Genomic DNA, 57094 nt, shown 5'->3' on the forward strand with positions numbered 1-57094 from the left:
TCTGGAACCTGGTGTTCATGCAGTTCAACCGCGACGAAGCCGGCAACATGACGAAGCTGCCGAAGCCGTGCGTCGATACCGGCATGGGCATGGAGCGCCTGGCCGCGGTGCTGCAGCATGTGCACAGCAACTACGAGATCGACCTGTTCCAGGCCCTGATCAAGGCCGCCGCCCGCGAAACCCACACGGAAGACCTGGAAAGCAAGTCGCTGCGCGTGATCGCCGACCATATCCGCGCCGCCTCCTTCCTGATCGTCGACGGCATCATCCCGAGCTCGGAAGGCCACGGCTACGTACTGCGCCGCATCATCCGCCGCGCGCTGCGCCACGGCCACAAGCTGGGCCAGACCAAGCCGTTCTTCTACAAGCTGGCCGCGGACCTGGACAAGGAAATGGGCACGGCCTATCCGGAACTGACGGACAAGCTGGCCTACGTGCAGCAAGTCCTGAAGACGGAAGAAGAGCGCTTCGGCGAAACGCTGGAAAACGGCATGAAGATCCTCGAAGCGCAGCTGGTCAAGGATCCGCACAAGCTCGATGGCGGCACCGCCTTCACGCTGTACGACACCTACGGCTTCCCGCTCGACCTGACGGCCGACATCTGCCGCGAGCGCGGCGTGACGCTGGACGAGGAAGGCTTCACCGCGGCGATGGAAAACCAGCGGCGCACCGCGAAAGCCGCCGGCAAGTTCAAGATGGCCGCCAACGTGGCGTACACGGGCGCGAAGACGAGCTTCGTCGGCTACGAGCAGCTGGTATTCGATTCGTCCGTGATCGCGCTGTACGCGAACGGTGCGCCGGTGCAGGAACTGAAGGCCGGTGAAGCGGGCATCGTGGTGCTGGACACCACGCCGTTCTACGCCGAATCCGGCGGCCAGGTGGGCGACCAGGGCATCATCCAGAGCGCCGGCGCGAAGTTCACCGTGGATGACACGCTGAAGATCCAGGCGGACGTGTTCGGCCAGCATGGCGTGCTGGAAAACGGCAGCCTGAAGGTGGGCGACAAGGTCTCCGCGCAAGTCGATACCGTGAAGCGCGCGCGCACCATCCGCAACCACTCCGCCACGCACCTGATGCACAAGGCGCTGCGCGAAGTGCTGGGCGGCCACGTGCAGCAAAAGGGTTCGCTGGTCGACCCGGACAAGACCCGCTTCGACTTCAGCCACAATGCGCCGCTGACGGCCGAGCAGATCGCGCAGGTGGAGGCGATCGTCAATGCCGAGATCCTGGAAAACCATCCGGTCAAGGCCCAGCACATGTCGTTCGACGACGCCGTCAAGCATGGCGCGATGGCGCTGTTCGGCGAGAAGTACGGCGACGAAGTGCGCGTGCTGGACATCGGTTCGTCGAAAGAGCTGTGCGGCGGCGTACACGTCACGCGCACCGGCGACATCGGCCTGTTCAAGATCGTCTCCGAAGGCGGCGTGGCGGCCGGTATCCGCCGCGTGGAAGCGGTGACGGGCGAGGGCGCGCTGGCGCTGGTGCAGGCAATGAACCGCCGCCTGAACGAAGCCGCCGCGGCACTGAAATCGACGCCGGAAGAGATCACTTCGCGCATCGGCCAGGTGCAGGACCAGGTCAAGGCGCTGGAAAAGGAATTGAACGCGCTGAAGTCGAAGCTGGCTTCCGGCCAGGGCGACGAGCTGGCCACCAAGGCCATCGACATCAAGGGCCTGAAGGTGCTGGCCGCCACGCTGGAAGGTGCCGACGTGAACGCGCTGCGCGAAACGATGGACAAGCTGAAGGACAAGCTGAAGACGGCCGCGATCGTGCTGGCGTCCGTCAACGGCGACAAGGTCAGCCTGATCGCCGGCGTCACCGCCGATTCGATCGGCAAGGTCAAGGCCGGCGAACTGGTCAACTTCGTGGCCCAGCAGGTGGGCGGCAAGGGCGGTGGCCGGCCGGACATGGCGCAGGCCGGCGGCACCAATCCGGCCGCGTTGCCGGAAGCCCTGGCCGGCGTGCAGGGCTGGGTGGAACAGCGCATCTGATGCTGTCGACCTGACGCATCCGGTCCGGCGCAAGCCGGCCAGGAAAGGCGGCCGCGGCCGCCTTTTTTTCGGCCGCGTCAATTGATTAAAGTGCAAGTTATGCTATACACTGCTCCCTTTGTGCCGGTTGCCGTGCGCCATGCCGCCGGCAGCGAACGCCGCGCATGGTGGCGCCGGGCCAGGCGCACCAGTCCTCGTCCTGGCACCGGTGGCATGTCCGGCGGCCCGGGGCAAGCGATGCGGCAGCGGCATAGCAAGGAGAATGAATGCGGATTGCATACCTGATACTGGCCCACGACCAGCCGGAACTGTTCGGCCGCCTGGCCCGTGCCGTCCACGCGGAAAACGTGGCGATCTACGCGCATATCGACGCCAAGTTCGACCCGGCGGTATTTGCCTCGGCTTGCGGCGACGTGCCCGTCGATTTCGTTCCCGACCCCGTGAAAGTGAACTGGGGCGGTTTTTCCCAGGTTGCCGCCATGCTCAAGCTGCTCGAACACGCGCTGCGGGCAGGCACGCACGACTACTACATCTTCCTCAGCGGCCGCGACTTCCCGCTGCATTCCCACGGCCACCTGCTGGAAGTGCTGCGCCGCCACCCGGGCCGCAGCTACATGAATTTCTATGCGCTGGCGGACGGGACGGACCAGGTCACCAAGATCCGCAACTACTGCTACCACGACCTGTATGCCAGGCTGCCGACGCGCTTCCTGCGCCGTGTCGCGGCCAAGGTCGTCAAGGTGGTCAGCGCCCGCCTGCCGGACCGCCGTTTCGTCGACGGCATGCAAGCCTACCGCGGCTCCACGTCCTGGTGCATCAGCCAGGACATCGCGCGCCATATCGTCGATTTCACGCACGATCCGCGCAACGGCCGGTTCCTGGAATTCTTCCAGAGCGTGTCCTGCAGCGACGAGATCTATTTCCAGACTATCGTGCTGAACTCGCCCCATGCCGCCACGCTGAACCTGTATGACGTGGATGGCCGGCGCCGGCCCGGCGAGATGAAGAACGAGAACAAGGCGTCGCTGCACTACATCGACTGGAATCCCCAGCGCGAAGACCCCGCCATCCTGGTCGACCGCGACTTCGAGCCGCTGTACTCATCCGGCAAGCTGTTTGCCCGCAAGTTCGACGCGCAGCGTTCCGCCAGCCTGCTGGACAAGATCGAGGCGGTGCGGGCCGGGCAGGTGCGTGCGGCGCACGGCATGCCAGTGTCCTGAGCGCGCGTCCGCGCCGATCCGACGTACACTCTGCTGCGCTGCGGTGGCATCGCATGACGCGCTGCGGCAAAGCCCGGTTTTCGCCTATACTGCGGTTTTCGGTCGCAGGCTTCCGCTTGTCTTTACTTTTGGGTATTATCTGTTGCAATTTTGCATCGAGCCGCGAAGTCTTTTGGTGCACCGCGTCACGACGCATTTTTTGGAGTAGACTGTCATGACTCAGCACAATCATTTGCGGGAATCTTGATGAGCGATACTTTACTCGACACCGAAACCATGGAATTTCACAAGGAAATCGATGCACGGGGCTTGAACTGCCCGCTGCCGATCCTGAAGGCGAAGAAGGCGCTGGCCGAACTGGAGAGCGGCCAGGTGTTGCGCATCGTGGCGACCGATCCCGGTTCCGTGCGCGACTTCCAGGCGTTCGCCAAGCAGACCGGCAATCCATTGTTGTCGCATGTCCAGCAGGGCGCTGAGTTCACTTTCCTGATGCAGCGCAAGTGACCCGGGGGCAGTGACGGCGCCGCCGCCGCAGGGCGATGGCATCAACAAGGGGACAGTTCCTGGCAGCAGGACTGTCCCCTTGTTGTTTCCATGGCTGAATCAGGCTCACTCATGGCCGACCCATGGCTGGCATTGGCGCCGGAAACGGAATTTTCAGTACCTGTCGAGCGACCCCGTCGAACAAGATTCGTTTTAGAGGACTGCTACTAACATGAAATCGTACGGTCGTGCTTTAATTCCGCCGTGGCCTGGAAAAACTTCTATAATCTAGCCCATTTCACTTATCACTTTTCCCAAAGGCATCCCATGAAAGTCCTGGTACCTGTCAAGCGCGTGGTCGACTACAACGTCAAGGTACGCGTGAAGTCCGACGGCACTGGCGTCGATATCGCCAACGTCAAAATGTCGATGAATCCGTTCGACGAGATCGCCCTGGAAGAAGCCACGCGCCTGAAGGAAGCGGGCAAGGTGACCGAGATCGTGGCGGTATCGGCCGGCGTGGCGCAGTGCCAGGAAACGCTGCGCACGGGCATGGCGATCGGCGCCGACCGCGGCGTGCTGATCGAAACGGCCGCCGACCTGGAGCCGCTGGCCGTGGCCAAGCTGCTGAAGGCGCTGGCCGACAAGGAACAGCCGCAGCTGATCATCCTGGGCAAGCAGGCCATCGACGACGATTCGAACCAGACCGGCCAGATGCTGGGCGCGCTGCTGGGCTGGCCGCAAGCCACGTTCGCCTCGAAAGTGGTGCTGGAAGACGGCAAGGTCACCGTGACCCGTGAAGTGGACGGCGGCCTGGAAACGCTGTCGCTGTCGCTGCCGGCCATCGTCACCACCGACCTGCGCCTGAACGAGCCGCGCTACGTGACGCTGCCGAACATCATGAAGGCCAAGAAAAAGCCGCTGGAAACGATCAAGCCGGAAGACCTGGGCGTGGACGTGACGCCGCGCCTGAAGACGCTGAAAGTGGCCGAGCCGGCCAAGCGCTCCGCCGGTGTCATGGTGCCGGACGTTGCCACGCTGGTGTCGAAGCTGCGCACCGAAGCCAAAGTCATCTAACAGTCGGCGAGCCCGAAACGCATATTTTCACCCCAGGTGCAAAACCTGGGGTCTGACCCGGCGGGTCAGACCCCTGCCTCTGCCTCTGGGGTAACAGACAAGGAAAAATCATGGTCGCACTCGTCATCGCAGAACACGACAACGCCAGCCTGAAAGGCAGCACCCACCACACCGTTACCGCGGCCGCGCAGGCCGGCGGTGAAGTCCATGTCCTGGTCGCCGGCGCCAACGCCTCGGCCGCCGCGCAGCAGGCCGCGCAGATCGCCGGCGTCAGCAAGGTGCTGCTGGCCGACGCGCCGCACTTCGCCGATGGCCTGGCCGAGAACGTGGCCGAGCAGATCCTGGCCGTGGCCGGCGCTTACTCGCACATCCTGGCCCCGGCCACCGCCTACGGCAAGAACATCCTGCCGCGCGTGGCCGCCAAGCTGGACGTGGCACAGATTTCCGAGATCACCAAGGTCGATTCGCCCGACACGTTCGAGCGCCCGATCTACGCCGGCAACGCGATCGCCACCGTTCAATCGTCCGACAAGGTGAAGGTCATCACGGTGCGCACCACCGGCTTCGATTCCGCTGCGTCCACCGGTGGCTCGGCCGCCGTTGAAAACATCGCGGCGGTCGCCGATTCCGGCAAGTCGAGCTTCGTGGGCCGTGAAGTGGCCAAGTCGGACCGCCCGGAACTGACGGCCGCCAAGGTCATCGTTTCCGGCGGCCGCGGCATCGGTTCGGCCGACAACTTCAAGGTCCTGGAACCGCTGGCCGACAAGCTGAACGCGGCCATGGGTGCCTCGCGCGCCGCCGTCGACGCCGGCTTCGTGCCGAACGACTGGCAGGTCGGCCAGACCGGCAAGATCGTCGCGCCGTCGCTGTACATCGCCGTCGGCATTTCCGGCGCGATCCAGCATCTGGCCGGCATGAAGGATTCGAAGACGATCGTGGCGATCAACAAGGATCCGGAAGCACCGATCTTCTCGGTGGCCGACTACGGCATCGTCGGCGACCTGTTCGAGATCGTTCCGGCACTGGTAAAAGAACTGGGCTGATTCCGCACGAGGGAACAAGCTGACATCGAGCCACGCTGGCCAGGCACCACCGCCCGGCCACCGTGGCTTTTTTTTTGGAGACGACAATGAGCTATACCGCCCCGATCAAAGACATGCTGTTCGTGATGAGCGAACTGGCCAACCTGGATGCCATCAGCGCGCTGCCCGGCTGCGAGGACGCCACGCGCGACACGGCCGAAGCCGTGCTGGAAGAAAACGCCAAGTTCGTCAGCGGCGTGATCGACCCGCTGAACCACGCCGGCGACAAGGAGCCCAGCTACTGGCACGACGGCCAGGTCACCACCACCAAGGGTTTCAAGGAAGCCTTCCGCCAGTTCGCCGACGCCGGCTGGCAAGGCTTGCAGCACCCGCAGGACTTCGGCGGCCAGGGCTTGCCGAAGCTGGTCGGCACGCCGTGCGTGGAAATGCTGCACGGGGCGAACCTGTCGTTCGCCCTGGTGGCGCTGCTGTCCGACGGCGCCATCGAAGCGCTGATGACGGCGGGCAGCGACGAGCAGAAGGCCACGTACCTGGAGCCGCTCGTGACCGGTAAATGGACCGGCACGATGAACCTGACGGAACCGCAGGCCGGTTCGGACCTGGCCGCCGTGCGCACCCGCGCCGAGCCGCAGGGCGACGGTACCTACAAGATCTTCGGCACCAAGATCTTCATCACCTACGGCGAGCACGACATGACGGAAAACATCGTGCACCTGGTGCTGGCGCGCACGCCGGATGCGCCGCCGGGCGTGAAGGGCATCTCGCTGTTCATCGTGCCGAAGTTCCTCGTCAACGCGGACGGTTCGCTGGGCGCGCGCAACGACGCGCACTGCGTCTCCATCGAGCACAAGCTGGGCATCAAGGCCAGCCCCACGGCGGTGCTGCAGTTCGGCGACAACGGCGGCGCGATCGGCACGCTGGTGGGCGAGGAAAACCGCGGCCTCGAATACATGTTCATCATGATGAACGCGGCCCGTTTCGGCGTGGGCATGCAGGGTATCGGCCTGGCCGAGAACGCGTACCAGAAGGCCGTGGCGTTCGCCCGCGACCGCGTGCAGTCGCGCGACCTGGCCGGCTCCAGCGGCCCGGTGCCGATCATCCACCACCCGGATGTGCGGCGCATGCTGATGTCGATGCGGGCGCAGACCGAGGCGGCGCGCGCGCTGGCCTACGTGGGCGCCGGCTTCCACGATATCGCCCACCACCACGAGGACGAGGAAACGCGCGCGGCGCACCAGGCCATCTACGAATACCTGGTCCCAGTGATCAAGGGCTGGTCGACGGAAATGAGCGAGAACGTGGCGCGCGACGGCGTGCAGGTGCATGGCGGCATGGGCTTCATCGAGGAGACCGGCGCCGCGCAGCACTACCGCGACGCGAAGATCCTGACGATCTACGAAGGCACCACGGCGATCCAGGCCAACGACCTGGTGGGCCGCAAGACCCTGCGCGACGGCGGCAAGGTGGCCAGGCACCTGCTGGCGCAGGCGCGCGCAACGGCCACCCAGCTGGGCGAACTGGAAAGCGGCGACCTGGCCGTCATCCGTGCGCGGCTGGAGCAGGGCGCGACCGACCTCGAAGCGGTGGTCGATTTCGTGCTGGCCAACGCGAAGAGCGACGTGAAGGCGGTGTTCGCCGGCAGCGTGCCCTACCTGAAGCTGGCCGGCATCGTGCTGGGCGGCTGGCAGATGGCGCGCGCCGCCCTGATCGCGCAGCAGAAGCTGTCGTCCGGCGCTGGCGATGCGTCGTTCTACCGCGCCAAGATCACCACCGCGCGCTTCTTTGCCGACCACTTCGTGGCGCAATCGACCGCGATGCGTGCCGCCATCGTCGAGGGCCACGCCGGCGTGCTGGCGCTGCCGGAAGAGATGTTCTAAGCCCGGGCAGGCCACCGCGCTGCAGTGACGGCAATCTCGCCGGACTGCAGCGCAGCCCCCCGGCACGGCGGCAACTCGGCGCCGAAGCAACGAAAGTTTCACCAAACTGTAGCGCTTGTTATGCAGTTTTGTAATGCCGGTTTAACACCGTAAAACCTTCCTGTACGCTTTCATGCGTTGCCTCTGGGAAATGAGGCGTCCCGCTCAGGCGGCCCGGTGCGGCCGCCGTTCCGAGATCAGTCATGAACCTGTCCGCCAGGAAGACCCTGCTGCTGGCCGTGCTTGCCGCCGGCTTCGCCAGTTCAGTCCACGCCGCCACCAATGCCACGCCGGTCCCCGTGCCGCGCTGGGAACAATTCCCCGGTGAACCCATCATCGTGTTCGGCGGTGGCGATTCCGTCGACCGCGATGGCCACGTGGCGTCGTGGAGCTGGAAGTTCGGCGACGGCACCACGGGCGCCGGCCCGGATGCTTCTCACATGTACGCCAGGGCCGGCACCTACCAGGCCACGCTCACCGTGAAGGACGACCGCGGCGCGAGCGCCAGCAAGGGCTTCGCCGTGACCGTGCAGCCGAAGCCGAACATGCCGCCGGAAGCGGCGGGCAGCGCAACGGCCACTCCCGGCACGCTGGCAGCCACGTTCGACGGCGGCGCTTCGCGCGACCACGATGGCCGCGTCGTCGCCTACGCCTGGACCTTCGGCGACGGTACCGCGGCCAAGGGCGCCAGGGTCAGCCACACGTACAAGGCACCCGGCACCTATCCGGCGCGGCTGACCGTCCTGGACGACCGTGGCGGCACCGCGTCCGCCGAGGTACCGGTCACCGTGGCTGGCAACCGTACGCCGGTGCCGATGGCCGTCGCGGTGCCCGTGTCGGGCAAGCTAGCCGTGGACTTCGACGCGGCCGGATCGTCCGACAGCGATGGCACCATCGCCAGCCATGCGTGGACGTTCGGCGACGGCGCGTCCGGCACCGGGACACGCGTTGCGCACACCTATGCCAGGCCGGGCACCTATGCCGCCACGCTGACCGTCAGGGATAACCGCGGCGCGACGGCGACGCTGGCACTGGCGGTGGACGTGACGGGCGCGGTGGCCGCCACCACGCCATGGGTCACCGGCTACTACGCCGGCTGGTTCTGGCACGATTACCAGCCGCAGAACATCGACATGAGCGCGATGACGCACGTGGTGTTCGGCCGCGTGGCGCCGGGCGGCGGCACGCTGGGCGGCAAGCCGGGCGAGATCGTGCCGGGCGCCGGTACGGCGCACGAAGCGGGGCAGCTCCCCGCCGGCGTGACCACGAAGAGCGTCGAGGATTACGTGGTGCAGCGCGCCCACGCGTCCGGCATCAAGGCCTTGCTGATGCTGGGCGGGAACGACGACGGACCCGGCTTCGCCGCGTCGAGCGCGCCGGCACTGCGGCAGACATTCATCGCCAACCTGCTGGCGTACCTGTCGGCGCACGATTACGACGGCGTCGACATCGACTGGGAAGACCGGCTCGAGACAGCCGCCGACCAGCAGCAGCTGATCGCCCTGGTCACGGAGCTGAAGGCGGCTGCCGCGTTCCACCCGCGCTACCGCGACCGGCCGCTGCTGGTGGCCTGGCCGACCAGCATCCTGAACATGAACTACGACGTGGTGCCGCCCTGGAAGGTGGAGATGGCGCAGCTGGTCGACCAGTTCAACATCATGACCTACCAGATGGCATTCGGCCATGGCGGCTGGACCACCTGGCACTTCGCGCCGATCGGCGGGCAGTCCGGCACCCATCCGAGCGACATCTCCAGCACGGTGCAGGCCTACATCGATGCCGGCATCGCGCCGGCGAAGATCGGCATCGGCATCGGCTTCTATGGCTCGAACTACACGGCACCGGCCACCGGCCCCGATCAGCCGGTGACCATGCAGGAATCGAACGACGCCACGTGGAGCTACGCGAACCTGGTCAACGGCGGCTTCCTGGCGGCCGGCACGTATGTGTGGGACGACGTGGCGCAGATGGGCTACCGCTACTACCCGGGCGGTTTCACGGGGCACGCGCAATACAACTGGGGTACCGCAGGATTCCTCAGCTACGAAGATCCGGCCAGCATCGCCGCCAAGGGCAGGTGGGTGCGCGCGAAAGGGCTGGGCGGCACGATCCTCTGGACCATCAACTACGGCAGCCCGGACGGCCTGAACAATCCGCTGCTGAATGCCGTGAAGCAGGCGTTCCTGCTGGGCGCCGACAGCGTGCAGCCGTTCGCCCGCATGACATCGGCGATGCCGTCCGCCACCGCGCTGCGCATCGATTTCGACGGTGGCGCGTCGCGCGACGTGCAGGACCGGCCGGTGGTGCGCTGGGACTGGAATTTTGGCGACGGCGCCACCGCCAGCGGGGCCACCGCCAGCCATACCTACGCAAAGGCGGGCGACTACCTGGTGACGCTGGCCGTGACCGATGCCGCCGGCGTGAGCGCGTCGACCATCGTCTCGGTGCGCGCCGATTTCCCGCCGCCGCCCGACACGCTGCCGCCGCTCGAACCGGTGCCCGCCGCCAACGGCGCGCTGCCGTGGGTGACGGCATACTATGCCGGCTGGTTCTGGCCGGACTATGCGCCGCAGCACGTGGACATGAGCGCGATGACGCACTATGTGTTCGGCCGCGTGGCACCGGGCGGCGGCACGCTGGGCGGCGCGCCGGGCGAGGTGGTGAAGGGTGCCGGCACCGCGCACGATGCCGGCACGCTGGGATCGGTCAGCACGAAGAGCGTGGAAGACTACCTGGTCGACAAAGCCCATTCGGCCGGCGTGAAGGCGCTGCTGATGATCGGCGGCATGGGCGACGGCCAGGGCTTCCTGCGCTCCACCGCGCCGGCCCTGCGCCCTGTCTTCGTGAAGAACGTGCTGGATTACCTGGAAGCCCATGGCTACGACGGCATCGACCTCGACTGGGAAGACGTGCTCGATACCGAGCAGGCGCAGTTCCGCCTGACCGCGCTGATCGCCGACCTGCGCGCCGGCGCGAAGGCGCGTGCCCGCTGGCGGGACGGCGGCTTCCTGATCACGTTCCCGAACTACGCGATGAACATGAACTATGAAACGGTACCGGCCTGGAAAGTGACCGTGGCATCGATCGTCGACCAGTTCAACCTGATGAGCTATGCGCTGGGCTTCGCGGCGGACGGCTGGAGCACCACCACGTTCAGCCCGATCGAAGGCCATACGGCCAGCCACCCGATGGACCTGGCATCGAGCCTGCAGGCCTACCAGAACGCCGGCATCGAGCGCGCGAAGCTGGGCATCGGCATCGGTTTCTACGGCATGAGCTACGCGCCGCCGGTGACGGGGCCGGACCAGCCGGTCACGCCCGTCAGCTCGAACGATGTGGCGTGGAGCTGGGCCAACCTGGTCAACGGCGGCTTCCTCGATCACGGCACGTACCACTGGGACGATACGGCGAAGATGGGCTACCGCGTCTACCAGGGTGGCTACCGGGGCACGGCGCACTACAACCGCGATCTGTCGGGCATGCTGACCTACGAAGACCAGAACAGCATCGCCGCCAAGGGCCGCTGGGTGCGCGCCACCGGGGCAGGGGGCGCCATCATCTGGACCCTGAACTATGGCAGCGCCGACGGCCGCACCAATCCGCTGATGGAGGCGGTCAAGGATGCGTTCCTGAAGTAAGCGGCGCCGGATTGGCGGCAGGCCGCGCCGGCGCTAGAATGGCCGCACGCCGAGCCCGGCCATTGCCGCCACCCACGCCGAGGAAACACATGGACCTGTCCACGCTGCTGCTGTTCATCCCCGCCTGCTTCGCGCTGAACCTGGCGCCGGGGCCCAACAACCTGCTATCGATCAGCAATGCCACGCGCTACGGTTTCCGCGCCGCCTGTGTCGCCGGGCTGGGCCGGCTGCTGGCGTTCGCCGGCATGATCGGACTGGCGGCGAGCGGCCTGGCGGTCGTGCTGCATGCGTCGGAAACCCTGTTCTACGCGATCAAGGTGGCGGGGGCCGTCTACCTGTTCTGGCTGGCCTGGCAGTTGTGGCGCGCCGGGCCGGGCGAGGAGGGCGCGGCCGCCACCGGCGACGGCGGGTTCGTGCGGCTGGCCCGCCAGGAGTTCCTGGTGGCGGCCGGCAATCCGAAAGCCATCCTGATCTTCACCGCATTCCTCCCGCAATTCGTCGACCCGGGGCGGCCCATGATGCCCCAGTTTGCCTTGCTGGGCTTGCTGTTCCTGGTCTTCGAACTGGTGGCGATCGCCATCTACGCGGCGATCGGTACGCGGCTGCGGCAATGGTTCGCGCGCCCGCGCGGCCGGCTGGTCTTCAACCGCGCCTGTGCCGGCCTGCTGTCCGGCGCCGCCGTCGGCCTGTTGCTGGCGCGGCGCGGCAGCGCTTCCTGATATTCTTGCGGGAAACTGAGAAAGGATGAGCAGGATGAGCGTATTTCGAAGGAAGACCACCGCTGCGCTGTTTGCTTCGCTGTTTGCTTCGCTGGCCGCGCCCGCCGTGGCCGCCGATGCCGATTGCCCGGACTGTTTCCCCAAGCGCTGGATCTACTATGGCGGCAATGTCACCGTGCCGGCCGATGTCGAAGTCCTGAAAAAAGTGATCGCCGATGCGGCGGTGCACGGCTACAACGGCATCGCGGTCAATACCGCCGGCGATGGCGGCTACCAGATCTTGCTGAAGCCCACCGGGAAGACCGCCTTGCTGCGCAAGAACCTGGCCGAGCTGATTGCGCTGGCCGCGTCGCAAGGGGTGGAACTGATTCCGGTAGGGGGCGGTCCGGCGATTCCCACGCTGCTCAAGCCGGAGCTGGTGGAAGCGCTGCCGGCCAGCGCGCCGTTCACGGTGCGGCAAGACGTCGCCACGGTGAGCGGCGCCAACCTGGTCACGAACGGCGACTTCGCCAGCGAGGCCGGCTGGGCCCGCGATGCCGCCTGGGTGAAGCTGGACCGCACGACCGACCACACCGGCGGCTCCGCGGCCTCCGGGTCGATGAAGATGTCGCCGTCGAACGCCGGCCCGGCCTACAACTCGCGGGTGTATCGCCGCTTCGACCTGGCGCCGCACAAGGCTTACCGCCTGTCGTTCTGGCTGAAGGCCAGCCCGCGCTATCCCACGTCGAAACTGTTCATCCAGATCCTGGCGGAAGGCAAGAACGTGCCTGTGTACCGCAATGCCTCGTCCAACCTCGGCTGGGGCAGCAAGCCGGATGGCACATGGAACGAGCGGGGCAATTCCGATCCGAAGATGTTCAGCGCCGGCCAGGACTGGAAGAAGTATGACCTCGAGTTCAACACCGGCAACGCGTCCTGGGTCACGTTCTATCTGTCCAACCAGCGCGCGGGCGATCCGTCGACGGCGGTCTGGGTCGACGACATCGAGTTGCGCGAAATCGGCCTGGCCCATCCGGTGCGGCGCCCCTCGCTGCCGCTGGTCGTGAAAGGGAAGGATGGCACGGTGTACCGGGAAGGCAGCGACTATGCGGTCGGCGCGGAAAAGCTGACGATCCCGCGTGGCAGCCGCATCCGCGATGGCCAGGTGCTAGACGTGTCGTGGTACCAGTCGGCGGAAAACCTGGTGTCGCGCTGGGGTACGCCGGCCACCGCCTGCCGGGATGAATACTTCGATATCCAGAAGGCGTATTACGACGAGATCAACAAGATTTTCGGCGGCAAGTTTCCCGGTTCGAAGGTCGACCGGTATTTCATGTATTACGACGAGATCCGCGTGATGAACTGGGATCCGGGCTGCAAGCCGCCACCGAAGACCGCCGGAGAATACCTGGCGCGCATGGTCAACGGCGTCGGCGCGCGGCTGACCGGCTACCGCCGGCCCGTGGAAAAGCTGGTGTGGAACGACATGTTCGATCCGTCGATGAACGCGATTCCGCGCTACTGGCAGGTCAACGGCGACCTGAGCAAATCCTCGGTCGCGCTGGATCGCAGCTTCGTCGTCGTCAACTGGACCGGTGGCTCGATCATGACGCCGGCTGAAGACGAGGGGCGCCGCGCTTCGGTGAGGCGGTTTGCCGACCCTGGCCACAAGCAGGTGATCGCCCTGTACTACGATAAATTGAGCAGCGTGAACAACTGGCTCGGCGTGCTCGGCAAGCAGTTGCCGCCGGGGATGGACGGGGTCATGTACACCACCTGGGTGGGCGCCGATTATGCCGGGTATGCCCACCTCGGCGCCGTCGCGGACAAGCTGCGCGAACGCATGCCCGGCAAATGGCCGGCCAAGCGGCGCTGAAGCGGGTCAGCCGCGCGGTCCGGTGACGGAATCAGCCGCGCGGTCCGGCCGTGAAACTTGCCGGGAAATCCGTCACGAATCAGCTGCGGATCAGCTGCGAATCAGCCGCGAATCAGCCGCAAATCAGCCGCGAACCAGGGTGCCGCCCTGGCGGCGCACCCGGTCGCCCTTGCGCATGTGCGGATCGTTGGCGAAGCTGTACGACGCGGTACGGCCGTTTTCAAACCGCACATTGACGTTCCAGGTCTTGACCTTCTTCATCTTGCCTTCGATGTGCTTGCCGGCGTAGGCGCCACCGACGGCGCCGGCCACCGTGGCCAGGTCGCGGCCGGTGCCGCTGCCGATCTGGTTGCCCAGCAGGCCGCCGGCAACACCGCCGACGATCACGCCCGCGGCGCCGCCCTTGCCATCCTTTTCCACCACGCGCACGCCCGTCACCTTGGCGCAATCATTGCAGGTGCGCTTCTTGTGGTGCGGATCGGCATGGGCGCCGGCCATCAGCGTGGACATGGCGAGGGTGGCGAGAACGGTGCGCAGGATACGGGATTTCATGGTTGCTCCAGGAATGACAGATGGGCGCAGTATAGGTGGGCTGGCACCTCGTATGGCTGAGCAAATTGTAATCTCTTGTAAATCAGCAATTAGCCGGATCGGCAATCAGCCATGCCGGCAATGGGCCGAATCAGCAATGAGTCGAATCAGCAATGGGTCGAATCAGCGATGAGTCGAATCATCATGAGCGCCGGCCCGCCAGGCATGCCGGCCCGCGGCGCCGCGAATGGCCCTTCAACCGTACGCGCCGCCTGTGTACAGCAAGTCGAACAGGCGGGCGAGCGTGGCGATGAGCGTGCCGGCGCCGACCATCAGCGTGGCCACCAGGATCACGGCGAGCGGCCAGCGGGAATCGCTGCGGCGCGCGGAGCCGCTGTTATGGGCGGCATCCCATTTCTCGTCCGCCATCAGGCCCAGCACCAGCGCTTCGAGGAAGCCCGCCAGCATCGACAGCGTCAGCGGCAGGTACCAGAAATACCAGTCCGCCTGGGGCGCGGCCCCCATCACGATGCCGCAGGCGGGCAGGGAAGCCGCATGCAGCCAGCCCCAGCGGTCATTGAATCCCTTCAGGTAGAAGCGGTGAATGCCCAGCCCGCCCAAGGCGAAGGCAAGCAGCGTGGCCAGCGTTTTGTTTTTATGCGACATGCGCGATCCATCCCTGGGTGGCGAAGTTTTCGGTAACTGCACAGTATCGGGCAAAATCCGCCACGCGTGTCGGCCGGTGCGACAGCCGATACCGCAAGGAAGCCAATTTGCGATTGCCCATCGGGGCCATATCAGCGATAATCATGGATTGCCCCAACTCTCACTATTGTCAATAATTCTTGCTGGGCAATGAGGAAGCACGCTATAATCGGCGGCTTTTTCCGACTCAGTACACTTTTTGGAAATATTATGGTCGTTATTCGTTTAGCTCGTGGTGGTGCCAAGAAGCGCCCTTTCTACAACATCGTTGCAACCGATTCCCGCAATCGTCGTGACGGCCGCTTCGTCGAGCGTATCGGTTTCTTCAACCCGATGGCTTCGGGCAAGGAAGAACTGCTGCGTATCGCCGCTGATCGCCTGTCGTACTGGCAAGGCGTTGGCGCACAGCTGTCCCCGGCTGTCGAGCGTCTGGTCAATTCGCAAAAAGCAGCAGCCTAAGTTTTCACGGGTTCGAGCGGTTTGAGCGGCAAGAGCGAAGCCGGGAGCGTTCCCGGCGATCTGGTACAGGTAGGCTACATCGCCGGTGCCTATGGTCTGGTGGGCGGAGTGCGGATTCGTCCGTTCTCCACGGATGCCGATGCCTTGCTGCACGCGAAAACCTGGTGGCTGGACAAGCCGGGCCTGCGCGACGTTGAAGTCAAGCGGGCCAGGATGCATTCCGGTGACGTGGTGGCGACGCTTGTCGAAATCACCGACCGGGACGCGGCGGAAGCGCTGAAGGGCGCCGCGGTCTTCATCCCGCGCAGCCAGTTTCCGCAGCTGGAAGATGAAGATGAATTTTACTGGGCCGACCTGATCGGCCTGGAAGTCGACAACCTGCAGGGCGAACGCCTGGGCGTGGTGCACGACATGATGAGCAATGGACCGCAGTCGATCCTGCGCATCAAGGATCCGGCCAACCCGGAATCCGATGAGCGCCTGATCCCATTCGTGGACCAGTTCGTCATCAAGGTAGACCGGGAAGCGAAGAAGATCGTCGTGGACTGGGGCCTCGATTTCTGAACGCCGGTTTCCGATCCGCCTTCCAGTCCGCTTGATAGTCCGCTGATCCAGTCCGCTTGTTTAGTCCGCTGATCTGGTCCGCTTGTCTAGCCTGCGCTTATCCAGCCTGTTTACCGAGCCCGCTTCATCCATGCAGTTCGACGTCGTCACGCTGTTCCCCGAAATGTTCGCCGCGCTCACGCAGTCCGGTGTCACGCGCCGCGCGCACGAGCAGCGCCGGTGGGGCTTGAACCTGTGGAATCCGCGCGATTTCACGACCGACAACCACCGCACCGTGGACGACCGGCCTTATGGCGGCGGGCCCGGCATGGTGATGCTGGCCAAGCCGCTGGAAGCCACGATCGCGGCCGCGAAACGGCGCCAGGTCGTGGCCGGGCTGCCGGCGCCGCGCGTGGTGTTCATGTCGCCGCAAGGCCGGCAGCTGACGCACGGCAGGGTGATGGAGTTGAAGAACGAGCCCGGGCTGGTGATTTTGTGCGGCCGCTACGAAGCGGTGGACCAGCGCTTGCTGGACCGCTGCATCGACGAGGAAATCAGCCTCGGCGACTTCGTGCTGTCCGGCGGCGAATTGCCGGCGATGGCGCTGATGGATGCGGTGGTGCGGCAGTTGCCCGGTGTGCTGAACACCGATGCTTCGGCCGTCGAGGACAGCTTCGTCAATGGCTTGCTGGATTCGCCGCACTACACGCGGCCCGAGGTGTACGAAGGCGTGGCCGTGCCGCCTGTGCTGATGGGCGGGAACCACGCCGAGATCAACAAGTGGCGCCGCGAGCGCATGCTCGAAGCCACCGCGCGCAAGCGCCCCGACCTGCTCGACAAGGCCCGCGCCGCGGGGCTGTTGAGCCGGCAGGATGAAAAGTTTTTGGCAGGTTTAGCAAAACCTGTCTCGTCGTAGCAGTAACCGTGCGGGCCGGTAACGGTCCGCTTGTTCAAACCCATCCTCTACCGGGCAAGCCAACAGGCTGCGCCGGCAAGATGGCAACAGGAGTCATACAATGGATCTGATCCAGCAACTCGAGCAAGAAGAAATCGCCCGCCTGGGCAAGAACATCCCCGACTTCGCCCCTGGCGATACCGTGGTGGTGAACGTGAACGTGGTCGAAGGCACGCGCAAGCGCGCCCAGGCTTACGAAGGCGTCGTGATCGCCCGCCGCAACCGTGGCCTGAACTCGAACTTCATCGTTCGCAAGATCTCGTCCGGCGAAGGCGTCGAGCGTACCTTCCAGCTGTATTCCCCGCTGATCGCTTCGATCGAAGTGAAGCGTCGTGGTGATGTCCGTCGCGCCAAGCTGTACTACCTGCGCGAGCGTTCGGGCAAATCCGCACGTATCAAGGAAAAGCTGCCGAACCGCCGCGCTGCCGTTTCGGCACAAGGCGAGTAATCGCGGTCTTCGGCGAAGTCCTTCGCCGTCGATTGAAAGGGTGCCCTTGCGGCACCCTTTTTTTTATCCGCCGCGCCCATACTTGCCAGTATTGCCACCTGGCGCCGGCTCCCTGGCGCCGCTACCTGGAGACCACCTTGGCCAAGCCGTTCTTCGATCCCGCGCTGCTTCCCATCGACGCCATCGCCGGCGAGCCACCGTTGCCGCCGGAACGGCTGGCACCGGGCTGGCTGCGCGAACGCTTTGCGCGAACGGTCGACTGGTTCCCGGAAACGGCCGACGAATCGCGTGGAACGCGGGCCAATCCCACCCCCGCCTCGGTGCTGGTGCCGCTGGTGTTGCGCCCCGCGGGAATCACGGTACTCCTGACGCGGCGTACCGCCCACCTGAACGACCATGCCGGCCAGGTCGCCTTTCCCGGCGGGCGCGCCGAGCATGACGATGCCGACGCCGTCGATACCGCGCTGCGCGAAACGGAAGAGGAGATCGGCCTGCACCGCCGCCACATCGAGATCCTTGGCACGCTGCCCCTGTATCACACCGGTACCGGCTACGCGGTGACGCCGGTGGTGGCGCTGGTTGCCCCGCCGTTCGAGCTGAAGGCCGACCCGTTCGAGGTCGCCGAGATCTTCGAAGTGCCGCTGCGCTTCCTGATGGACGGTGCCCATCACGAACTGCGTTCGGCGCTGCCGCCAGCTGCCGGCGCGGGGCAAGACCGGCAGGCGAAACGCACCTTCTACACCATGCCCTACGAGGGCCATTTCATCTGGGGCGCCACTGCGGGCATGCTGCGCAATCTGTTTCATTTCTTGCGCGCTTAAGCTATCGTAGCGCACATTGCACCCCAAGGGATTTAGATGACTTTTCTTTCGATTCTCTGCGCGCTGCTGCTCGAGCAAATGAAGCCGCTGCGCGCGGATAACCCGATCTACGCCAACATCAAGCTGTTCGCGGTGCGCATGGAAACCTGGTTCAACGCGGGCCAGGCAAGTCACGGCCGCATGGGGTGGTTCCTGGTGATGGCGGCGCTGATGGTGCCCACCGGGTTGATCTACTGGGTACTGCTGCGTTACAACCTGATCCTGGGCGCGTTCGCGTGGAATGTGCTGATCGTCTACCTTACCCTGGGATTTCGCCACTATAGCCACTATTTCACATCGATCCAGCTGGCGCTGAACGCCGGCGACGAAGCCGCCGCGCGCGCGCTGCTGTCCGAATGGACCCGGCAGGATACCGTGGGACTGGAAGCCGCCGAGATTGCCCGCATCGCCGTCGAGAAGGCATTGATCACCACGCACCGCAACGTCTTTGGCGTGTTTTTCTGGTTCCTGCTGCCGCTGGGCCCCGCCGCCGCCGTGATGTACCGCGTGTCCGAATACCTGGCGCGCGCCTGGAACGAGCCGGATCACATGAAGAACGAAGCGTTCGGCCAGTTCGCCGCCAGGGCGTTCTACTGGATCGACTGGATCCCCGCGCGCCTGACCGCGGTGGCCTTCGCCGTGGTCGGCAATTTCGAGGATGCGATCTACGCGTGGCGCAACTTCGCCCATCGCTGGCGCGACGAAGCGATCGGCATCATCCTGGCCGCCGGCGGCGGCGCCATGGGTGTGCGCCTCGGCACGCCGCAGGAAAACGCCGCGAAGGTGGTGCCGGCCGATGCCGCCACCGTCGACATCAGCGACGTCGAGGTGGAAACCCTGCCCGGCGACGAACCCAGCGTGCGCGCATTGCAGAGCACCGTGGGCCTGGTCTGGCGCGCGCTGCTGCTGTGGATGCTGCTGCTGCTCCTGATGTCCGGCGCCATGGCGCTGGGCTGATGCCCGCGGCTGCCGCGCACTGCGGGAAAACGCGATCGCGCGAACCGGCTTACAATGCGGTGCGCCCGCTTGCTGTCGGCAAGCCGGGCGCGCCGGCTGGCATGGCGCGAACGATCTTTATTCGCCATTCCAGTCCGCCGCAGTCGGGTACTGCCGTGCCAAGTCTTCTATAAGATATAATACTCAGCACGTTTTGCTCAGTACGTTTTGCTCAGCACGTTTTGCTCAGCACGTTTTGCTCAGTACGTTTTGCCCAGTACGTTCCCAGCGCATTTTCCTGTATCTCTGCCACGTATCAGTTTCTTAGCCTATGGCCAGCGAGTTCTTCATTCTTGGGCTTACCACCGACGGCAAGCAGTTTCGTCCCAGCGACTGGGCCGATCGCCTGTGCGGTGTGATGTCATGCTTCCGGCCCGCGGGCACCGGTGGCCGCAATGCCCACCTGCAGTACTCGCCGCTGGTGCGGCCGACGATGATCAACGGCGTCAAGGCCGTCGTCGTCGACGAGACCCTGAAGGACATCGAACCGATGGCCTATCACTTCGTCAAGCAGTTCGCCGTCGACAACAAGCTGCAGGTGGTGGACGCGTGCTACGTGCCGGCCCCGGGCGACAAGCAATAGCGTCTTCAAACCGCGTCTTCACACGGCGTCTTCCCATGCCGGCGATCGCCGCGTAGGATAGGGTTTTGCCAACGCGACTTGCGAACCCACATGACCCAACGCCGTGCTTCCACACGCAGTGACATCCTGCGCCGCGCCACTCTTCATGCAGCGCTGCTGTCCTGTTTCAGCTTCACGTTCATCGCTCCCTCGGTCCATGGCCAGGCCCTGCCGCCCGGCGTGGTCAAGGGGCCGTCCGTCGAAGGCATCACCGAATACCGCCTGCCCAACGGACTGAAGGTCCTGCTGTTCCCCGATTCGTCGAAACCCACCGTCACCGTCAATGTCACGTACCTGGTCGGCTCGCGCCACGAGAACTACGGCGAAACGGGCATGGCGCACCTGCTCGAACACCTGCTGTTCAAGGGCACGCCGAAGCACCGCAACATCCCGCAGCAGTTCTCCGAGCGGGGCATGAACTTCAACGGCACCACGTCGCAGGACCGTACCAACTACTACGAAGTGTTCCCGGCCAGCTCGGGCAACCTGAAGTGGGCGCTGGAGATGGAAGCGGAGCGCATGACGAAATCGTTCGTCGCCAGGAAGGACCTGGACTCCGAAATGACGGTGGTGCGCAACGAATACGAGGCCGGCGAGAACAGCCCGTTCGGCGTGCTGATGAAGCGGATGGAGAGCGTGGCCTACGACTGGCACAGCTACGGCCGCTCGACGATCGGCAACCGCAGCGACATCGAGAACGTGAAGATCGAGAACCTGCAGGCGTTCTACCGCACGTACTACCAGCCGGACAACGCGGTCTTGCTGGTGGCCGGCAAGTTCGATCCGTCGCAGACGCTGTCGTGGATCAGCAAGTCGTTCGGCGTGATCCCCAAGCCCAAGCGCAAGCTGCCGCCGTTCTGGACGGTCGAGCCGGCACAGGATGGCGAGCGCCAGTTCGCCGTGCGGCGCAAGGGCGACGTGCAGTTGATCCTGGTCGGCTACAAGGTCCCGGCCGGCCTGCACCCGGATGCCGATCCGCTGCAGTTCATGAGCCAGATCCAGGGCGACGCGCCGAACGGCCGCCTGCACAAGCTGCTGGTGGAAACCGGCAAGGCGGCGCAGGTGTTCAGCTTCGGCCAGACCGGCTATGCGCCGGGCCTGCAACTGTTCGGCGCCGTGGTCAAGGCCGGGCAGCCGGTCGAGCCGGTGCGCGATGCGCTGGTCGACGCCATCGAGGGTTTCGCCAAAGCCCCTCCCAGCGAGGAAGAGATGGAGCGCACGCGGCGCAACTTCACCAATGGCATCGAGAAGGCGCTGAACGATCCGCAGCAGGTCGGCGTGGCGCTGTCCGAGCAGATCGCCCTGGGCGACTGGCGCCTGCTGTTCCAGGGCCGCGATGCGCTGCCGAAGATCACCGCGCAGCAGGTGGCCGAGGCGGCCGGGCGCTATTTCAGGCGCGACAACCGCACGGTCGGCCTGTTCCTGCCCGAGGACGCGCCGCAGCGCGCCGTCATCGGCGCCGCGCCGACCGCGCAGGAAGTGATGAAGGACTACCAGGCGCGTGAAAGCGTGCTCACGTCCGAGAACTTCGACCCGAGCCAGGACAACATCATGGCCCGCACCGAGATCCGCAAGATCGGCGGCATCGAAGCGGCCCTGCTGCCGAAGAAGAACCGCGGCGAGACGGTCGCCGTCAACCTGCGCCTGCACTGGGGCGACGAGAAAAACCAGTTCGGCAAGTCGATGGTGTCCGCCGTGGCAGGCGAAATGCTCACGCGCGGTACCGGCAAGTACACGCGCGCGCAGCTGGCCGACGAGATGTCGAAGCTGAAGATGACCGGCAGCAGCGTGTATCACTTCGAAACCACCCGCGAAAACCTCGATGGGGCAATGCGCCTGATGGCCCACGTGCTGAAGGAACCGAGCTTCCCCGAAGCGGAGTTCGAGCAGCTGCGCCAGCAGTGGATCGTCGGCATCGAAGCCAACCGCAACGAACCGCCGGCACTGGCCAGCCAGGCGCTCAGCGAATACTTCGACCACTGGCCCAAGGGCGATCCGCGCAACGTGATGACGGTCGACGAACAGCTGGCCGAACTGAAGGCGATGAAGCTCGACGACGTGAAGGCCTACCACCGCGAGTTCTACGGCGCCTCGCATGGCGAGCTGGCGATCGTGGGCGACTTCGACAAGGAAGCCGCCAGCAAGACCGTCGCCGACACGCTGTCCGGCTGGAACAGCAAGGCGGCCTATGCGCGCATCCTCGATGCGAACGCGGAACGCCCCGCGATGCGCAAGGCGATCGATACGCCGGACAAGGAAAACGGCTTCTACATCGCGCGCCTGAACCTCGACCTGCGCACCGACGACCCGGATTATCCGGCGCTCGAGCTGGCCAACTTCATCTTCGGCGACGGCGGCCTGAAGTCGCGGCTGATGGACCGCATCCGCCAGAAGGATGGCCTGTCCTACGGCGGCGGTTCGTCGCTGTACGTGGGCGACATCGACCGTGCCTCGAACTTCACGATCAACGCGATCGCCGCGCCGCAGAACCTGAAGAAGGTGGAAGCGGCGGTACGCGAGGAACTGGCGCTGGCGCTGAAGACCGGTTTCACCGCCGCCGAAGTGGCCGGTGCCAAGTCGGGCCTGTTGCAGCAGCGCGTGCAGAACCGCACCCGGGATGGCGTGGTGGCCAGCGCCTGGACCAACTTCCTGTACCTGGACCGCACGTTCGCCTGGAGCAAGCAGCATGAGCAGAAGCTGCAGGCGCTGACGGTCGAGCAGGTCAATGCCGCGTTCCGCAAGCACGTCGATCCGGCGAAGCTGGCCGTGGTGGTGGCCGGCGACCAGTCGAAGGCGAAGTAAGGGAAGGGCCGCAAGGCAGGGCATCGAACAGGTGCCGCAAACCAGCGCGGCAAACAAGCACGCCAAGCAAGCGCGGCAAGCTGGCGGCATGGTGCGGGGCGCCGCTGCGGGTCATTCATGGCGTGCGGTGGCGCCCCGTTTTTTTCATTCCGTCGCGCCATAGGCCCGTTCGTCGCATCGCTCGGTCATCGGCGCAGCCTGGCGCTACGATGTGTTTTTCTTAACGTCGAGGAAAACCCATGTTCCAGCGTTCCGCCATCGCCATCGCCATCATCGCCTGCGCCGCCCTGCTGTCGCCAGCACCGTTCGCCGCTGTCCATGCCGCCCCCGTCCAGGCTGCGCCTGCCCAGGCCACGCAAGACGCACTTGCCGCCAGCATCGATGCGCTGCTGGCGCCCCATTTCAAGGCCGATGCGCCGGGCATCACCGTCATCGCCACGAAGGATGGCAAGCCCGTCTTCCGCAAGGCGTATGGCATGGCCGATGTCGGCGCGAAGCAGTCCCTGGCGGCGGACGCCGTGCTGCGCCTCGGTTCGATCACCAAGCAGTTCACCGCCATCGGCATCCTGATGCTGGCCGACGAAGGCAGGCTGGCGCTCACCGACGACATCACGCGCTTCCTGCCCGGCTATCCGGCCGATGGCCGCAAGGTCACCGTCGAACACCTGCTGACCCATACCTCGGGCATTGTCAGCTACACGAGCAAGCCGGACTTTCGTGACGTGATGGGCAAGGACGTCAGCGTCGAACAGGCCATCGACTACTTCAAGAACGATACGCCGGAATTCGCGCCCGGCAGCACCTTCAGGTACAACAACTCCGGCTACTTCCTGCTCGGCGCGATCATCGAGAAAGTGTCCGGGCAGCCGTATGCCCGCTTCATGGAGCAGCGCATCTTCAAGCCGCTCGGCATGGCCCATACCGGCTATGAAGGCAGCGGCGCCGGATTGACGCCCGTGCCGGGCTACAGCGTGCGCGACGGCCAGGCCACGCCGAGCGCACCGCTCAGCATGGCCTGGCCCTACGCGGCCGGCGCGCTGGTGTCGAACGTGGACGACCTGGCGCGCTGGCAGGCGGCGCTGGCCGAGGGCAAGCTGGTGCGCCCGGAAACGCTGCGGCGCGCGTTCACGCCGTTCACGCTGGCCGACGGCAAAGCCAGTCCGTATGGCCATGGCTGGTTCATTGGCCAGCTCCATGGCACGCGGCTGGTCTTCCACGGCGGGAACATCAACGGGTTCAGTACCGATGCCGTGTGCCTGCCGGACGATCGCGTGTATGTCGCCATGCTGGGCAACCGGGAAGCGGGTGCCGGCGGCGTGCCGCTGGAAAAACTGACGCGCCAGGTCGCCATGCGCATCGCCGGCAAGCCGTTGCCGGTGCCGTCCGGCGCGAAACTCGATGCGGCCACGCTGGCCGGCTACGAAGGCGTCTATCCGGTCGACCCCAAGGTCAGCCTCGAGGTTGGCCGCGACGGCGATGGATTGGTGATGCGGCGCAGCGGCCGGCCTGCCGTGCCGCTGCTGCACTACAAGACCGACGGGTTCCTGCTCGGCGATACGCTGGCGACGGCGGCATTCACCCGCGACGGGAACGGCAAGGTCACGGCCATGACGATCAGCAGCGACCGCGGCGAGCGCGTGCACGAGCGGACACCCAGGGCGGGTGAAGCGCCGGGTCCCTGAGCTACGGCGTGCTCAGCTCCGCCACGAAATCGTACATGTCGCCGCGGAAGATCGACCGGCAGAATTCCACCGCCCGGCCGTCGCGCAGGAAGCCCAGGCGCTCGACGGCCAGCCCGGCATCGCCCTCGCGCGTGTGCAGCAACTGCGCCTGCTCGGCATTGAGCAGCAGCGCGGACAGGCGCTGCAGCGCGCGCACCGGGCGGTGGCCGGTCTTTTCCAGCGCTTCGTACATCGACACGCCGACCGCCTCGAGCGAGGGCAGGGCGGTGGCGACGATCGTCGCGTATTCGAGGCACATCGGCACGTCGTCGGCGAAGCGGATGCGGTTGAAACGGTAGACCGGCGCACCCGGCGACAGCCGCAGGCGCAGCGCTTCTTCCGGCGTCACGGTGCCCTCGGAGCGCTTCAGCCACACGCTGTGCGGGATGCGCCCGCGTGCGCGGATATCTTCCGAGAACGACGTCAGCTTGGCGAAATTCTTTTCGATGCGCGTGTTGATGAAGTTGCCCGAACCGGGCCGGCGCACCAGCAAGCCCTCGTCGACCAGGCCATCGATGGCCTTGCGCACGGTGATGCGGGAAATCGCCAGGTCGGCCGCCAGTTGCCGTTCCGCCGGCAGCGCTTCTTCCGGGCCGAAGACCCGCTGGTCCACCGCCTCGCGCAGCGCCCGCTGCAATTGCTGGTACAGCGGCAAGCCGGTCTGCCGCATGCCGCGCATGATGTCCGCCAGCGAAGTCAATGTGTTCTCCCGAATGGTCCGTCCGCGTGGTGAGGGCCTTGCCGGATGGGCAAGGATGGGCGGCGTCGATAATACCAAAAAAAGACCATACATAAAGCGGTCCGCATGCCTGCATCCTGCAAGCAAGGGGGAGTTAGCGCTATCTGCGGGGATTTCACCCCCAAGTGGTATGTATTCCTGATACAACATTACAAAAAAACCCCGAAATTGGTAGTGTTCTGGTATTGGTTGGCGTTATATTGGCGCTCGATTGGTTTTGTCAGTGGTAGGAGATTCGCGGCTGTGCCGTTGGCGGCGTACCGGCGGCGCGCGCGCCGCGAATCACGAAATGACCGGCCCGCGAAACGTCGGGCTCACTCAAGGGGGAGTAAATGAAGCGCATCCAGGCAGCACAACAATACAAGCACCGCCCGGCCAGCAACCGCCTGACGCCTGCGGCCGCCGCCGCCGCGATCCTGGTGCTGGGCATGGCCGCCACGGCCCACGCGCAGCAGTCCGCGGAAGGGGCAGGGGCAACGCAGGCCGAGCCGGAACGGGTGATCGTCACCGGCATCCGCGCAGCGCTGCAGCAATCGCTGGCCGTCAAGCGCAACGCGGCCGCCAACATCGAGGTCATCACGGCCGAAGACGTCGGCAAGATGCCGGACAAGAACGTGGCCGACTCGCTGCAGCGCCTGCCCGGCGTGAACATCAGCTCTTCCGCCGCCGGTTCCGGTGGCTTCGACGAGAACGATCGCGTGAGCCTGCGCGGTACCGCGCCCAGCCTGACGCAGACCACCATCAACGGCCATGCCGTGTCGTCCGGCGACTGGTTCGTCCTCGACCAGGTGGGTGGCGCCGTCGGCCGTACCACCTCGTATTCGCTGCTGCCTTCCGAGATCGTCGGCCAGGTCATCGTGCGCAAGGCGCCGACCGCCGACATGGTCGAGGGCGGCGCTGCCGGCTCGATCGACGTGATCACCCGCCGCCCGCTGGACTTCAAGGAGCGGCTGACCCTCGAAGGTTCGGTGCAGGCGGTGTACTCCACGCTGGCCGAGAAGACCGACCCGCAATTCTCCGGCCTGGTCAACTGGAAGAACGCCACCAATACCTTCGGCGTGATGCTGCAGGGCTTCTCCGAGAAGCGCAGCCTGCGCCGCGATGGCCAGGAACTGCTGCAGTACACGCAGATCGGCGCCAACAGCGCGCTGGCGCAGGCACGGCCGGACCTGGCCAACGTGTGGTACCCGCGCCTGATCGGCTCCTCGCTGTTCACCCAGGAACGCCACCGCAAGGGCGGCCTGGTCGCCGCGCAGATCAAGCCTTCGCGCGACCTGTCGGTGGAGGCGACGTACTTCAACTCGAAGCTGGAGGCGTCGAACTACAACCGCAACTACATGACCGACATGAATGGCAACGGCGCCATCGGCGGCAATGTGGTGCCGGATTCGTACACGGTGCGCAATGGCACGCTGACCTCGGTCAGCTACAGCAACAAGGGCACCGCCGCCGCGCCGCTGCGCTACGGTATCGTCGACGACATCGTGCGCGAAGGCGCCTATGCCAAATCCGAATTCCTCGACCTGAACGGCAAATGGCGCGTCAACGATCGCCTCACCTTGTCCGGCCTGATCGGCAAGACCCGCGGCACCGGCGCCACGCCGTCGCAGGGCGTGTACGAGGGCGACGTGAACAACTCGGGCGTCAGCTACCAGCTGAACGGCCTGGGTTCGCCGGCCACCGTGAAATTCCCGAGCATCGATACCTCCGTGTTTACCGGCACGGTGCTGGACTGGGTGTTCGGCTACAGCCCTGCCACCACGTCGGATGAGGAAACCTACGGCCAGATCGACGCCGCCTTCCGCCTCGACAACGACACCTTCAAGGAAATCAAGTTCGGCCTGCGCGGTACCGACCACGAGCGCAGCAACTTCGCCATCTCGCAGGGGCCGAACTGGGCCAACACGGAGCCCGGCACCGCCAACACCAACCCGGCCTGGAACGGCAACACCTATCCGGGCGATTTCGGCAAGGACCTGGGCGGCGACTTCCCGCGCAATGTGTGGGAGCTGGACCCGGCCATCCTGCAGGCATGGGGCGCCGAGCACTCGAACCGCAGCGCCGAGCGGATCTACTATCCGGACATGTTCAACCTGACGGAAAAGACCAAGGCGGCCTACGTGTCGACCGAGATGGAAGGCGAGGGCTGGAGCGGCAACCTGGGCGTGCGCGTGGTGCGCACCGAGGGCGAGTCGAACGGCTACCAGATACTGCCGAACCAGCTGCCGGGCGGGAACCTGCCGGCATTCCCGTGGGGCGGCTTCGTGCAGCAGACGCGCATCGAGAACAACCACACGGAAATCCTGCCGAGCCTGAACCTGCGCTTCGACGTGCGCAGCGATGTCGTGGCCCGCTTCGGCGCGTCGCGCACGATGACGCGGCCGGACTTCGGCGCGCTGGGCGGCACCGTGTCGCTGACCGATGAAACCCATACCGGCAATGGCGGCAACGCGGCGCTGAAGCCCACGCTGTCGAACAACCTCGATGCCACCGTGCAGTGGTACTTCGCACCGCGCGCGCTGGCGTCGGTCGGCCTGTTCTACATGGACCTGCACAACTACGTGGGCTACGGCGCCAGTACCGGCACCTTCATCGACAGCCGCGCATCGCAGCAATCCGGCCAGCCCACCTTCGCCACCTACACGATCACGTCGCCGGTCAACGTGGACGCCAGCGTAAAGGGCATCGAACTGGCGCTGCAACTGCCGCTGGGCGCCGGCTTCGGCATGGACGGCAATGTCACGCTGTCCGATTCGAAGCAGGACTTCGGCAGCTGCCCGGCGACGCAGACGATGACGTCGTCCGACCCGTGCGACATGCTGGGCGCCTCGAAGACCACCGCCAACGTCGGCGCCTACTTCGAGAACGAGCGCTTCAACTTCCGCGTCGGCTACGCGTGGCGTTCGGCATACCTGGCCGCGCAGGACCGGGGCACGCCGCTGTACCAGGACGCGGTGGGCCAGCTGTCTGCCTCGCTGAACTGGAACATCACGAAGAACGTCGTGCTGACCGTCAGTGGCCAGAACCTGAACGAGCCGATCCTGAAGAACTACGTGTACAACAAGGACCAGCCCGGCCGCTTCTACGCCAACGGCGCCCAGTACTACGCCGGCCTGCGGTTCAAGTACTGATCCAACGACACGACGGCGGCAGCGTCCTGGTGTCGGACACCGGCATTTCGGTGTCCGGCACCGGTTTTTCGCACAAAGGCGCCAGTACGTCCACCCCAAGGGCAAATGCCGGGGTCAGACCCGCCGGGTCTCGTATCTTGAGCGTACCGGCAATTCAGTGGATACTTCCGCTGCAGTTCCGGCCAGGCAAGGTCACACCGCTCGGGATTAAGGCTTCGAGCCTGTGGGTCAGATAGGTGGCCTTGCCTGTTTTTTCATTGAAGTCCGTACGGTATCTTGGGACGGCGTTCTTACGCTAAGCCCGCATACGAGAGAGGAAATGATGGAAATGGCAGTAACCCCGGTAGTTGGCGTTGATGTGAGTAAGAAGAAGCTCGATATTGTTCTGCTGGTCAGTGGCAAAGCGAAATCGAAGACGCTCAGCAATACGCCGGAGGGTTACCAGGAACTGGTTCAATGGTTGGTCAAGCAGAAGGTCTCTCCAGACAGCGCTCACGTGTGTCTGGAAGCGACCGGTGTCTATAGCGAGCCGCTTGCTCTGTGGTTGCACGATGCGGGCATCATGGTGAGCGTCATCAATCCAGGCTGCATCAAAGGTTTTGGGCAGTCCGAAAACATCCGCAACAAAAACGATCAAATTGACGCCGGGCTGATCGCCCGATTCTGTGCTGCGAAGAGGCCGCCAGTTTGGGTGCCACCTCCAAAGGAACAGCGTGAACTCAAGGGTTTGAGCGATCGGCTGCTTGCGCTCAAGGACATCAGGCAACAGGAAAAGAACCGGATGGAAGCTCATGATTTTGCCGGTCAGGGCGACTTGGTGAAAAACGTCGATGAGCACGTAAAATGGCTCGATCAAAAGATCACCGAGCTGGAAAAGGAGATCGACGATCACATCGACAGGCATCCTGGCCTGAAACATGACGCCGATCTGATGCGCAGTATTCCGGGCATTGGCAGCACTACGATAGCTAAGGTCCTGGGCCACATTGGTGACATTAGGCGCTTCGGATCGGCCAAGGCACTTGCGGCATTTATTGGAGTCAGTCCAAAGCAAAAAAGCTCTGGAACATCAGTGCGCGGTCGGACAAGCATGAGCAAGATCGGCAACAATGATCTGCGTAGTGCACTGTACATGCCTGGCATGGTCGCCAAGCGGTACAACACCTTGCTGAAGACCTTTGCCGAGCGCCTGAGCGCCAATGGCATGGCTCCCAAGGCCGTCACCGGCGCCGTCATGCGCAAGCTGGTTCATCTGATTTACGGCGTGGTTTGCTCTGGCAAGCCATTCGACCCGAATTTTTTGAATTCGGGCCTTGCAAAACAAGACGGTATCTGACCCCAGCCCTTCGCTGTTGGGGTGAATGCATGCGCATGCAATGCATCGGCAATCGCTTAACCAAGCGGTATTGGGGGCAGCCCCTGGTTTTGGGCAATATCAGGCATTCATGAGCATTCCCGCGATCGAACTGACTGGCACCACCGCTGCGGGCTTCGCAACCGTCTTGGCGGAGCAGCGGCCGGTCGTGTTGCGCGGCTACGTGAATCACTGGCCGGCCGTGGCGGCAGGGCGCCGGTCGCCGGAGGCGCTGTGCCGCTACCTGCTGGGATTCGACCGCGGCACGCCGGCCGATACGGTACTGATGCCGCCCGAGGTGAAAGGGCGGCTGTTCTACTCGCCCGACATGCAGGGCTTTAACTTCGTGCGCAGCAAGCGGACGGTGGCGGCCGTGCTCGAGCAGGTGGCGCGCTATTCGCAGTTTCCGGCGGCGCCGGCGGTGGCGATGCAAAGCGCGCTGCTGGACGATGTGCTGCCCGGCTTCGCGCAGGCCAACCGCGCAGCGCTGGCGGATCAGCTGGACGATCCCGCCATCGCGCCGCGGCTGTGGCTCGGCAACGAAGTGATCACGCCGGCGCATTTCGACGAGTCGCACAATCTCGCATGCGTCGTCAGCGGGCGGCGCCGCTTCACGCTGTTCGCGCCGGAGCAGGGCGCGAACCTGTACCTCGGCCCGCTGGATTTCGCGCCGACCCCCACGCCGATCAGCCTCGTGTCGTTCCGCGCGCCCGACTACCGGCGCTTTCCGCGTTTCAGGGAAGCCGAACGGCACGCCATCGTCGCCGACCTCCGGCCGGGCGACTCGCTGTACATTCCCTCGCTGTGGTGGCATCACGTCGAATCGATCGGCGTGCTGAACACCATGGTCAACTACTGGTGGACCGCGCCGGCGGCGCACGGCCTGACGAAGGCCGACGTGCTGGCGCTGGCTACGGAGAACCCATGAACAAGATGACATGCGCGGCCGCGGCCGCGACACTGCTGGCGCTGTGCGGATCGGCCGCGCTGGCTGCGCCGCGCGTCGTCGTCAGCCCCTATAAATTCCTGCCGCTGAACCGCGCGCCGGCCCATGTGATCGGCACGCCCGATGCCACGCCCTACCTGGCGAAGGGGCCGGTGGCACTGACCTGGGCGTTCGCGACGGGCGAATGCGGCAGCGAGGTATGGCAAGGGCAAACCGGTGCCGAAGTGGCGCAGGCCAACGTGGCCGGCTTTGCGAGAGCCGGTATCGACTACGTGATCTCCACGGGCGGGCAGGGTGGCGTATTCACCTGCGCCACCGATGAAGGCATGGAGCGCTTCATCGCGCGCTACGATTCGCCGCACCTGGCCGGCATCGACTTCGATATCGAAGCCGGGCAGACCGGCGAGCAGATCGCCTCGCTGGTGCGGCGCGCGGCCACGGCGCAGAAGAAGCGGCCGCAGCTGCGCTTCTCGTTCACCGTCGCCACGCATGCGGCCTCCGACGGCAGCAGGCGCAGCCTGAACGCGCTGGGCGAAACGATCCTTGCCGCCGTGCGCGCAGGCGGCCTGCGCGGCTGGACCTTCAACCTGATGGTGATGGATTACGGCCCGCCGGCGGCCGATGCGTGCGTGCTGCGCGGCGCCGTGTGCGACATGGGCCGCTCGGCCGTGCAGGCGGTGCGCAACGTGCACGAGAAATATGGCATCCCGCTCGCGCAGATCGAAGTGACGCCGATGATCGGCGTGAACGACATGCCCGGCAACGACTTCACGCTGGACGATGCGCGCGTGGTGGGCGCGGCGGTGAAGTCGATGGGGCTGGCCGGGCTGCACTGGTGGTCGCTGGACCGCGACCAGCCGTGCAAGGTGCCGGTACAGGGCGCCAGCGACCGCTGCAGCGGAATGGAGGGTGCCGCGGGCGCGTTCGATGCGGCGTTCCGGGAAGGGCTGGGCGGCGGGCGCTGAGGACGGCGGGGGATACCGGTGTCGGACACCTTTCCGGGTGAAGCGTCCGGAAAGGTGTCCGGCACCAGGATGCCGGCGCCAACAATAAAAAAGCGGGGAAGGCCATCGGCCTTCCCCGCTTTCGATGCGCCAGGGCGCCGGTGATTACTGCGCTGCCTGCGCCTGTGCGTTGCCGCCGGCCGGGCGGTTCACCCACATGATCCAGTAGCGTGCCAGGTCGCCGCGGCCGTCGGTGCCGGTCACGGTCTGCAGCGTCTTGATCGCGTCGTCCTTGCGGCCGGCCAGCGCGTACGAGTAACCCAGGCGCAGCTTGGCATCTTCCGCGTTCTGCAGGCCGCCCTTGGCGATGCCTTCCTGGATCAGGGCGATGCCCTTGTCGTGCTGGCCCAGCGTCACGTACGCATAGCCCAGGTTGATCAGGCCGGTGCCGTTCTTCGACTTGCGTGCCGAGGCTTCGCCGGTGCCGATGTTCTTCGTATCGTCGGCGGCCTGCTTGTCGGCCTGCGCGCGCAGCTTCTTGTGCTCGGCGGCCTTGGTACCGGTGCCCAGCACGCCGTTCGAGAAGCCGGCATCCAGCGCCTGCTTGGCTTCGATCGGCTGGCCGGCCAGCAGCGCCAGTTCGGCCAGTGCCGTGTACTCTTCGGCGGCCATCTTCGACACGGCCGCTTTTTCAAGGCGCAGCACGTCCAGCGCGAAACGGTTCGAGTAGCTGGCCTTGCCCTGGGTGCGGCTCAGCAGGTCGAGCCAGTAGTCGTCGTTCGGGTAGTAGCGCACCAGGTTTTCCAGCGCCACCAGGTAGGTGGCCTGGTCCTTGGTTTTCGCGCCGGAGTTGGCCAGCAGCTGCAGTTCTTCCAGCTTCGGCGTGGTGCCGGCCTTCTGGTGCGTGTCCAGGTCCTTCAGCAGTTCGGTCTTCGCGGTGGCGAAGTCGTTGTTGAAGTAATGGGCGCGGATGATGTACGGGCGCACCTTGGTATCGCCGGTTTCCGTCTGGTAGCGGTTGAACCAGGTGATTGCCTTCGCGTAATCCTTGTTGTTGTAGTACTGCGTGGCCAGTGCCTGCACGAAGTCGCGCTGTTCGGTCGGCTGCAGCTTGCCGGAGTTGATCACGGCTTCCAGCGCGGTGGTCAGCGCGGCGGTGTCGTTGGTGGCCGATGCCACCGAGATGCGCATGCGGTTCAGCACGAAATCTTCGTACACGGTGCGGTTCGGCAGTGCTTCGGCCTGGGCCAGGCGGCTCTTTACTTCGTCGTAATTCTTGGCATCCATCAGCGGCTTGATCTGGGCCGGATCGACCAGCTTGAAGATCTCAGGACGCACGGTGTCCTTCGGTGCCTCGGCCGGGGCAGCGGGCTTGTCTTGTGCGAACGCGGCCGCGGGCAGCGCGAAAGCGGCGTTCAGGCCAATGGCAGCCAGCAGCAGGCTGATGCGGGCGAGACGGAACTGGGGCATGATGAAAAAATCCTTCAATCAAGGGGACAAACACTTATTGTCCCATAAATTTTAATAACGTTAGGTTTCAATTTACGCAACGACGGCGACGCGTAAAGATACTACCAAAGCCCTTCCAGCGCCATTGGTACCGCAATCAACTCCCTCATCGCGCCGCCGCCTCCTGCCCCTGGCCATCCGGCTGCCCGCCCGGCTGTTCGGCATCGTCGGCCACCCGCGATTCCATCGGAATGAACTGCGACAGCAGGGCGACGGGGATCGCCGCCACCAGCACCCACACGAAGAAGCGCTGGTAGCCGAGCGCCGCCTGGATATCGCCGCTGACCCACTTGAACAGCACGAAACCCAGCTGCATGATGCCGGTCGAGAAGGCGTAATGGGCCGTCGTGTACTTGCCGGGCGCGACCACCTGCATCATGTACAGGATGATGCCGACGAAGCCGAAGCCGTAGCCGAACATCTCGGCCGACAGGGCGGCGCCGATGATCACCAGGTCATGCGGGTGCCAGGTGGACAGGTACCAGAACACCAGGTTCGGCAGGTTGACGGCCAGGATCAGCGGCAGGATGGCGCGGCGCAGGCCGAGCCACGACGTGAAGTAGCCGCCCGCGATCGAGCCGATGATGAAGGCCACGGTGCCCGAGGTGCCGTACACGATGCCCACTTCCGCGGTGGTGAGGCCCAGGCCGCCCTGGTCGACCGCATCGCGCAGGAACAGCGGGCCGATCGTCTGCACCTGCGCCTCGCCGGCGCGGAACAGGATGATGAACAGGATCGACACCCAGATGCCTGGCTTGTTCAGGTAATCGATGATGACTTCCTTCAGCGTGCGGGCGATGCCGGCCGCGGTGTGGTCACCCTGGCCGGCCGCCGCGGCCGCGTTGCGCGCCGTCGGCAGCGACCAGGCGTGGTACAGCCCCAGCGAGATCATGGTGCCGGCCAGGATCAGGAAGATGATCGTCCACGCATTCGTCACGCCCTGCGTCTTTTCCAGCTGGCCGGCCAGGATCACCAGGCCGCCCAGCGAGATGAAGCGCCCGGCGTTGAAGAAGGTGCCCGTCCAGCCGGCGTACTGCGCCTGCTGCTTCTTGCTGAGGCTGGCGATGTACAGGCCGTCGCAGGCGATGTCGTGGGTGGCCGAGCTGATCGCCACCAGTCCCAGCATCGCCACGCTGGCCGCCAGCCATACCGGCAGGTGCAGCGCCAGCGCCACCAGGCCCAGGCAGGCGCCGCCCAGCAGCTGGAACGTGACCACCACCGCCTTCTTGCTGGGCGCCAGTTCCAGGAACGGGCTCCACAGCGGCTTGAAGACCCAGGCGGCGCCGATATAGGCGGTCCAGTGCGCGATATCCTCGTTGGCCACGCCCATGCTCTTGAACATCAGCCCGGCGATCAGCGCCACGGCGAAGTACGGCAATCCCTGGGCGAAGTACAGCGAGGGAACCCAGAATGGCGGGCTGGCTCCCTTGGCGTCGGTCTGCATCGGCGATGTCCCGTGATGGTGTTGGTTCAGGCGAAACCCGGTACCGGGCATGTGCCGGCCGCTTCCAGGTCGCCGGCAAGCCAGGCCGCGACGGCTTCCAGTGCCGGCGCGGCGAAGCCGTAGGTCATCAGTGCCGGCGCATCGATGTCGAGCGCCTGGTAGGGGTTCCACAGCGCCACGTGCAGGTCCGGGCGCCAGGTGGCGCGCGCATGCGGGCCATAGCGCAGGCGCGAAGTGGACGCGAGGATCGTATAGCGGCCATCGGCCGGCAGGGCGGACCAGTCGAAGTTCTCGGCATCGGCGAACGTGACCAGCTCCACGTCGTGCAGGTGGCGCAGCGCATCGGCCACGCGGGCGGCCGGCACGCCGGCTTCCGACACGCCGTCGCTGACGACATCCTGCCGCACCACCAGGCGCACCTTGGCGCCGGGCGCAGGCCGCCGCGGAGCGCCGCGGCTGGTGAGCGCACGGCGCCATCCTTCGGCCATCACGGCGCGGTCGGCGGCGTCCTCGGTGTACTCGCGCGGCGCACAGGGATATTTCGCCGCGAGCGCCGACAGCCGGGCCAGGCGTTCGTCGACCTGGGTGCGGCTGATGGTGCCGTCGGCGATGGCCCGGGCGATCGCGTCGAGCGTCTCGTCCTGCGTTTGCGGGGTGCCGAGCGCCATCACCATGTCGGCGCCGGCGGCCAGTGCGCGCACGGCCGCGTTGCCCGCGCCGTAGCGGCCGGCGATCGCGTGCATGTCGATGACGTCGGTGATGATCACGCCGCCGTAGTTCCACTCGCGGCGCAGGATGCCGTCCAGGATCGCCGGCGACATCGTGGCCGGATTGGCGGCATCGATGGCGGGGTAGACGATGTGCGCCGTCATCACGGCCGGGGCCACCGGCGCGGCGGCGCGGAACGGCGCGAACTCGAACGCTTCCAGTTCGGCGCGCGGCTTGTCGACAGTGGGCAGGTCGCGGTGCGAATCCACGCTGGTGTCGCCATGGCCGGGGAAGTGCTTGACGCAGCAGGCCACGCCTTCTTCCTCGCTGCCGGCCATCCACGCCATCGCCAGCTGCGCCGCGCGTTGCGGATCGGCGCCGAACGAACGCTCGGCGATCACCGGGTTGTGCGGGTTGTTGTTCAGGTCCAGCACCGGCGCGAAGTTCCAGTTGAAGCCCAGCACCTTCACGGCGCGCGCCACGGCGGCGCCGGTGCGGTGCGCCAGGGCCGTATCGTCGGCGGCGCCCAGGCCCATCGCCGCCGGCGGTGCCGGCACCCAGGTCGAGCGCACCACGGCGCCGCCTTCCTGGTCGATCGCGATCAGCGCTTCGGGGCCGAGCACCGCGCGCAGGTCGGCCGTCAGCTTCGACAGCTGCACCTGGTCCGTCATGTTGCCGCGGAACAGGCACACGGCGCGGATGCCGTTCTCTTCCAGGAAGCGGGCCGTGGCGGCATCGAGTTCGGTGCCGGGAAAGCGGATCATGATCAGCTGGCCGGCCAGCTTGCGCAGGGCGTTCGGTGGTTGGTTCATTGGTTCGTGGCCGATGGGATTGCGTTGAAGGAAAGGCCGATCTAGCTGGTCTTGGTGACCTTGGACAGGTGCCGCGGCTTGTCCGGATCGAGCCCGCGCGCGGCCGACAGTTGCGCCGCCATCACGTAGAACGCCTGGATCGCCACGATCGGATCGAGGTCGGGCGTGGCCGCCACCGGCAGCGTCAGGTCGCGCTGCGCCACGTCTTCCGGCGCCGCCAGCAGCACGCGTGCGCCGCGGCCGCGCATCTCGTCGGCCAGCGCCAGCAGGCCGGCCTGCGTGGGGCCGCGCGTGGCGAAGATCAGCAGCGGATACCCTTCGTCGATCAGCGCCATCGGGCCGTGCTTGATCTCGGCGCCGGAAAACGCTTCGGCCTGCAGGGCCGAGGTTTCCTTGAATTTCAGCGATGCCTCCAGCGCGACGGGGAAGCTGATGCCGCGGCCGACCACCATGATGTTGCGGGCCGGGGCCAGCACGTCCACGGCCTGCTGCCAGTCGGCCTGCGCGGCCGCGCGCAGCGCGTCCGGCAGCGCCGCCAGGCCATCCTTCAGTTCAGCATCGTCCTGCCAGTTCGCCACCAGCCGGGCGCCGGCCACCAGCGACGTGATGAAGCTCTTCGTCGCGGCCACGCTCTGTTCCTTGCCGGCGCGCAGCGGCATCGCCCACTCGGCGGCCTGCGCCAGCGGCGAGTCGATATCGTTGACCAGCGCCACGGTGGTGGCGCCGCCCTCGCGGAAATAGCGGATCGGCTCGACCACGTCCGGGCTCTGGCCCGATTGCGACACGGCGATCGTCAGCGTGTCGCGCGTCATCAAAGGCGACTTGTGCAGCGTGACGAGCGACATCGGCAGCGAGGCCACCACGCGCCCCAGCCGCGCCATGATCAGGTAGGCGATGTAGTTCGACGCGTGGTCCGAGCTGCCGCGCGCCACCGTGAGCGCGGTGGCGAAGGGCGTGCCGGCGAGCCGGCGGCCCAGCTCGGCGTAGCGGTCGGCGTCGTGCGCCAGTTGCCCGGCCACGCAGTCCGCCGCGGACAGCGCTTCCTTAAGCATCATTGAGGTCAATGCGTTCTCCTTCGATATAGACGGCTTTCAGTTGCAGGTCGCGGCCCAGCACCACGATGTCGGCCCAGGTGCCCGGGGCGAGCCGGCCGCGCTCTTCCAGGCCCAGGTAATCGGCGGCATGCGTGGACACGCGCGCCGAGGCGTCGGCCAGGTCGAGGCCCAGGCCGACGAGGTTGCGCAGCGCCTGGTCCAGCGTCAGCGTGCTGCCGGCCAGCGTGCCGTCCGGCAGCCGCACGCCGCCCATGCACTTGTGCACGGTGTGCCGGCCCAGCATGTATTCGCCATCGGGCATCCCGGTGGCGGAGGTAGAATCGGTGACGCAATACAGCCGCGGAATGGCGCGCAGCGCTGTCTTGATGGCGCCGGGATGCACGTGCAGCAGGTCGGGAATCAGTTCGGCGTATTGCGCATGCGCCAGCGCCGCGCCGACCATGCCGGGCTCGCGGTGGTGCAGGGGGCTCATCGCATTGAACAGGTGCGTGAAGCCGGCCGCGCCGTGTTCCAGGGCGGCCACGCCATCCTCATAGGAGCCCAGCGTGTGGCCGATCTGCACGCGCACGCCTTCGCCGGCAAGTTCGCGCACCAGCGCCAGGTGGCCGGCGATTTCCGGCGCCACCGTGATCACCCGCAGCGGAGCCAGGGTTTCCAGCCGCTGCACCTCGGCCAGCGTGGCGGCGCGGGCGAAATTCGGTTGCGCTCCCAGCTTGCCGGAATTGATGTACGGGCCTTCCAGGTGCGCACCCAGCACGCGCGCTTCGCCCTTGCCGCGCTGGCGTACCGCCTGGCCGATCGCGGCCAGTGCCACGTCGATGTCTTCCGGCGGCGCCGTCATCGTGGTGGCGAGGATGCTGGTGGTGCCATGGCGGGCATGGATCGCGGCGATCGCGTGGACCGCATCGCCGCCCTGCATCACGTCGCGCCCCGCGCCGCCGTGCACGTGCAGGTCGATGAAGCCGGGCAGGATGTAGTCGTCGCCGTTCGAACCGGGATCGGCGGCGGCGCCATCGATGCCGCTCACGCGGTCGGTAAAGGAAAGGGTACCGGCGATCCAGCCGCCGGCGCTCAGGATGTTGCCCTTGATGGTGCTTGGTTTGATGGCATCGTTCATCGACGCGACTCCGCTACGAATTCGTAATAATCACTGCGGCACCACGAGTGGGTCAGTTCCACCGCGGCACCGCTGTCCAGGTAGCTCACGCGCGTAATGTGCAGCATGGCCGTGCCAGGCGCGATGTTGGCCAGTTTCGCCTGCTCGGCGTTGGCGTTGACCGCGCGGATGTGCTGCAGCGCCCGCATCGGCACCGTGCCGTGCGCTTCCAGGTAGCCGTACAGCGAATCGGTGACGCGCTGCGGGTCCGGCACGTAGGCGGCCGGGATGGTCGATGTCTCGATCGCCATCACCACGTCGTCGGCCGTGCGCAGCCGCTTCAGGCGCGCCACCGGCATGTTGGGCGACAGGCCGAGCGACAGCACCTCCATCGGCGCGGGGATGCCGATCTCACGCTGCAGCCAGCGCGAACCGGCCGTGAAGCCGCGCTGGCGCAGTTCTTCCGAAAAGCTCGTCAGGCGCGACAGCGGCTGTTCCAGCTTGGGCGTGATGTAGGTGCCCGAGCCGCGCCGGCGCGTCAGCATGCCGCGGTCGCACAGCAGGTCGATCGCCTTCCTCGCCGTGACGCGCGAGATGCTCAGCGCATCGGACAGCACGCGCTCGGAAGGCAGTGCTTCGTTGGCGCGCCAGTCGCCGCCCGCGATGCCGTCGGACAGGCGGTTGGCCACCTGCATGTAGAGCGGCGTATCGCTGGCTGCATCGGGATGGAAATCACGCAGTCGGGCCGGCATGGTTCACTCCTTCACGGAAGCTTCGGCGAGCTGTCGCCGGATCAGTTGCAGCGCGCCGGTGGCGGAATCGCCGCTGGCCGGCACGATGCGCGCCAGCAGCTCGCCCGGCAGGAAGGCGCGCATCGGTTCGGCCAGGCCGCCGCACAGCGCGATCGGCAGCCTGCCCGCCGTATCGAGCGCGCCGGCGATCAGGCCCACCTGCCGGCCCGCCTCGATCATGATCTCGCGCGCGGTGTCGTCGCCGGCCGCGTGTTCCAGCACGATGCGGGCCAGTTGCGCGAAACGGGTCTGCGTCGCGCTGGCAAGCCACGACTGGATCGCATCCCTGCCGCCACCGCACGCGGCCATGACCGCATCGGCGAACGGGCCGCCGGCGGCGCGGCCGTCGAGCACGTGCTGGACATGGTTCACGGCGCGCATGCCGATCCAGGCACCGCCCGCTTCATCGCCGGAAGGGAAGCCCCAGCCGCCGACTTCGCGCCGCGAGCCATCCTCGCCCAGCACTTCGCCGACGCTGCCGGTACCGAGCGCGATGATCGCGCCGGGCCGGCCCTGGTGGGCGCCGAGGACCGTGGTGTACGCATCGCTTTCCAGCGCCACCGCCGCGTAGCCGGGATTGGCGCCGATGAACTCCGCCGCCCAGCCCCGGTTATGGACCCCGGCCAGCCCGAGCCCGATGGCGATACGCTCGCGCTCGGGAACGCCGAGGCCGGCCGCGGCAAACGCCGCCGCGGCTGCCTGCTCGACGGCATTCCATGCGTTGGGGATGCCGTGCAGCAGGGCGGACGGGCCGGCGCTGCCTTCGGCCAGTAACGTGCCATCGGGCCGTGCCAGGCGCACCCGCGTGCCCGTGCCGCCGCCGTCGACGCCGATCAGATAGTCGATCATAGGAGTTGGTGTGTGAAGAATCGAGGGTGACTATAGGATGGGCAAACCAGTCTGTCAACAGGTATTTAACTGGTATTGTCGTGGCGTGTCGACGAGGCGCGGAAAAACCCGCAGTGGATCTGTTAAGTCTATGATTAAAAACGGGAAAAGGATGAGTTCTTTGGTATGAGTTGTGGTATGTGGCGGAACCGGTCCGGCTAATACCAAAAGAAAAAACCCGGCACTCGGCCGGGTTCGCCCGGCATGGCCGGGGCTGGGCGCGCGGCGGACCTCAGCGCGCGTCCTGGGTGCCTTCGCGGTCGATCTTCACCAGCCGGTCCGCGCCGCCCCGGCCATGGGTCTCGAGCTTGCCGCGCACGTTGACGACGGCGTTGCCCGGCCCGCGCACGGTGACCTGGGCGTGGTCGGCCTGCAGTGCCCGGCCATCGATGCTGCCGGAACCGGACAGCTGGGCCGCCAGCCGCGCGGTACGGCCCTGCAGGTGGGCGCCACCCGGGCCGGCCAGCGCCAGGCGCACGCTTTTCGCGTCCAGCGCGGTACTCAGGCCGCCCGAGCCGCGCAGCTCGGCATCCAGGGTATCGGTCACGCGCTGCAGGGCGATATTGCCGGGGCCATGGCCGCGCACCACGGCGCGGCCCACGGCCAGCTCTTCGCCGTCGAAGTCGCCCGAGCCGCTGACCGAGGCTTCCAGCGCGCCGGTGGTGCCGCTCAGCTTCATGCTGCCGGGGCCGTCCAGTTCGGCGCGCAGGCTTTGCGTCTGCAGGCCGCGCGCTTCCAGGTCCCCCGAGCCGCGCACCCGCGCTTCCATGGTGCGGATGGTGCCGGCCACGCAGGCACTGCCCGGCCCCGACAGGTTCGCGCTGGCGCCTTCCACGGCCAGCGAGCACGCGTCCAAGTCGCCGGAGCCGGCCAGCGTGGCGTGGATCTCACGGCTGCGGCCTTGCAGCGCAACGGAGCCGGGGCCGGTCAGCGTGGCGCTGACCTTGTCGGCCGCGATATCGTTGACGTCCAGGTCGCCCGAACCGGTCACGTCGGCCGCCAGTTCGCGCGTGACGCCGGCCGCTTCCACGTCGCCCGGGCCGCTCATCTTGATGCGCAGCGTGGCGGCACGCAGGGCGCGCAGGTCGATGTCGCCGCTGCCGCTGCCGCGCACCGACAGTTCGCGCACGTTGCCGTTCGCCTGCAGGTCGCCGGGGCCGCTGACGGTCAGCTGCAGCGTGTCGCCGCGGGCCCGGTCCAGGCGCACGTCGCCGCTGCCGGTGTTGCGCAGGCTGTTCAGCTGCGGCGTGCCGATCGTCACCATGACCGGTTCGCTGCGCTTGCCGAAGCTGAAGTGCCAGCCGCTCCGGCTCTTGCGCTGTACCACGAGCGTGTCGCGGTCGACGAATGTCTCGATCTCCGCCAGCTCGGCCGCCGGGCCGGACAGCCGCAGCGCGCGCGGCGCCTCCGCGTCCACCTTCACGTCGAACGGCCCGGCGATGTCGATCGCGCTGAACGCGCCGATGTTGCGGGTTTCGGTGGCGCGGGCCTGGCTGGCGCTGTCCGCCGCGGCGGCGCCGGTGGCCAGGGTGGCGGCCGTGGCCAGGACGACGAAGGCGAGGGTAGGGGAAGGTCGATGCATGATGTTGGCCTCATTGTGGGAAGCATGACGATAAGCCAACGGCAGGGGCACCGCGAGCGCGGCGGGATGGACTGGTGAAAACGCGGTGCCGGCGGCAGAATGGCGCGATGAGCCGCGCAGGGCTGCGGCAAAATGGAGAGGAGCCGCGCAGGACGGCGGCTAGCCGAACTGCTCTTCCTTCCTGTTGGCGCGCAGGAACAGCAGCAGCAAGCCGAGCAGCAACATGGGCGCCATGCGCGGTTCCGGAATGGTGGGCGGCACGTCGACCCTGGCCGGCACGGCGGGTACGGCGGGCGCCACGGGAAGCTCGGGGAGGGCGGACAGGGCGGACGGTTCCAGCGGCGCCGGTTCCAAAGGTGCCGGTTCCAGAGGCGCCGGTTCCAGCGGTGCCGGTTCCAAAGGTGCCGGCTGCAGCGGCGCCTGGGACAGCGCGACCTCCGCGGGCTGGACCAGCGGGCGGTCGCCGGCCCATGGCGCGCCGCCGCGGTCATGGCCGGACAGCGCCGCGCCGGTGAAATACCACGCCTGCGTCACATCGTGCAGGTCCGCCATGTGCCACGTGGCGAACACGGCGATGGTTTCCGGCGCCGCGTGGACGGTGGCGGTGCCGAGGGCGGAAGCGGCTGCAAAGGCGATTGCACAAAGGTTTTTCATGATGGTCCCGTCCGGCTTGAGCCACGCTATTAAAACACAGCTTGCCGCGGCCCGTAGCGAAATGATAACGATTCCCTGAAAACCGACGCCGCCGACCGACACCATGAGACGCCATGCGACGCCACCGGACGCCATTAATGCCGGGCACCGCGCGGAGGTGTCATAATGCATGCCGGAGGAATTTCGCAAAATGATCAAGTATTTAGGGACCCGGAAAACCGATCAAGGCGGGACGCTCTATGTTTTCCTCATCAACGGGCAAGAGAAGCAGGTGCGCGAAAGCGCCTTGAAACAATACCCGGGATGCTACGAAGCGCTGCCGGAATCGGTGAAAGTCAGGATCGCGGCCAACCGGAAATGGCTGCAGAATTTGTAGGCGCCGGCGGGCAGGCCGGCAGCACTGCGGGCTTGCCCCTGCGCCGGTGCCTGGCCCGGCGTTCTTTCCTGGCATTTTCCCTGGCTTGCGTGATCGCCCCGCCGCTGCAGGCGAAGGTGCCCAGCCATTTCGGCGTGGTGCTGGGCAACGGCCTGCTGTGCCGCGACCAGACGTCCAACCGTTATTATTTCGATTACATGGTGCGCTGGTTCGGCCAGCCCTACAAGCGCGAAGGCGGCGCTTACTGGTTTCGCACGCCCGACGCCAGGCTGTGGGGTTTTGCCGTGCGCGAAGTGATCGTCAGCGACGAGACGTTTCCCTACCGGTTCGTGGGCGCGGTGGCCGACACCACGCCGGACAAGCTGGCCGAGGCGATCACGCAGCGCGATGGCCTGCGCTATGCGAAAATCACGGGCTCCGCGACGCCGGTGCGGGAAACTTCCACCGGCGGGCGCATCGCCTACGCGGAGCGCCGCTCCAAGATCTATTGCGCCAAGTTCAAACCGCTGCCGCCCGCGCTGCGCTGACCGACCATCCATGTACACGCGATTCTTCAACCTGACCCGCAGCCCGTTCTCCATCGCGCCCGATCCGCGCTACCTGTACATGAGCGAGCGCCATCGCGAGGCGCTGGCGCACCTGCTGTATGGCGTGGGCAGCGGCGGCGGCTTCGTGCTGCTGACGGGCGAGATCGGCGCCGGCAAGACCACCGTGTGCCGCTGCTTCATCGAACAGGTTCCGCCCGGTTGCCAGCTGGCCTACATCTTCAACCCGAAGCTGTCCGTCGAGGAGCTGCTGCAATCGGTGTGCGACGAATTCCGCATCGCGCTGCCGGCGGGCGCCGCCACGGTGAAGCACTACGTCGATGCGATCAACCGGCACCTGCTGGAGAGCCATGCGCGCGGCGCGAACAACGTGCTCGTGATCGACGAGGCGCAGAACCTGTCGGCGGCCGTGCTCGAGCAGTTGCGCCTGCTGACGAACCTGGAAACGAGCGAGCGCAAGCTGCTGCAGATCATCCTGATCGGCCAGCCCGAGCTGCGCACCATGCTGGCGCAGCCCGAGCTGGAACAGCTGGCACAGCGCGTGATCGCCCGCTACCACCTGGGTTCCCTGAGCGCCGCCGAAGCCGGGCAATACATCGCGCACCGGCTGGCGGTGGCGGGGCTGGCCGGGCCGTCGCCTTTCCCGGCCGGCGTGACGGCGCTGGTCCATGCACTGACGCAAGGCGTGCCGCGGCGGATCAACCTGCTGTGCGACCGCGCGCTGCTCGGCGCCTATGTCGAGAACAAGGCGCAGGTCACGCGCAAGATCGTGCGCCGCGCCGCGCAGGAAGTGTTCGGCGCGGCCGTGCCGCGCGTGCGGGCACGCTGGCCGCTGGTGGCCGGCGGGGTACTGGCCGGCGCCGTGCTGACCGCCGCCGCCTGGCAACTGGCGCCACGGCAGCCCGCGCCGGCGGCTGCGCCGGCAGTCGCCGCCACACCGCAGGGCGCGGTGCCTGTCGCGCCACAGGGCACGGACAGCGAGGCCACGCTGCGCCGGCTGGCCGCGCTGTGGGGCGTGGCAATGAAGGCCGGGACGGGCGAGGTCTGCGCCGAGGCACCCCGGCATAACCTGCGCTGCCTGGCCACGCGCGGCACGCTGGACGACCTGCGCCTGCTGGACCGCCCGGCGATGCTGACATTGAATGACGATCCGGCGCTGCCGACCCATGCCTTGCTGGTGGCTCTCGGCGAGCGCGACGGCGTGCTCGAGATCGGCGGGCGTCGCCACGCCGTGGCACGGGCGGCCCTGGATAATCGCTACGATGGCACCTTCACCACCTTCTGGCGGGCACCGCCCGGGTGGCGCGAGCAGGTAGCGGCGGGCGACCGGGGCGCGCAGGTGGACTGGCTGGCGCGGCGGCTGGCACAGCGGGCCGGTGCCGCGCGGCCCGAGGACGGTGCGCCGCTCGAAGGCGAAACGCTGCGCCGCCTGCGCGATTTCCAGGCGTCCCAGCAACTGAAGGCGGATGGCGTGGCCGGCCCGAAGACCTTCATCCGGCTGAGCGCGCTCATCGATGCCGGCATGGCCAACCCGGAGCCCCGGCTGGCAGCGCCGGCCGGAGGGAAGTGATATGTCCTACATTCTCGAAGCATTGAAAAAAGCGCAGGCCGAGCGGCAATTGGGTGAAACGCCGGGCATCCATGCGCCCGCACCCGTGGCGCCAGCCGGGGCAGGCGCACCGCTGCGCAAGCCGCTCGTCGCAGTCGTCGCGGCCATGGCGGTCGTCATCGCCGGGCTGGCCGTGGTGGTGTGGCGGCAGGCGGCCGCGCCCGCGCAACCTGCGGTGCCCGTGCCGGCGGAGCAGCCGCGGGCCGTGGCGGTTGCACCAGCCACCGCGCCTGTGGCGCCGCCTGTCACGCAGCCTGTCACGCCGCCTGCCGTGGTGGCCCCGGCACCTGCGCCGGTGGTCGCCGCCGTCCCCGCTCCGGCGGTCGAGGCCCGCAAGGAAACGGCGCCGGCGCCTGCCGCCGTCGCGCAGCAGCAACCTGCCGCCGTCGTGCCGCCGCAACCTGCCGCCCGCGCCGAAGCACCGGCAGCCGCCGCCACCCCGTCGAAGCCGGACGAGGCGTCGCGCGAAGAACCGGTGTTGGCCTTGCGCGACTTGCCGGAGCCGATCCGGCGCGCCATTCCGCCGGTGGCGATGAGCGGCTACATGTATTCGCCAAACCCGGCCGACCGGCTGGTGCTGATCGACAAGGTCCTGCGCCGCGAAGGCGACGAAGTGGCGCCCGGGCTGGTACTGGAGCGGCTCGAAGCGAAGGGCGCGGTCTTTGCGTTCCAGGGTTATCGGTACCGGATGCCATATTGAGCGCCGCGCCAGGCGCCGCACGATTGAAACCGTCATCGTGCCGTCATATTGGATTGTCATGCTTGTTTTATCGACAACCCTACGGGATGACTTCATGAAGCTTTCCATTCTGCACGCGTTGCCCCTGCTGGCCGCCGCCGCGCCGGTGCGCGCCGCTTACCTGCCCGACAGTGCCGCTGCCGAGCCGGGCGTGCTGGTCGTCGTGCTGGCTTGTGTCGGCCTGCTGTGCCTGATGGGCAAGGGCGGTGGCGACGGCCCGTTCCGGCCCGACAAGTAATCGCTCGGCGCAGCACCGGCCGGGAACCCATCGGCCACGGGCATCTCGGCCGCGGGGTCATCGGCCAAGCCCGCTCCAGGCGGCGGGCTGCCTTCTTCTATAATGCCTCCATTCTCACAGGAGCAAGAATGGAGCACACACCAGCCGCCGCGGCGCCGGTGATCGGCATCGTCGGCCGGTCGGGCAGCGGCAAGACCACGCTGCTGGAATACCTCGTTGGCCAGCTGGCCGCGGCGGGGCGCAAAGTCAATGTCATCAAGCACAGCCATCACGACCTGGAACTGGAACCGCCCGGCAAGGACAGCGCGCGGCTGAGGCGCGCCGGCGCGGCCGAAGTCATGGTAGCGTCGCCTTACCGGTACGCCATCGTGCACGAACTGCGCGGCGCCGCGGAACCGGGCCTGGATGAACAGCTCGCCCGGCTGGCACCCGCCGACCTGACCCTGGTGGAAGGCTTCAAATCTTTTCCGATCGACAAGCTGGAAATCCACCGCGGTGTCGGCGACAAGGGGCCGCTGTATCCGCACGACGAGCACATCGTGGCCGTCGCATCGACGCTGCCGCGGCCGGCCGGGCTGGCGCCGCACATCGACTGGCTGGACCTGGACGACCGCGATGTTATCCTGGCATGGCTGCTGAAAAGGATGGCTGGCATGCCTCCGCCGGCCTCAAGTTCCCCGTAACTGTTCCGTAAACAGGGGATATGCGGAAAAATCGGCCTTGCCGCAAGGCTTAGTGGAGGAAGTATGGACGCAATGAGCATTGCCCGGCTGTCGACAACGATCGCGGAGACCGGTACGAAGCAGGAAGTCAGCATGGCGGTGCTGAAAAAAGCGATGGACGTGCAGGCATCGTCGGCCGCCGCGCTGATCGATGCGCTGCCGGAGGCGCCAAGCGCGCCCAACCTTCCGCCGCACCTGGGCAACCGGATCAATACCACGGCTTGAGCGCGCCCCCGAGCGCGCTGACCCGCTGTTCCCCGTGGACGGCGGGTTTTTTTATTGCCCAGAACCGGGGTCAGACCCCATTTTCCGGAAACTTTTCGTTAGAATCGACGGGTTTCTTGCATAAGGACATGGACATGAACAAGGCAGCGATGATCGCCGCGGCATTGGCCGCGACCTGCGCAGCGGGTACCGCCCAGGCGCAGATGGGTGGCGGACCCGACAAGGAAAAATGCTATGGCGTGGCGAAAGCCGGCCAGAACGATTGCGCCTCGTCGGATGGTGCACACGGCTGCGCGTCGATGGCGCGTACCGACAATGCGCCGACCGAATGGAAATGGGTGGCCAAGGGCACCTGCGAAAAACTGGGCGGCAAGACCGCGGCGCCGGCGCCCGCCAAGTAAGCCGATGGCCAGCCCGGCCGCTTCCGTCGGCCTTGGATTGCGCGCGGCGCATTACCGCGATTTTCTCGAAGGCCGGCCGCGTGCCGGCTGGCTCGAGGTGCATACCGAAAACTACCTGGGCGAGGGCGGGCGCGATGTGCAGGTACTGCAGCGCCTGCGGCGCGATTATCCCGTCAGCCTGCATGGCGTGGGCCTCGGCCTGGGTTCCGCCCATGGCGGCACGCCGGGCCACCTGGAACGCATCCGCGGCCTGGCCGAGCGCATCGAGCCCTTCCTCGTTTCCGAACACCTGAGCTGGGGCGCCGTGCCCGGCCGGCACTTCCACGACCTGCTGCCGCTGGCTCTCGACGACGCCATGCTCGACCTCATCGCTGCCCGCGTGGCGCGCATGCAGGATGTGCTGAAGCGGCAAATCCTCATCGAGAATGTGTCGGCCTACGTGCGCTTTCGCGCCGATACCATGAGCGAGGCGCAATTCCTGGCCGCGCTGGCGCGCCGCACCGGCTGCGGCCTGCTGCTCGACATCAATAACCTCTACGTCAACCAGTGCAACCACGGCGAGGATGCGCTGGCCGCGCTGTCCGCCATCGCGCCGGGGCTGGTCGGTGAAATCCACCTGGGCGGGCACCTGGCAACGCCGGACGTGGTCATCGACCACCATGGCGCGACGATTGCCGAACCCGTGTGGCGCCTGTACGAGGCGGCGCTGGCGCGTTTCGGCGCGGTGCCCACGCTGGTCGAATGGGATGCCGGCGTGCCGCCGCTGGACGTGCTGATGGCCGAGGCGGACAAGGCCGCGGCGTTGTTGTCTCGCGTGGCGGCGGCACCCGTGGCGGCCACGCACTCGCGGTCCGTACCGGAACCCGAAAGCGGGGAGGTCGCGGATGGCGCGAGAGTGGCCGCCGTGCAGCAAGCCTTTGCCGATGCGCTGCTGTCGGCCAGCGCGGAAAGCGCGGAAAGCGCGCTGGCGGCCATGCTGCGGCCGGCGCCGCTGGCATCCCGGCTGGCGGTCTACCGCGGCAACCTGGCCGGCAGCTGGACCCGCGCGCTGGCAGGGGCCTTTCCCGTCGTGGCGCAACTGGTCGGCGACGATTTCTTCGCCGCGCTGGCCCGCGAGTACGGCACGCATCACGAGCCGGCCACCGCCGATCTGAACGCCTTCGGTGGCGGCTTCGCCGATTTTCTCGACGGTTTCCCCCACGTGGCCGATCTGCCCTACCTGCCCGACATGGCACGGCTCGAATGGCTGCTGCACCGCGCCTACCATGCGGCGGATATCGAACCGCTGGCCCCTGCCGCGCTGGCGCACCTGGCACCCGTCGCGTTCGAACAGTGCCGGTTCGTGCCGCATCCGGCCGCTGCGGTCTTCGCGTCGCGCTGGACGGTGGTGCCGCTATGGCAAGCCCATCAGCCGGACAGCGGGGTGCCGTTCCCGGATGACATCGCGCAGCCTTCCCGGGGACTGGTGTACCGCGCCGGCTGGCAGCCGGACGTGCTGGCGCTGGACGAGGGCGCGCATGCCGCGCTGGCCGCGCTGGCGGACGGCGCAACCGTTGGCGCGGCGCTCGACGCGGCGCTGGCAACGGATGGGGAATTCAACCTGGGGCCCCGGCTGGGGCAGTGGATGGCGCATGCCGCGTTCGCGGCACTGCGCACGGAGCATGCCGCGGATCAGTGAAAGGCGCGGAACAGCCGGGCTTCGCCGGTGCTGTCGTTGTGGCGGATGCTGGCTTCATGGGTGGCGGCGATCATGCGCTCGAGCTGGGCCTCCTCGAAACGCTGCAGCTCCTCGTTTGCCATCGCCAGCGCCTGGGCCAGCTTTTCGCGCGCCGCCCGGTAGGCGCCGTCACGCGCGCTGTCGGTGCAATGCAACAGGTCTTCGGCATTGTCGATCACTTGCTGCAAGTCGCCGATCAGGCGCTGCTGGATCGGCTGCGGCGGCGAGTCCGGCTGCGCTTGCCGGGATTGCGCGTTCGCCGGCGAATGTGGCTGGGGATTCGATTGCGGGTTGAACCGCGGCGGTTCGGGGTGTCTGGTGGGGTCGAGATGGTCCATGCGCGCTCCGGATAAGTGGAATCCTGCCCAAATCCTGTCCACTATATTCGCCGAGGTGGCGCAGGGTTTGCGGCAGATTAAGCCCCGTCGGAACCCGCCTGGCCCAGCACGGCGATGCGCACATCGCCGACCGTGACCACCTGGCCGGTGCGGATCTTGGCGGTCTTGCGCAATTCCTGCTTGCCGTCCACCCGCACATCGCCGCTGGCCACGATCTGCTTGCCGGCGCCGCCGCTGTCGCACAGGCCGACAAGCTTCAGCAACTGGTTCAGTTCGATGAATTCCGACGTCAGTTCAAAATCTACTCTTTGCATTTTATCCTCATTCTTGTTAGACCGGCAACAAGTTATCGACGTGTTAACTAAGCTTTAAGCAAGCTTTTAATTAAACTTTAATCATCAGTCGCCGGTCCGGCGTTCCGGTCAGCCCTTCGCGCCCGGCCTGGTCATGGCCAGCGGCACGATCCACGCCTCGAACTGTTCGGCGGTCACGAAACCCAGCCCCAGCGCCGCTTCCTTCAGCGTGGTGCCTTCGTGCTGCGCCTTCTTGGCGATCTGGGCGGCGCGATCATACCCGATATGGGGCGCCAGGGCGGTCACCAGCATCAGCGAGCGTTCCATCAGCTCGCCGATGCGCGTGCGGTCCGGCTCGATGCCGCGGGCGCAGTGCTCGTCGAAGCTGCGCATGCCGTCGGCCAGCAGGCGCGCGCTCTGCAGGAAGTTGTGGGCGATCAGCGGCTTGTAGACATTGAGCTCGAAGTTGCCGGAAGCGCCGCCGACGCTGATCGCCACGTCGTTGCCGAACACTTGCGCGCACAGCATCGTCACCGCTTCGCACTGCGTGGGGTTGACCTTGCCCGGCATGATCGAACTGCCCGGTTCGTTTTCCGGGATCGTGATCTCGCCCAGCCCGGAGCGGGGGCCGGAAGCCATCCAGCGCACGTCGTTGGCGATCTTGAACAGGGCCGTCGCCAGCGTTTTCAAGGCGCCATGCGCCGCCACCAGGGCTTCGTGGCCGGCCAGCGCGGCGAACTTGTTGTCGGCGGTCTGGAACGGCAGTTGCAGGCGCTGGGCCAGTTCGGCGGCGATGCGTGTCGCGTATTCCGGATGCGAATTGAGCCCCGTGCCGACCGCGGTACCGCCCGCGGCCAGCTGCAGCACGGCCGGCAGCGCATGCTCGATGGCGCGTTCCGCATAGTCGAGCTGCGCCACGTAGCCGGAGAATTCCTGGCCCAGCGTGAGCGGCGTGGCATCCTGCAAATGGGTGCGGCCGATCTTGACGATGTCGGCGAAGGCCTGGGCCTTGCCCGCCAGCGTGGCACGCAACTGGTGCAGCGCCGGTACCACGTCGCGGGCCAGCGCGACGGCCGCCGCCACGTGCATCGCGGTGGGGAAGATGTCGTTCGACGACTGGCCCTTGTTGACGTCGTCGTTCGGGTGCAGCTTGCGCTCCTCGCCGCGCACGCCGCCCAGCAGCTCCGAGCCGCGATTGGCCAGCACTTCATTCATGTTCATGTTCGACTGGGTACCGGAGCCGGTCTGCCACACGGACAGGGGGAATTCGCCCGCATGCCGGCCTTCCAGCACCTCGTCGGCGGCACGCACGATGGCATCAGCCTTGGTGGCATCCAGCACGCCGAGGTCGACATTGACGCGCGCCGCGGCCCGCTTTACGTTGGCCAGCGCCGCGATCAGTTCAGGCGCCATTTTTTCGGTGGAGATATGGAAGTGATGCAGCGAGCGCTGCGTTTGCGCTCCCCACAGCTGGTGTGCCGGCACCTCGATCGGGCCAAAACTGTCGCGTTCGGTTCTATTGTCCATGGCATCCTCGGGAAAAGTGATGCATTAAGTGTAACCCACGGACGAATTTCAGTCCGGGCACTCAAAGATTGGAAATTTCCGCCGTTAAACACTTACGTTACGGAAATTATCGCTATCGAGATCAACATGCCGCTCCTGCTCCGCTCCTTCCGCCTGGCCGTGCTGGCGCTGGCCGCCACCACCGGTGCCCATGCCGCCGAGCTCGGTGAAGCGTCGGTGCGCTCGTTCAGCGGGCAGCCGCTGTCGGCCGATATCGAACTGACCGACCTGACAACGCAGGAACTGGCCGATCTCCAGGTGCGCCTGGCCCGCCCGGACGTGTTCCAGGGGGCCAATGTGAAGATGAACCCGGCCCTGGCCGGTGCCCAGATCGCCATCGCGCGGCGCGACAGCCGCCGCGTGCTGCAGGTGACCACCAGCGCTCCGGTGCAGGACGAAGTGCTGCACCTGTATTTCCAGCTCGCCTCCGGCGGCAGGGAACGCGTGCGCGGCGTGACGCTGTGGCTATCGCCCGCACCTGCACCTGCACCTGCACCTGCACCTGCACCTGCCGCGGTGGCGTCGGCGCCGGCTGCGCCGGCTGTTTCTACCACTGCCATAGCCGCCGCCGAGCGTGCCGCCAAAGCTCCCGCGCGGCTGGTCGCCGTCGTATCGCCTGGAAAAGAAGCAACGCCGGGCGAGCGGCAACTGCTCGGCGCCGTCGAGCGGGCGTTTGCCTCGCGCGGCGGCAAGATCGAACCTGCCGCGCCGGCCAGGCCAAGGTCCTCGCCTGTTTCTTCGCCCATGCCCGGCGAGCGGGACGTGCGCAAGGAAGCCTTGAAATACGCTTCCACGGCCGACGATTTCAAGCGCCGCGCCAAGCCGGCCAAGCCTGTCGCGGAGAAGGAACCCGAGGCAACGCACGAGGTGGCGGCACAGGCCGAGCCGGAAAAGAAGGCGCCGCAGCGTTCGTTCCTGCCATCGAAGGCCGAGCTGGCCGAGGCGGCACGGGCCACCAGGGCCAGCGTGGAAGGGGGCCCGGCGCCCGTCGCGAAAGCGGTGGAGGCTGCGCCGCAAGCGGTGAATGCCAGGCCTGCCGGCGGTGCAGCCGATCCGGCGATGCTGAACAAGCTGGCGGAACTCGAAGGCAAGTTGAAGACGCTGCAAGCCCAGCTGGCAATGACGAACACGGCCGGCGCCGCGCGCGTCAGCCTGCCGATGCCTGGCAAGGCGGATCCGGCGCCTGTTGCCGCGCCGCCAGCGAACCCGGCCGCCGCCGCGCCGCCGAAGACGCCCGACACGGTCACGATGGCCGCAGCGGCGGCTTCGCAGCCGGAACCTGCCGGCAAGCCAGTGACCGCGCCGGCCGTTGCCGAAAGTCCTGCGCCGGAAGCCACGCCGCATGCCCCGGCCAGCGGGGAGCCGCCCGCCGTGCCGGCCGAGGAACCGAAGGCCAAGCCGGAACCGAAGAAAGAAGCCGCGCCGCCGCCACCGGAGCCCAGGAAGGAGATCAAGATCTCCCGGCCGAAACTGCTGACGTTCCTGTTTGCCGGCAGCCTGGTGTTGCTGGCTATCTTCGGCGTCATCGTGCACTTCGTCCGCAAGGCCAAGCTGAAGCGCAGCCCCATCGTGCGGCAAAGCTGGAGCAGGGAAGAAGACGATGTCGCGGCGCGCGTCGAACCGGCAATCGCCCCGCCAGCCCAGCCTGCCGAGCCGGAGAGCAAGGCGGCCTGAGGGGCCCCTGTTCCCTGGAACACCGGCGCACGGGCGTCGTTCAGGCAATGAAAAAGCGCCCCGCGGGGCGCTTTTTCATGGTCCGGTGATCGGCTCAGCCGTTCAGGCGGCCCATCCACGGTTCGGTCACGTCGCGGATGGCGCGGTCGTTGGCCATGATCTGTTTCAGCAAGTCGATCTTGCGCTGGCGGGCGCTGCCTTCCAGTGCCGGCACGCCGCCCAGCGCGCCGACCGATTGCACGGCGCACTGGTTCTCGAGGCGGTCCAGCGACGTCCAGTCGCTGCCCTGCGCGGCGATGACCATCTTGCTGGTCAGTCCGGCAATATTTTCATACATCGAGAGAACGTCGGTCGAGTTCATGGAGCGCCCGTTTAATCTGCAAATCGTGATCGGAATACTGCTTGTCATGATTTACGTCAGGGGCGGCGGGAACTTTAGGCCTTTTGCAAAAAAAATTTGTAAAAAGTTTTTGGCATTGTCAGCCGGGCAAGATCGGCTACTTCATCATCTCGTCGAGCCCGGCGGCCAGCTCGTCGAGCGGCGGCATTTCGTCGATGACATTGGCATCCATTCCAAGCACCTCGCCCACGGCTTCCGGGAAGGGCTCGGCCGGGTCGGCGTCGTCCAGCGTGCGGACGCGCCAGGCGGCCACGTGGACGATGGCCGCCAGCCGGTCCACCGCGCCGCGCCCGAGCGGATCGGGGAAGGCCGCGATCGCATCGGAAAACACGGCGGGGAACTGCCAGCGCCGGGCCAGCTCGGCGCCCACGTCGGCATACGTGTAACCCAGCGCTTCCCGTTCCACGGCCAGGCGGCGCTGGTCGAGCGGCGGCGCGATGGCATCCAGCGCCACGGCCCGCTCCGGCATCGCCGAGTGGATCACCAGTTGCCCGATGGCGTGCATCATGCCGATCGTAAACGCCAGTTCGGTATTGTCGCGCGTCTTCTTGGCGATCCACTTGGCCGCCACCGCCGTGCGCATGCTGTGGCGCCAGAACTCGCCAAGATCGAGCCCGGTCACGGTGCGGAATCCGTTCACGAGGCCCGAACTGATGACGAGCGTGCGCACCGCCACGAATCCCAGCATCAGCACCGCATCCTCGACCGTACCGATACTGCGCGACAGGTTGTAGTACGCCGAATTCGCCAGGCGCAGCAGCTTGGCGCTCAGCACCGGATCGAGCGATACCTTGCGCGCGATCTCTTCGGTGGAGACGGATGCCTTGTCGAAGCTGGCCACCAGTTCCTGGACCACCTTCGGCGCCGTCGGCAGCGCGGCGGGGTGATCGAACAATTCCTCAAGTGTCATCGTGCAGGCCCCCGAATATGTTGCTGTAAGTGAACTATAGCGGATTTTCCACCCCGATGAAGGGCTTTCTGCGCGCGGCGTGTCGCCGGACTTCAGCAGGCTAGCCGCGATTTCCGCAGTCTGTCGCACAATCCTCGTCACGGGGCAGCGGCACCGCTAGAGTGCGCACTGGCGTACCACGCCAAAAAATTCGTTCACACAGACAAAACAAGGGACTTTATGCAAGCCTTCCGAGTACTGCGCCGCCCGCCGCGTGCGAGCACCCTCGCCATGGCGCTGTGCGCCGCACTGGCCTTTTCCTCCAGCCACGCGCAACAGGGCGCGCCGGTTGCTGTCCAGCAAGGCGAACAGCAATCGGCCGCCGTGCTGCCGGGCGACGATTTCTATACCTTCGCCAATGGCCAGTGGCTGGCCGCCACCGAAATCCCGGCGGACCGCAGCGGCTGGAGCGCCGCCCAGGCGCTGGTCGACGAAACCAACCAGCGCATCGTGCAGCTCATCGATGACGCCAGCCGGCAGGGGCAGGGCGACGCAAAAAGGGTAGCCACCTATTACGGGGCCCTGATGGACGAAGCCGGCATCGAAGCGCGCGGCACGGCGCCGCTGCGGCCGGTGCTGGACAAGATCGCCGCCATCCGGGACAAGGCCGGCCTCACGCAGGCGCTGGGCGCCAGCTTGCGGGCCGACGTCGATCCCCTGAACGCCACCGATTTTGCCACCGAGAACCTGTTCGGCGTGTGGATCGCGCAGGGCTTCACGGACCCGGACAACTACGTGCCCTACCTGCTGCAGGGCGGCCTCGGCATGCCGGACCGGGCGTTCTACCTGGAAGAAAACGAGCGGATGAGCCGCCTGCGCACCGCCTACCAGGCGCACATCGCGGCCATGCTGAAACTGGCCGGCTTCACGGAGCCGGAAGCGCGCGCGGCCCGCGTGTTCGAGCTGGAGCGCAAGCTGGCCCAGGCGCATGGCCTGCGCGAGGAATCGTCCGACGTGCAAAAGGCCAACAACGTGTGGGCCGGCAAGGATTTCGCCGCCAGGGCGCCCGGCCTCGACTGGAAGGCCTTCTTCCAGGCCGCCGGGCTGGGCAAGCAGAAGAAGTTCATCGTCTACCACCCGCAGGCCATCATCGGCGCCGCCGCACTGGTAGCTGAAATGCCGGTGCAGACCTGGCAGGACTGGCTGGCTTTCCACACGATCAACCAGCACACCGGCGCGCTGCCGAAGGCGTTTGTCGACCAGCGCTTCGATTTCTACGGCCGCACGCTGAGCGGCACGCCGCAACTGTCGCCGCGCTGGAAGCGCAGCCTGGCCGCCCTGAACGCGGCGATGCCGGAAGCGGTGGGCAAGATGTACGTGGACAAGTATTTCCCGCCGGCGGCCAAGGCCAAGGTGCAGCAGATGGTGGCGAACATCGTCGACGCCTTCCACCAGCGCATCGACCGGCTCGACTGGATGGCGCCGGCCACCAGGCACGAGGCGCATGCCAAGCTGAACGTACTGTACGTGGGCGTGGGATATCCGGAAACGTGGACGACGTATGGCGGCCTGGACGTCAAGCCGGACGATGCCTTCGGCAACGCCTGGCGCGCGGCCCAGTTCCACTACAAGCTGGAGCTGGCCAAGCTGGGCAGGAAGGTCGATGCGAAGGAATGGTCGATGCCGCCGCAGCTCGTCAATGCCGTCAACATGCCGATGCAGAATGCGCTGAACTTCCCGGCCGCGATCCTGCAGCCGCCGTTCTTCGACCCGAACGGCAGCGACGCCGTCAACTACGGTGCCATCGGTTCCGTGATCGGCCACGAAATCAGCCACAGCTTCGACAACATCGGCGCCGAATTCGATTCGAAGGGGCGCCTGCGCGACTGGTGGACCAAGGCCGACCGCGAGCATTTCGCCAAGGCGGCGCAGGCGCTGGTGGCGCAATACTCGGCCTACGACGCCTTCCCCGACCTGAAGCTCAACGGGCAATTGACGCTGGCTGAAAACCTGGCCGACCTGGCCGGCCTGGCCGCCGCGCTCGACGCCTACCATGCCTCGCTGGGCGGCAAGACCAGCCCCGAGACGGATCGCCAGTTCTTCCTCGGCTATGCGCAGGCGTGGCGCGAGAAGGCGCGTGAAGCATCGCTGCGCAACCAGGTCGCTACCGACGAGCACGCACCGGCGCAGTGGCGTACCTACACGGTGCGCAACCTGGACGACTGGTACAAGGCGTTCGACGTGCAGGCCGGCCAGAAGCTGTACCTGCCGCCCGAAGCACGCGTGCGGGTGTGGTAACTGCGCGGCAGCGACGGTGACGCTTAAGCAACCCTTAAACTTGACCGCCGGTTGGTGAACTCTTTTGCAATGTTAGGGAACGTACGGAGGGAAATAATGACTGATCGTATGATTTCTCTAACCCCACGCATTACAGCGTGGTTACCAAGGCAGCCGGCCATCGTGGCCGGCCAGCCACAACGCATAGAGGAGCTCGATCATGAACAGCGATCAAATCAAAGGCAAGGCAAAGGAAGTCGGCGGCAAGATTCAGGAAGAAGCCGGTGAACTGGTCGGCAGCTCGAAACAGCAGGCCAAGGGCCTGAAAAACCAGGCTGAAGGCAAGATCCAGAAAAAAGTGGGCGATGCCCGCGAAGCCGTCGAAGACGCGCTGGACGACGACGTCACCATCAACCGCGGCAACCGCCAGGGCCTGTAAGCACAGGTATCGGCCCAGTGCCGATGAACAACAGCCGCCCTCGGGCGGCTGTTTTGCTTTGGAGCTTCTGGAATATTTCCCAAAAAATGGTGACAGTCACCGTTTTCCCTGCAATGTTTCCTGGAAAATGGTGACTGTCACCGTTTTTTTAACCGGTCTTACTGCACGGTGTCCGGCTTCAGGTGCTTGCGGAAGAACGCGTCGATGCCGACCTGCACGTGCTTGCGCTGCTTGCGGTCCGAGACGCCGTGCTTGGCGCCCGGGTAGGTCATCAGCTCGAACTGCACGCCGCGGTTGACGAGGGCATCGATCATCTTCGTGGTATTGGTGAACAGCACGTTGTCGTCGGCCATGCCATGGATCAGCAGCAGGTTCGATTTCAGGCCGTCGACATGCTTGAACACGGTGC

General features: G+C 66.3%; 52 protein-coding genes (2 of these 52 cut by a window edge). 34 read left to right on the forward strand and 18 right to left on the reverse strand.

Features of this window, described 5'->3' with window-relative positions; translation table 11 throughout:
* The 9 genes from alaS to OU994_RS08540 all read left to right on the forward strand — a co-directional run.
* Positions 1-1991 carry the 3' portion of an alanine--tRNA ligase gene (alaS, locus tag OU994_RS08500; RefSeq protein WP_281610399.1) on the forward strand. 619 nt of this gene lie to the left of the window's left edge, so the window shows 1991 of its 2610 coding nt (coding positions 620-2610); its start codon lies off the left edge, out of view; the stop codon is at positions 1989-1991.
* 266 nt (positions 1992-2257) lie between these two features.
* On the forward strand, positions 2258-3211 hold the full coding sequence (locus OU994_RS08505) for a beta-1,6-N-acetylglucosaminyltransferase (protein ID WP_281610400.1): 954 nt from the start codon (positions 2258-2260) through the stop codon (positions 3209-3211).
* 276 nt (positions 3212-3487) lie between these two features.
* Positions 3488-3715, forward strand: coding sequence for a sulfurtransferase TusA family protein (locus OU994_RS08510; protein ID WP_130190229.1), 228 nt, complete (start codon positions 3488-3490; stop codon positions 3713-3715).
* Between the two features lie 306 nt (positions 3716-4021).
* Positions 4022-4771: an electron transfer flavoprotein subunit beta/FixA family protein gene (locus tag OU994_RS08515; protein ID WP_281610401.1), complete on the forward strand. Its 750-nt coding sequence runs from the start codon at positions 4022-4024 to the stop codon at positions 4769-4771.
* 110 nt (positions 4772-4881) lie between these two features.
* Positions 4882-5814 carry an electron transfer flavoprotein subunit alpha/FixB family protein gene (locus OU994_RS08520; protein ID WP_281610402.1) on the forward strand — a complete coding sequence of 311 codons (933 nt, stop codon included), beginning with the start codon at positions 4882-4884 and terminating at the stop codon, positions 5812-5814.
* A gap of 86 nt (positions 5815-5900) precedes the next feature.
* Positions 5901-7691, forward strand: coding sequence for an acyl-CoA dehydrogenase (locus OU994_RS08525; protein ID WP_281610403.1), 1791 nt, complete (start codon positions 5901-5903; stop codon positions 7689-7691).
* A gap of 242 nt (positions 7692-7933) precedes the next feature.
* The gene (locus OU994_RS08530; RefSeq protein ID WP_281610404.1) at positions 7934-11368 is read left to right on the forward strand and encodes a PKD domain-containing protein; all 3435 of its coding nucleotides are present in this window, start codon (positions 7934-7936) and stop codon (positions 11366-11368) included.
* An 89-nt stretch (positions 11369-11457) separates the two neighbouring features.
* Entirely contained in the window at positions 11458-12087 is a 630-nt protein-coding gene (locus OU994_RS08535) for a LysE family translocator (RefSeq protein ID WP_281610405.1), read from the forward strand.
* Between the two features lie 34 nt (positions 12088-12121).
* Positions 12122-13942: a hypothetical protein gene (locus OU994_RS08540; RefSeq protein WP_281610406.1), complete on the forward strand. Its 1821-nt coding sequence runs from the start codon at positions 12122-12124 to the stop codon at positions 13940-13942.
* A gap of 123 nt (positions 13943-14065) precedes the next feature.
* On the opposite strand, the gene OU994_RS08545 is transcribed toward OU994_RS08540, so the two are convergent.
* Together OU994_RS08545 and OU994_RS08550 are read right to left on the reverse strand one after the other, a co-directional pair.
* Entirely contained in the window at positions 14066-14494 is a 429-nt protein-coding gene (locus OU994_RS08545) for a glycine zipper 2TM domain-containing protein (RefSeq protein ID WP_131147269.1), read from the reverse strand.
* Between the two features lie 234 nt (positions 14495-14728).
* On the reverse strand, positions 14729-15139 hold the full coding sequence (locus tag OU994_RS08550) for an NINE protein (protein ID WP_131147268.1): 411 nt from the start codon (positions 15137-15139) through the stop codon (positions 14729-14731).
* A 249-nt stretch (positions 15140-15388) separates the two neighbouring features.
* Here OU994_RS08550 and rpsP point away from each other — a divergent pair, with 249 nt between their 5' ends.
* The 9 genes from rpsP to OU994_RS08595 all read left to right on the forward strand — a co-directional run bounded on the left by rpsP (position 15389) and on the right by OU994_RS08595 (position 24545).
* A complete protein-coding gene (gene rpsP, locus OU994_RS08555) occupies positions 15389-15637 on the forward strand; it encodes a 30S ribosomal protein S16 (RefSeq protein WP_131147267.1) in 249 nt (82 codons plus the stop codon).
* Between the two features lie 21 nt (positions 15638-15658).
* Entirely contained in the window at positions 15659-16201 is a 543-nt protein-coding gene (gene rimM, locus OU994_RS08560) for a ribosome maturation factor RimM (protein ID WP_281610407.1), read from the forward strand.
* 130 nt (positions 16202-16331) lie between these two features.
* The gene (gene trmD, locus OU994_RS08565; RefSeq protein WP_281610408.1) at positions 16332-17096 is read left to right on the forward strand and encodes a tRNA (guanosine(37)-N1)-methyltransferase TrmD; all 765 of its coding nucleotides are present in this window, start codon (positions 16332-16334) and stop codon (positions 17094-17096) included.
* 100 nt (positions 17097-17196) lie between these two features.
* Positions 17197-17583: a 50S ribosomal protein L19 gene (rplS, locus tag OU994_RS08570; RefSeq protein ID WP_131147264.1), complete on the forward strand. Its 387-nt coding sequence runs from the start codon at positions 17197-17199 to the stop codon at positions 17581-17583.
* Between the two features lie 137 nt (positions 17584-17720).
* Positions 17721-18404 (forward strand): CoA pyrophosphatase, encoded by a 684-nt coding sequence (locus OU994_RS08575; RefSeq protein ID WP_131147263.1) that lies wholly within the window; start codon positions 17721-17723, stop codon positions 18402-18404.
* A gap of 36 nt (positions 18405-18440) precedes the next feature.
* Positions 18441-19400: a CobD/CbiB family protein gene (locus OU994_RS08580; RefSeq protein ID WP_281610409.1), complete on the forward strand. Its 960-nt coding sequence runs from the start codon at positions 18441-18443 to the stop codon at positions 19398-19400.
* Between the two features lie 310 nt (positions 19401-19710).
* Positions 19711-20022, forward strand: a complete 312-nt coding sequence (locus OU994_RS08585) for a DUF3579 domain-containing protein (RefSeq protein ID WP_131147261.1) — start codon at positions 19711-19713, stop codon at positions 20020-20022.
* A 90-nt stretch (positions 20023-20112) separates the two neighbouring features.
* Complete coding sequence (locus tag OU994_RS08590) at positions 20113-22863, forward strand: pitrilysin family protein (protein WP_281610410.1); 2751 nt, start codon at positions 20113-20115, stop codon at positions 22861-22863.
* A gap of 239 nt (positions 22864-23102) precedes the next feature.
* Positions 23103-24545 (forward strand): serine hydrolase, encoded by a 1443-nt coding sequence (locus tag OU994_RS08595; RefSeq protein WP_281610411.1) that lies wholly within the window; start codon positions 23103-23105, stop codon positions 24543-24545.
* A 1-nt stretch (position 24546) separates the two neighbouring features.
* On the opposite strand, the gene OU994_RS08600 is transcribed toward OU994_RS08595, so the two are convergent.
* The gene (locus tag OU994_RS08600) at positions 24547-25284 is read right to left on the reverse strand and encodes a GntR family transcriptional regulator (protein WP_281610412.1); all 738 of its coding nucleotides are present in this window, start codon (positions 25282-25284) and stop codon (positions 24547-24549) included.
* 371 nt (positions 25285-25655) lie between these two features.
* Between OU994_RS08600 and OU994_RS08605 the strand changes: the two genes are divergently transcribed.
* The 4 genes from OU994_RS08605 to OU994_RS08620 all read left to right on the forward strand — a co-directional run bounded on the left by OU994_RS08605 (position 25656) and on the right by OU994_RS08620 (position 31719).
* Positions 25656-28454, forward strand: a complete 2799-nt coding sequence (locus OU994_RS08605) for a TonB-dependent receptor (RefSeq protein WP_281610413.1) — start codon at positions 25656-25658, stop codon at positions 28452-28454.
* Between the two features lie 319 nt (positions 28455-28773).
* Positions 28774-29790: an IS110 family transposase gene (locus OU994_RS08610; RefSeq protein WP_281606659.1), complete on the forward strand. Its 1017-nt coding sequence runs from the start codon at positions 28774-28776 to the stop codon at positions 29788-29790.
* Positions 29791-29899: 109 nt separating this feature from the next.
* On the forward strand, positions 29900-30736 hold the full coding sequence (locus OU994_RS08615; RefSeq protein WP_281610414.1) for a cupin-like domain-containing protein: 837 nt from the start codon (positions 29900-29902) through the stop codon (positions 30734-30736).
* On the forward strand, positions 30733-31719 hold the full coding sequence (locus tag OU994_RS08620) for a glycosyl hydrolase (protein ID WP_281610415.1): 987 nt from the start codon (positions 30733-30735) through the stop codon (positions 31717-31719). Before OU994_RS08615 ends, OU994_RS08620 begins: the two co-directional genes overlap by 4 nt.
* Positions 31720-31863: 144 nt before the next feature.
* Here the strand turns inward: OU994_RS08620 and OU994_RS08625 are convergent, their stop codons facing one another.
* The 9 genes from OU994_RS08625 to OU994_RS08665 form a co-directional block, all read right to left on the reverse strand.
* Positions 31864-33168, reverse strand: a complete 1305-nt coding sequence (locus OU994_RS08625; RefSeq protein WP_281610416.1) for a M48 family metallopeptidase — start codon at positions 33166-33168, stop codon at positions 31864-31866.
* A gap of 145 nt (positions 33169-33313) precedes the next feature.
* Complete coding sequence (locus tag OU994_RS08630) at positions 33314-34651, reverse strand: MFS transporter (RefSeq protein WP_131147253.1); 1338 nt, start codon at positions 34649-34651, stop codon at positions 33314-33316.
* 26 nt (positions 34652-34677) lie between these two features.
* A complete protein-coding gene (gene nagZ, locus OU994_RS08635; protein WP_281610417.1) occupies positions 34678-36171 on the reverse strand; it encodes a beta-N-acetylhexosaminidase in 1494 nt (497 codons plus the stop codon).
* A 41-nt stretch (positions 36172-36212) separates the two neighbouring features.
* Entirely contained in the window at positions 36213-37226 is a 1014-nt protein-coding gene (locus OU994_RS08640) for an SIS domain-containing protein (RefSeq protein WP_281610418.1), read from the reverse strand.
* Positions 37216-38343, reverse strand: coding sequence for an N-acetylglucosamine-6-phosphate deacetylase (gene nagA, locus OU994_RS08645; RefSeq protein ID WP_131147250.1), 1128 nt, complete (start codon positions 38341-38343; stop codon positions 37216-37218). Before nagA ends, OU994_RS08640 begins: the two co-directional genes overlap by 11 nt.
* Complete coding sequence (locus OU994_RS08650) at positions 38340-39074, reverse strand: GntR family transcriptional regulator (RefSeq protein ID WP_281610419.1); 735 nt, start codon at positions 39072-39074, stop codon at positions 38340-38342. The genes nagA and OU994_RS08650 overlap by 4 nt, the downstream gene beginning before the upstream one ends.
* 3 nt (positions 39075-39077) lie before the next feature.
* Positions 39078-39962: a BadF/BadG/BcrA/BcrD ATPase family protein gene (locus OU994_RS08655; RefSeq protein WP_281610420.1), complete on the reverse strand. Its 885-nt coding sequence runs from the start codon at positions 39960-39962 to the stop codon at positions 39078-39080.
* Between the two features lie 271 nt (positions 39963-40233).
* Positions 40234-41583: a GIN domain-containing protein gene (locus OU994_RS08660; protein ID WP_281610421.1), complete on the reverse strand. Its 1350-nt coding sequence runs from the start codon at positions 41581-41583 to the stop codon at positions 40234-40236.
* A 159-nt stretch (positions 41584-41742) separates the two neighbouring features.
* Positions 41743-42237: a hypothetical protein gene (locus OU994_RS08665; protein ID WP_281610422.1), complete on the reverse strand. Its 495-nt coding sequence runs from the start codon at positions 42235-42237 to the stop codon at positions 41743-41745.
* 190 nt (positions 42238-42427) lie between these two features.
* On the opposite strand from OU994_RS08665, the gene OU994_RS08670 reads away from it, so the two are divergent.
* The 9 genes from OU994_RS08670 (at position 42428) to OU994_RS08710 (ending at position 48770) form a co-directional block, all read left to right on the forward strand.
* A complete protein-coding gene (locus OU994_RS08670; RefSeq protein WP_131147245.1) occupies positions 42428-42613 on the forward strand; it encodes a hypothetical protein in 186 nt (61 codons plus the stop codon).
* A complete protein-coding gene (locus OU994_RS08675) occupies positions 42595-43140 on the forward strand; it encodes a hypothetical protein (protein ID WP_281610423.1) in 546 nt (181 codons plus the stop codon). Before OU994_RS08670 ends, OU994_RS08675 begins: the two co-directional genes overlap by 19 nt.
* Before the next feature lie 10 nt (positions 43141-43150).
* On the forward strand, positions 43151-44728 hold the full coding sequence (locus tag OU994_RS08680) for an ExeA family protein (RefSeq protein ID WP_281610424.1): 1578 nt from the start codon (positions 43151-43153) through the stop codon (positions 44726-44728).
* A gap of 1 nt (position 44729) precedes the next feature.
* Positions 44730-45467, forward strand: a complete 738-nt coding sequence (locus tag OU994_RS08685; RefSeq protein ID WP_281610425.1) for a general secretion pathway protein GspB — start codon at positions 44730-44732, stop codon at positions 45465-45467.
* A 94-nt stretch (positions 45468-45561) separates the two neighbouring features.
* Positions 45562-45744: a hypothetical protein gene (locus OU994_RS08690; RefSeq protein ID WP_281610426.1), complete on the forward strand. Its 183-nt coding sequence runs from the start codon at positions 45562-45564 to the stop codon at positions 45742-45744.
* Between the two features lie 128 nt (positions 45745-45872).
* A complete protein-coding gene (gene mobB / locus OU994_RS08695; protein WP_281610427.1) occupies positions 45873-46427 on the forward strand; it encodes a molybdopterin-guanine dinucleotide biosynthesis protein B in 555 nt (184 codons plus the stop codon).
* Positions 46428-46490: 63 nt separating this feature from the next.
* Complete coding sequence (locus tag OU994_RS08700) at positions 46491-46691, forward strand: YjfB family protein (RefSeq protein ID WP_281610428.1); 201 nt, start codon at positions 46491-46493, stop codon at positions 46689-46691.
* Positions 46692-46825: 134 nt separating this feature from the next.
* Positions 46826-47092, forward strand: coding sequence for a DUF2282 domain-containing protein (locus OU994_RS08705; protein WP_281610429.1), 267 nt, complete (start codon positions 46826-46828; stop codon positions 47090-47092).
* A 4-nt stretch (positions 47093-47096) separates the two neighbouring features.
* On the forward strand, positions 47097-48770 hold the full coding sequence (locus OU994_RS08710; RefSeq protein ID WP_281610430.1) for a DUF692 family multinuclear iron-containing protein: 1674 nt from the start codon (positions 47097-47099) through the stop codon (positions 48768-48770).
* Here the strand turns inward: OU994_RS08710 and OU994_RS08715 are convergent.
* The 3 genes from OU994_RS08715 to fumC form a co-directional block, all read right to left on the reverse strand.
* On the reverse strand, positions 48764-49147 hold the full coding sequence (locus tag OU994_RS08715) for a DUF883 domain-containing protein (RefSeq protein WP_281610431.1): 384 nt from the start codon (positions 49145-49147) through the stop codon (positions 48764-48766). The two genes, OU994_RS08710 and OU994_RS08715, sit on opposite strands and share 7 nt — an antisense overlap.
* Positions 49148-49224: 77 nt before the next feature.
* Positions 49225-49461 carry an RNA-binding S4 domain-containing protein gene (locus OU994_RS08720; RefSeq protein ID WP_281610432.1) on the reverse strand — a complete coding sequence of 79 codons (237 nt, stop codon included), beginning with the start codon at positions 49459-49461 and terminating at the stop codon, positions 49225-49227.
* Between the two features lie 108 nt (positions 49462-49569).
* Entirely contained in the window at positions 49570-50967 is a 1398-nt protein-coding gene (gene fumC / locus OU994_RS08725) for a class II fumarate hydratase (RefSeq protein WP_281610433.1), read from the reverse strand.
* 126 nt (positions 50968-51093) lie between these two features.
* Here fumC and OU994_RS08730 point away from each other — a divergent pair, with 126 nt between their 5' ends.
* On the forward strand, positions 51094-52680 hold the full coding sequence (locus tag OU994_RS08730; RefSeq protein WP_281610434.1) for a FimV family protein: 1587 nt from the start codon (positions 51094-51096) through the stop codon (positions 52678-52680).
* Between the two features lie 94 nt (positions 52681-52774).
* Here the strand turns inward: OU994_RS08730 and OU994_RS08735 are convergent, their stop codons facing one another.
* Both OU994_RS08735 and OU994_RS08740 read right to left on the reverse strand, forming a co-directional pair.
* Positions 52775-53041 (reverse strand): flagellar protein FliT, encoded by a 267-nt coding sequence (locus OU994_RS08735; protein ID WP_131147234.1) that lies wholly within the window; start codon positions 53039-53041, stop codon positions 52775-52777.
* A gap of 136 nt (positions 53042-53177) precedes the next feature.
* Positions 53178-53990 (reverse strand): HDOD domain-containing protein, encoded by an 813-nt coding sequence (locus OU994_RS08740; RefSeq protein ID WP_281610435.1) that lies wholly within the window; start codon positions 53988-53990, stop codon positions 53178-53180.
* Positions 53991-54209: 219 nt separating this feature from the next.
* Here OU994_RS08740 and OU994_RS08745 point away from each other — a divergent pair, with 219 nt between their 5' ends.
* Both OU994_RS08745 and OU994_RS08750 read left to right on the forward strand, forming a co-directional pair.
* Positions 54210-56267: a M13 family metallopeptidase gene (locus tag OU994_RS08745; protein ID WP_281610436.1), complete on the forward strand. Its 2058-nt coding sequence runs from the start codon at positions 54210-54212 to the stop codon at positions 56265-56267.
* 199 nt (positions 56268-56466) lie between these two features.
* On the forward strand, positions 56467-56685 hold the full coding sequence (locus OU994_RS08750) for a CsbD family protein (protein WP_281610437.1): 219 nt from the start codon (positions 56467-56469) through the stop codon (positions 56683-56685).
* Between the two features lie 158 nt (positions 56686-56843).
* Here the strand turns inward: OU994_RS08750 and OU994_RS08755 are convergent, their stop codons facing one another.
* Positions 56844-57094 carry the 3' portion of a S9 family peptidase gene (locus tag OU994_RS08755; protein ID WP_281610438.1) on the reverse strand. The gene runs 1966 nt beyond the window's last position, so the window shows 251 of its 2217 coding nt (coding positions 1967-2217); its start codon lies beyond the right edge, outside the window; its stop codon occupies positions 56844-56846.

The sequence above is a fragment of the Pseudoduganella sp. SL102 genome (genome assembly GCF_027856995.1).
In the GTDB taxonomy this organism is placed as follows: domain Bacteria; phylum Pseudomonadota; class Gammaproteobacteria; order Burkholderiales; family Burkholderiaceae_D; genus Rugamonas; species Rugamonas albidiflava.

Coding starts and splice junctions, on each gene's coding strand:
- OU994_RS08505 (WP_281610400.1), top strand. CDS start 2,258: ATGCGGATTGCATACCTGATACTGGCCCACGACCAGCCGGAACTGTTC.
- OU994_RS08510 (WP_130190229.1), top strand. CDS start 3,488: ATGGAATTTCACAAGGAAATCGATGCACGGGGCTTGAACTGCCCGCTG.
- OU994_RS08515 (WP_281610401.1), top strand. CDS start 4,022: ATGAAAGTCCTGGTACCTGTCAAGCGCGTGGTCGACTACAACGTCAAG.
- OU994_RS08520 (WP_281610402.1), top strand. CDS start 4,882: ATGGTCGCACTCGTCATCGCAGAACACGACAACGCCAGCCTGAAAGGC.
- OU994_RS08525 (WP_281610403.1), top strand. CDS start 5,901: ATGAGCTATACCGCCCCGATCAAAGACATGCTGTTCGTGATGAGCGAA.
- OU994_RS08530 (WP_281610404.1), top strand. CDS start 7,934: ATGAACCTGTCCGCCAGGAAGACCCTGCTGCTGGCCGTGCTTGCCGCC.
- OU994_RS08535 (WP_281610405.1), top strand. CDS start 11,458: ATGGACCTGTCCACGCTGCTGCTGTTCATCCCCGCCTGCTTCGCGCTG.
- OU994_RS08540 (WP_281610406.1), top strand. CDS start 12,122: ATGAGCGTATTTCGAAGGAAGACCACCGCTGCGCTGTTTGCTTCGCTG.
- OU994_RS08545 (WP_131147269.1), bottom strand. CDS start 14,494: ATGAAATCCCGTATCCTGCGCACCGTTCTCGCCACCCTCGCCATGTCC.
- OU994_RS08550 (WP_131147268.1), bottom strand. CDS start 15,139: ATGTCGCATAAAAACAAAACGCTGGCCACGCTGCTTGCCTTCGCCTTG.
- rpsP (WP_131147267.1), top strand. CDS start 15,389: ATGGTCGTTATTCGTTTAGCTCGTGGTGGTGCCAAGAAGCGCCCTTTC.
- trmD (WP_281610408.1), top strand. CDS start 16,332: ATGCAGTTCGACGTCGTCACGCTGTTCCCCGAAATGTTCGCCGCGCTC.
- rplS (WP_131147264.1), top strand. CDS start 17,197: ATGGATCTGATCCAGCAACTCGAGCAAGAAGAAATCGCCCGCCTGGGC.
- OU994_RS08580 (WP_281610409.1), top strand. CDS start 18,441: ATGACTTTTCTTTCGATTCTCTGCGCGCTGCTGCTCGAGCAAATGAAG.
- OU994_RS08585 (WP_131147261.1), top strand. CDS start 19,711: ATGGCCAGCGAGTTCTTCATTCTTGGGCTTACCACCGACGGCAAGCAG.
- OU994_RS08590 (WP_281610410.1), top strand. CDS start 20,113: ATGACCCAACGCCGTGCTTCCACACGCAGTGACATCCTGCGCCGCGCC.
- OU994_RS08595 (WP_281610411.1), top strand. CDS start 23,103: ATGTTCCAGCGTTCCGCCATCGCCATCGCCATCATCGCCTGCGCCGCC.
- OU994_RS08605 (WP_281610413.1), top strand. CDS start 25,656: ATGAAGCGCATCCAGGCAGCACAACAATACAAGCACCGCCCGGCCAGC.
- OU994_RS08610 (WP_281606659.1), top strand. CDS start 28,774: ATGATGGAAATGGCAGTAACCCCGGTAGTTGGCGTTGATGTGAGTAAG.
- OU994_RS08615 (WP_281610414.1), top strand. CDS start 29,900: ATGAGCATTCCCGCGATCGAACTGACTGGCACCACCGCTGCGGGCTTC.
- OU994_RS08620 (WP_281610415.1), top strand. CDS start 30,733: ATGAACAAGATGACATGCGCGGCCGCGGCCGCGACACTGCTGGCGCTG.
- OU994_RS08625 (WP_281610416.1), bottom strand. CDS start 33,168: ATGCCCCAGTTCCGTCTCGCCCGCATCAGCCTGCTGCTGGCTGCCATT.
- OU994_RS08630 (WP_131147253.1), bottom strand. CDS start 34,651: ATGCAGACCGACGCCAAGGGAGCCAGCCCGCCATTCTGGGTTCCCTCG.
- nagZ (WP_281610417.1), bottom strand. CDS start 36,171: ATGAACCAACCACCGAACGCCCTGCGCAAGCTGGCCGGCCAGCTGATC.
- OU994_RS08640 (WP_281610418.1), bottom strand. CDS start 37,226: ATGATGCTTAAGGAAGCGCTGTCCGCGGCGGACTGCGTGGCCGGGCAA.
- nagA (WP_131147250.1), bottom strand. CDS start 38,343: ATGAACGATGCCATCAAACCAAGCACCATCAAGGGCAACATCCTGAGC.
- OU994_RS08650 (WP_281610419.1), bottom strand. CDS start 39,074: ATGCCGGCCCGACTGCGTGATTTCCATCCCGATGCAGCCAGCGATACG.
- OU994_RS08655 (WP_281610420.1), bottom strand. CDS start 39,962: ATGATCGACTATCTGATCGGCGTCGACGGCGGCGGCACGGGCACGCGG.
- OU994_RS08660 (WP_281610421.1), bottom strand. CDS start 41,583: ATGCATCGACCTTCCCCTACCCTCGCCTTCGTCGTCCTGGCCACGGCC.
- OU994_RS08665 (WP_281610422.1), bottom strand. CDS start 42,237: ATGAAAAACCTTTGTGCAATCGCCTTTGCAGCCGCTTCCGCCCTCGGC.
- OU994_RS08670 (WP_131147245.1), top strand. CDS start 42,428: ATGATCAAGTATTTAGGGACCCGGAAAACCGATCAAGGCGGGACGCTC.
- OU994_RS08675 (WP_281610423.1), top strand. CDS start 42,595: ATGGCTGCAGAATTTGTAGGCGCCGGCGGGCAGGCCGGCAGCACTGCG.
- OU994_RS08680 (WP_281610424.1), top strand. CDS start 43,151: ATGTACACGCGATTCTTCAACCTGACCCGCAGCCCGTTCTCCATCGCG.
- OU994_RS08685 (WP_281610425.1), top strand. CDS start 44,730: ATGTCCTACATTCTCGAAGCATTGAAAAAAGCGCAGGCCGAGCGGCAA.
- OU994_RS08690 (WP_281610426.1), top strand. CDS start 45,562: ATGAAGCTTTCCATTCTGCACGCGTTGCCCCTGCTGGCCGCCGCCGCG.
- mobB (WP_281610427.1), top strand. CDS start 45,873: ATGGAGCACACACCAGCCGCCGCGGCGCCGGTGATCGGCATCGTCGGC.
- OU994_RS08700 (WP_281610428.1), top strand. CDS start 46,491: ATGGACGCAATGAGCATTGCCCGGCTGTCGACAACGATCGCGGAGACC.
- OU994_RS08705 (WP_281610429.1), top strand. CDS start 46,826: ATGAACAAGGCAGCGATGATCGCCGCGGCATTGGCCGCGACCTGCGCA.
- OU994_RS08710 (WP_281610430.1), top strand. CDS start 47,097: ATGGCCAGCCCGGCCGCTTCCGTCGGCCTTGGATTGCGCGCGGCGCAT.
- OU994_RS08715 (WP_281610431.1), bottom strand. CDS start 49,147: ATGGACCATCTCGACCCCACCAGACACCCCGAACCGCCGCGGTTCAAC.
- OU994_RS08720 (WP_281610432.1), bottom strand. CDS start 49,461: ATGCAAAGAGTAGATTTTGAACTGACGTCGGAATTCATCGAACTGAAC.
- fumC (WP_281610433.1), bottom strand. CDS start 50,967: ATGGACAATAGAACCGAACGCGACAGTTTTGGCCCGATCGAGGTGCCG.
- OU994_RS08730 (WP_281610434.1), top strand. CDS start 51,094: ATGCCGCTCCTGCTCCGCTCCTTCCGCCTGGCCGTGCTGGCGCTGGCC.
- OU994_RS08735 (WP_131147234.1), bottom strand. CDS start 53,041: ATGAACTCGACCGACGTTCTCTCGATGTATGAAAATATTGCCGGACTG.
- OU994_RS08740 (WP_281610435.1), bottom strand. CDS start 53,990: ATGACACTTGAGGAATTGTTCGATCACCCCGCCGCGCTGCCGACGGCG.
- OU994_RS08745 (WP_281610436.1), top strand. CDS start 54,210: ATGCAAGCCTTCCGAGTACTGCGCCGCCCGCCGCGTGCGAGCACCCTC.
- OU994_RS08750 (WP_281610437.1), top strand. CDS start 56,467: ATGAACAGCGATCAAATCAAAGGCAAGGCAAAGGAAGTCGGCGGCAAG.